Raw genomic sequence first — 57,320 nt, 5'->3', positions numbered from 1 at the left:
TGCCTTTCGCGCGTGCGGCCGCCTTCGCCCCGTACGGACCGGGCGCGGGCACGGGACTCATCGGTACGCGGCACGCCCGGCACACGGCCCCGGCGGGACCGATGAGTTCGGGGGCGGTACGCGGTCGGCCCCTGTGACATCGACCGGAGCCACCGGAGGAGGGCCGCATGGCCACGCACGAGCACAAGGACGTCCTCACCCTCAGCGGACCGCTGCTGAGCAGCACGGATCCGGACCGTCTGACCGCCTGGTACCGCTCGGTGCTGGAGCCGCTGGGCGCGCGCTGGGAGGAGCACATGCTGCTGATCGCGGACGGCATGTACCTCGGGTTCGACCGGCGCGACGACGTGGCGGACAAGACGGCCGAGCCGGGGCGCACGCTGCTCAACTTCGGCGTGCGGGACATCCGCGCCGCCGAGCGCCACCTCAACACGCTGGGGGTGCGCTGGATCCGGCCCGTCGAGCGCACCGAGTGGGGGTGGATCTCGACCGTGGAGGATCCGGACGGCAACTACCTGCAGTTCGTCCAGGGCCCGGACGAGAACTAGGGCGCCGGCCGTGTACGGCTCGCCTGAGCACGCCGCGGAGCTGCTGGAGCGGGCCGTCGGCTACGCCCTGGGCGCCGTGGGCCCGGCCGGCGCGCGGGACGCGGGCAAGGAGACCCCGTGCGCCGGCTGGGACCTGGACACGCTGCTGCGGCACGCGTGCGACGGGCTGGGAGCGCTGCGGGAGGGGATCGACGCGGGGTACGTCGGGATACCGGGGCCGCGTGAGGAGCCGGCCCCGGGTGCGGATCCGGCCGCCGCGTTCCGGCTGCGCGCGGGGCGGCTGCTCGGTGCGTGGGCGGCGGTGGGGTCCGCGTCGCGCCAGGTCCGGGTCGCCGATCTGCCGATCACGTCCTCCGCCCTTGCGGGGGCGGGTGCGTTGGAGGTCGCCGTCCACGGGTGGGACGTGGCCCGCGCGCTGGGGAGACCGTGCGCGATGCCGCGCGCGCTGGCCACGGCCCTCTTGGAGCTGGCCCACCTCCTGGTCCCGTCACCGGCGGACCGCCCCCCGCTGTTCGGCCCTCCCCTGACCCCGCCTCCGGGCGCGGGCCCGGAGCCCCAGCTGCTCTCGTTCCTGGGAAGGGACCCCGACTGGGGCGTCGGGTAGCCCCGTCGGGTGCGTAGTGACGCGGGCGGGGGGGGGCTGCGGTCCGCTGTGCCCACCCGTTCCGCCCCGACGGAACGAATGCCCACAGCTCGTACGAGGGGGTTCACCCGAATCCCGCCGCAGCGGAAAGCAACCAGAAGCGCACCCGACCGGCGGTCAAAACGGCGCGCAACCCTACTCGGCGAACAACCCCCGCTCAGCGGCCCGTACATCGAAGTCCTCCAACCGCGCCTGCGCGTCCGGCAGGAAGTCGCACATGGCCTCCAGCAGCACCCGGCCCAGCAGCATCGGCGCGCACGCGGTGTCGAAGGCGAGGCCCGTGCCGACGGCCGCGGGCAGCAGCAGGTCGTCGGGGTGCGCGACCGGCGCGAAGGCGCTGTCCGCGACCGTCACCACCCGCAGCCCGGCCGCACGCGCGCACTCCAGCGCCGCGACCGTCTCCCGCGGATGCCGCGGCAGCGCGAAGCACATCAGCGCGCTCGCCCCGGCCCGTACGCACGCGTCGACCCGGTCCTCCAGCATCGAGCCGCCCTCGTCCAGCAGCCGCACGTCGGGATGCACCTTCGCCGCGAAGTACGCGAAGCCCCGCGCCTGCGAGGACGCGGCGCGCAGCCCCAGCACCGGCAGCGGCCTGGACCCGGCCAGCACCTCGGCGGCGCGCTCGACCGGCGCCGGATCGGCCAGCAGCGTCGCGAGGTGCTGCAGGTTGTCGATCTCGGCCTGCACCGCCTGCTGGTACGCGTTCCCCTCCACGTCGCCGTCGCCGGACCCCGTACCGGAGCCGCCCGGCGCCTCCTCGCGCAGATGCTTGCGCAGCCCGGGGTAGCCGTCGAAGCCGAGGGCGACGGCGAAGCGGGTGACGGAGGGCTGGCTCACCCCCGCGAGCTCGGCGAGTTCGACGCTGGAGAGGAACGGCGCGTCCTCGGCGCGCCGCACCATGCAGTGCGCGATGCGCCGCTGCGTCGGCGTCAGCCGGTGCCCCTCGAAGAGCTTCAGCAACCGCGCGCTGGCGCTGCTCATCCCCGCCTCATCTCCGTCCGTTCCCGTTGCGGTCAGCGGCCCCGTGACCGGGGTTCCCGCCCCGTACCGTAACCGCCGTTCCGCTCCCACCCCTTGACTCTTATTCACTCACACATGACTCTGCATGACCGTATGCACCCGCAGCAAGCGGACCGCGCGGAAGCGGCACGCGCGCAGGCGGGCCATGGGCAAGCGGAACGGAAGGCAGGCACGTCATGGGCGGACCACCCGAGAAATCACCAGCCGAAACCCCCGCCCTCGTCGAACGGCACTCGATCGACGTCGTGCCGGACAGCGAGCGGCACGGGCGCGCCTTCAGCCAGTTCACCCTGTGGCTCGGCGCGAACCTCCAGATCACCGCCGTGGTCACCGGCGCGCTCGCCGTCGTCTTCGGCTCGAACGTCCTGTGGGCCGTCGCCGGACTCGCGCTCGGCAACCTGCTCGGCGGCACCGTCATGGCCCTGCACTCGGCGCAGGGCCCGCGCCTCGGGCTGCCGCAGATGATCTCCTCGCGGGCCCAGTTCGGGGTGCGCGGCGCCATCGTGCCGCTGCTGTTGGTGATCGTGATGTACGTGGGCTTCTTCGCCAGCGGAACGGTGCTGGCGGGGCAGGCCACCGGCGAACTCACCCACCTCGGCGACACCGGCGGCATCGTGCTGTTCGGCGCGATCACCGCCGTCACGGCCGCCGTCGGCTACCGGCTCATCCACGCGATCGGCCGGATCGCCTCGGTGGTCTGCGCGCTGGCCTTCGTCTACCTCGGCTTCCGGCTGCTGGAGCGCGCCGACCTGGGCGCCCTGCTCTCCGACCGCTCCTTCGACTTCCCGCTCTTCCTGCTGGCGATATCGCTGTCGGCCTCCTGGCAGCTCGCCTTCGGCCCGTACGTCGCCGACTACTCGCGCTATCTGCCCCGCTCCACCTCGGCGCGGGCCACCTTCTGGTGGACGCTCGGCGGCAGCGCGCTGGGCTCGCAGTGGTCGATGACCTTCGGCGCGCTGGCCGCTGCCGCCGCGGGCGACGCCTTCGTGGGGCACGAGGTCGGGTACGTGGTCGGGCTCGGCGGTACGGGTCTTGCCGCGGCGGTCCTCTACTTCGTGATCGCGCTCGGCAAGCTCACCATCAACGTGCTGAACACCTACGGCGGCTTCATGTCGCTGGTCACCAGCGTGAGCGGCTTCCGCGGCCAGAAGGAGATCTCGCCCAGGACCCGCGCCGTCTACATCGGCGGGATCATGGTCGCGGGCACCGCGGTGGCGCTGCTGGGCAAGGACACCTTCCTCGCCTCGTTCAAGGACTTCCTGCTGTTCCTGCTGACCTTCTTCACGCCCTGGTCGGCGATCAACCTGGTGGACTACTACCTGATCGCCAAGGAGCGGTACGACCTGCCGGCGCTCAGCGACCCGTCGGGCCGCTACGGCGCCTGGAGGTGGCGGGCGCTCACGGTGTACTTCGTCGGCCTGCTCGCCCAACTCCCCTTCCTGGCCACGCACTTCTACACGGGACCGCTGGTCGCACCGCTGGGCGGAGCGGACATCTCGTGGCTGGTGGGCCTCGCCGTACCGGCCCTGCTGTACTGGCTGCTGGCCCGCAAGGACACCGGGCACATCGAGGACCTCCCCGTGGGGAACGGTCCGGTCGAACAGAACCCGGAGGGGTCGCCGGGCGCGGAAGTCCGGGAGAAATCGGGGGATAGCCCCACTGTGGCGGGTGCGGAACGGCCTTAGCGTTCTCGCATGGAAGCACGCGACCCTGAGCTGAAGCGCGATCTCGACGCGTCCCTGCAGACGCGCAAGGAACTCGGCCCTGAATACGAGCGGGAGCTCGTCGACTCCTTCCTCGGCAAGGTCGAGGAGCGCGTCGACGGCATCGTCGACAAGCGGGTGCGGCGCCAGCTCGCCGAGCAGCAGATGGTGGTGGCGCGCGGCGGCGCCCACCCCGCGCCGCGCCCCCGCGGGTATGCGGAGGGGCTGGGCGCCCGGCTGGGCATGGCCATCGCCTCACTGGTGCTCGCGATACCGCTCTCCGCGATAGCCGTGGTCAACGCGGGCCTGCCGGGCCTGCTGATCTGCTGGGCGGGCATCGTGGGCGTCAACGCGGCGGCGGGAGGCCGCAGTTGGTTCGGGCTGCTGGGAGGCAAGCACGAGGGGGAGGGCCGGGGGAAGGAGTAGCGGGCGGGGACCGCCGCACCCCGGTGCGAGACCAGGGGCGGGACGACGGCGGTCCCCGCCGGGACGCCCGCCCGTCAGGCCGGGCGGCGTCCGGGGCGTCGAGTGGAGGTCCGGGAGCCGCTCCGGAGGTCCGTGACGCCGACACCCTCCACTGTGCAGGGCGGGTGTTAACCGGGCTTTTCCGTGCCGTGACACTTCGGAACCCCCGGGGCCACAAGCGGGGTCGGCCCCGGACCCGGTCCCCGTCCCGTCGGCCCCCGAGCCCCCTCGCCCCCCTCAGAGCACTCCGGTTCCGTACCCTCCGTACCCGCTCAGCGCGCCTCGCGTGCCAGGTAGGCGAGCAGGTCCTGCCGGCTCACCACGCCGACCGGCTTGCCCTCGGCGAGGACGACGGCCGCGTCGGCGCCCTCCAGCACCGGCATCAGGTCGGCGACGGCCTCGCCGGAGCCGACGTGCGGCAGCGGGTCGCTCATGTGCTTCTCCAGCGGGTCGGCCAGCGAGGCGCGCTGCGCGAACAGCGCGTCCAGCAGCTCCCGTTCGACCACCGAGCCGACGACCTCGGCCGCCATGACGTCCGGGTGCCCGGCGCCCGGCTTCACGACCGGCATCTGGGAGACGCCGTATTCGCGCAGCACCTCGATGGCCTCGCCGACCGTCTCCTCGGGGTGCATGTGCACCAGCGAGGGGATGGGGCCCTCCTTGTAGCGCAGGACGTCGCCGACCCGCACCATCGCCGGCTCGCCCTCGTCCAGGAAGCCGTAGTCGTTCATCCAGTCGTCGTTGAAGATCTTGCTGAGGTAGCCGCGGCCGCTGTCGGGCAGCAGCACCACGACCACGTCGTCCGGGCCGAGCCGCTTCGCGACCTCCAGAGCGCCCACGACCGCCATCCCGCAGGAGCCGCCGACCAGCAGCCCCTCCTCCTTGGCCAGTCGCCGGGTCATCTGGAAGGAGTCCTTGTCCGAGACCCCGACGATCTCGTCGGCCACGGTCCTGTCGTAGGCGTCCGGCCAGAAGTCCTCGCCGACGCCCTCGACCAGGTAGGGGCGGCCCGAGCCGCCCGAGTAGACCGAGCCCTCCGGGTCGGCGCCGATGACCTGCACCTTCCCGTCGCTGACGTCCTTCAGATAGCGGCCCGTGCCGGAGATCGTCCCGCCGGTGCCGACGCCCGCGACGAAGTGCGTGATCCGCCCCTCGGTCTGCTCCCACAGCTCGGGGCCCGTGGTCTCGTAGTGCGAGCGCGGATTGTCCGGGTTGCTGTACTGGTCGGGCTTCCAGGCGCCGGGCGTCTCGCGCACCATCCGGTCGGAGACGTTGTAGTAGGAGTCGGGGTGCGCGGGGTCCACCGCGGTCGGGCAGACCACCACCTCGGCACCGTAAGCGCGCAGCACGTTGATCTTGTCCGTTGACACCTTGTCGGGGCACACGAAGATGCAGCGGTAGCCCTTGCGCTGGGCGACGATCGCCAGGCCGACTCCCGTATTGCCCGAGGTCGGCTCGACGATGACGCCGCCGGGCTGCAGGGCCCCCGACTCCTCGGCCGCCTCGATCATCCGCAGCGCGATCCGGTCCTTCACCGAACCGCCGGGATTGAAGTACTCGACCTTCGCCAGGACGGTCGCCTGGACTCCTTCGGTCACACTGTTCAGCTTGAGCAGCGGGGTATTGCCGACAAGCTCGATCATGGACTCGTGATACTGCACCGTGGTCTCCGCGTATCCGTTGGGGGTTCCGCGTTCGCGTACCCGTACCGCCACCTTATTGGGCAACAGGCGCACTCCTCATACGCGTTGCAGGGCGGGCCGCACGGGGCAACACAGTCTTGAGGGGCGCGAACCGGCGCGTCGTAACGGCGCGCGGGGCGCCCGCTCCTTGTGTACGGAGTCCGGAACACCCACACCCGGGAGGCGGGAAACGCACCATGCCGATGTCGAAGGCGGCGACCGCGAGAGTCGCACGGCGGATCGCCACCGCTGCCGCGTACGGCGGCGGCGGACTCGGCCTGCTCGGCGGCGCCACGATCGGCCTGCTGCTCACCGAGGTCCAGCTCGCCAAGCGCAAGGTCGGCGGCTCCTCGCTCCAGCCGCCGCCGGCCGACGGCAGGTACGGCGCCGCCTTCGCCCGGCTGCACGCCGGCGCCCCCGTACGGCTCGCCCTGCTCGGCGACTCGACGGCGGCGGGACAGGGCGTGCACCGGCCGCGCCAGACGCCCGGCGCGCTGCTGGCCTCGGCGCTCGCCGCGGTCGCCGAACGGCCCGTCGAACTGCGGAACGTGGCGCTGCCCGGCGCGCAGTCCGACGACCTGGACCGCCAGGTCACGCTGCTGCTCGGGGAGCGGGCCGCCGACCGGGCGCCCGACGTGTGCATCATCATGGTCGGCGCCAACGACGTCACCCACCGCATGCCGCCGGCCCGCTCGGTGCGGCTGCTGTCCGACGCGGTGGCGCGGCTGCGCACCGCCGGCTGCGAGGTGATCGTGGGCACCTGCCCCGATCTCGGCACCATCGAGCCGGTCGGCCAGCCGCTGCGCTGGGTGGCCAGGCGGCTGAGCCGCCAGCTCGCCGCGGCGCAGACGATCGCGGCGGTCGAGGAGGGCGCGCGCACGGTGTCGCTGGGCGACCTGCTGGGGCCCGAGTTCGCCGCGAACCCGCGCGAGCTGTTCGGCCCCGACAACTACCACCCTTCGGCCGAGGGGTACGCGACCGCCGCCATGGCCCTGCTCCCCACCCTCTGCGCCGCGCTCGGCCTGTGGCCCACCGAGGACGAGCGGCCCGACGCCGCGCGCCGCGAGGGGATACTGCCGGTGGCCCGCGCCGCGGCGGAGGCGGCGGCCGAGGGCGGCACGGAGGTGGCAGGAGTACGGGGCCCCTGGGCCCTCCTGAAACACCGCCGCCGCAGGCGCCTGCCTCCTGCGGAGGACGTGACCGAGGAAACACCCAACTCCCCGGCCAGCGATTCCCGCTGAGGATGTGGGCAGTCGTTCCGCAGGGGCGAGGGGGGTACCTCCCTGCTCGGAGCGGAGCCGGAGAGCTTGGGGGAGGGTGGGCACACCCGGAACCGGAACCCGCCAGCGCAGCGCCCCCACCCACCCGAAGCACGCGCACACACCCACGCCCCGCGAACAAAGCAACCGCTTAGAAAAGAGGCCCGCGTCACACCACCCAGCCCGTGACCCGCGCAATACGTGCGGGTAGCTTCCCGCTACGTAGCCCGACGTGCCGCAACACACACGCGCGCACGGGGCGAAGCAACCAGCCGGTCCGTCCACGAGGAGCCGTAATGCCCGAAGCAGTGATCGTCTCTGCCGCCCGCTCGCCCATCGGACGCGCCTTCAAGGGCTCCCTCAAGGACGTACGCCCCGACGACCTGACCGCGGAGATCGTCAAGGCCGCGCTCGCCAAGGTCCCGGAGCTGGACCCGGCCCAGATCGACGACCTGATGCTCGGCTGCGGCCTCCCCGGCGGGGAGCAGGGCCACAACCTGGGCCGCGTCGTCGCCGTGCAGATGGGCATGGACCACCTGCCGGGCTGCACCATCACCCGGTACTGCTCCTCCTCGCTGCAGACGACCCGCATGGCGATGCACGCGATCAAGGCGGGCGAGGGCGACGTGTTCATCTCCGCCGGCGTGGAGACCGTCTCCCGCTCGGTGAACGGTTCGTCGGACGGCATGCCCGGCACCCACAACCCGCTGTTCGCCGACGCCGAGGCCCGTACGGCGGCCCGCGCGGAGAAGGGCGGCGAGGGCTGGACCGACCCGCGTGAGGAGGGGAAGGTCCCGGACGTCTACATGGCGATGGGTCAGACCGCCGAGAACCTGGCACGCCACAAGGGCGTGACCCGCCGCGAGATGGACGAGTTCGGCGTGCGCTCGCAGAACCTCGCCGAGAAGGCCATCGCGGACGGCTTCTGGGAGCGCGAGATCACCCCGGTCACCACCCCCGACGGCACCGTGGTCAGCAAGGACGACGGCCCCCGCGCGGGCGTGAGCCTGGAGGCCGTCGAGGGCCTCAAGCCGGTGTTCCGCCCGGACGGCCTGGTCAACGCGGGCAACTGCTGTCCGCTCAACGACGGCGCCGCCGCGCTCGTGGTCATGTCCGACACCAAGGCGCGCGAGCTGGGCCTGACCCCGCTGGCCCGGGTCGTCTCCACCGGGGTCTCGGGACTGTCCCCCGAGATCATGGGGTACGGCCCCGTGGAGGCCAGCAAGCAGGCGCTGGCCCGCGCCGGCATGACCATCGGCGACATCGACCTGGCGGAGATCAACGAGGCGTTCGCCGCGCAGGTCATCCCCTCCTACCAGGACCTGGGCATCGACCTGGACAAGCTGAACGTGAACGGCGGCGCCATCGCCGTCGGCCACCCCTTCGGCATGACCGGCGCGCGCATCACCACCACGCTGATCAACTCCCTCCAGTGGCACGACAAGCAGTTCGGCCTGGAGACCATGTGCGTGGGCGGCGGCCAGGGCATGGCGATGGTGCTGGAGCGCCTGAGCTGACCCCTCGAGGGCGGAAGACGAACGGTTTGCGGCGGGCCGCGCAAGGGCCCGCCGCCACCCCGTGACGGAATTGTTGTCCAGCTCACTCCGTACTCCGCAAAAGCGAGATCAAATAGCCCCCGAGATGTGATTTACCTCCTTGGGGCCCCGGATTACCGCTGGTCACAGCCGTGCGCCCCGCGGCCCGGGTTCATTTCGCCTGTCCCTTTCGCCGGTTTCTGCTCTACGGTCAAAAGGACCTTCCCAGCAAAGCTGCGGTAGGAATTCGGGGGAACGATTCGGAACCGGGAGAACGACAGTGAGCGCCATATCCCTCATCCTGCTCGTGGCCGCGGTCTGTGCCGTGGCCCTCGGCGCCGCGGCCCTGCACACCGTCCGCGGCCTGCGCGGTGAGCTGACCGCGCTGCGCGCCGAGCTGGCGGGCGGCAGCACGGTCCCCGCGGCACGTTCCGCCGCCTCCGCCGCGTACGCCTCCACCGCGTACGCCGCCGACGCGGAGCACGCGCCGGTCATGGAGCACGCGCGGCACGCCGCGGGCCGGGAAGAGGGCGGCGCCGTCGCGGTCTCGACGGGCCGTACCGACGCCGAGGAGATCCGCGCCGCGGTCGCCGACGCGCTCGCCGAGGAGCGGGAGCGCGAGCTGGCCGAGGCCCGGGCCTTCTGGGCCGAGCAGGAGGCGCGCGACGCGGAGCAGGAGGCGGGCCCGATGCTCGCCGGCGAGAGCACCGCGTACGAGTACGACGCCGAGGCCGAAGGACCCGTCGACCCGGTCGGTCCCGCGGGCCTCGAAGCGGCGCTGCTGGACGCCCTGCTGGAGGGCCGCCTGGAGGACAGCACGCTGGACTCGCTCGGCAGGCTGCCCGGCGAGGGCAGCGCGTTCATCCCGCGCCAGCCGGGCCGCGACGACGTGGAGCCCGGCTTCCCCGAGCCCGGCTTCGACCAGGGCCCCGAGGTCGTGGAGCCCGCCGACCGCCCGGACTCCGGCGGCCGCCCCGACGCCGGCCACGAGCCCGCCGAGGAGTCGCCCGAGCTGGCGGCCGCGCGCCGCCGCCACCCCTCGCAGCCCGACTACACGCTCAACGGCGACCCGGTCGTGCCCGCGCCCGCCGGCCCCGCCACCGCCCGTACGACCGACGGCGAACGCACCCTGGGGCGGCTCACCGAGCTCGCCGAGGAGGGCACCCCGCTCGCCGACGTACGGCCCGGACCGCTGGGCACGCTGGACGTGTACGTCTTCGAGGACGGCACCACCGTGTGCCTCTCCCCCGGCCACCGGGAGACCGCCGAGGCGCTGACCGAGGCGCTGCGGCGCGGTGAGAACCCGGTGCTGATGGGCGGTTCCGCCCTCTCCGGCGGCTACGCGCTGACCTTCGCCTACGGCACGGGCGAGACGGCCTATCTGCTGGCCGACCGCGTCATCGCCTCGCTCTGAGCGTCACCGCGGCCCCTCGGGCCGGCCCGGCCCCTCGCTAGGAGAGCGGCGACTCGCGCACGAGGCGCAGCGCCCCGTCGAGTTCGCCGCGCGCGGCGTCCTCGTCAACCCCGTGCAGCGCGGCCGCCAGATCGTGTCCCGCCACCGCGAGTTGGTCGCCCACGGCGAACTCGCCGGCGTCGGGAATCAGCCGCTTCCGATCCTCATCGGGAAACTCCAGCCGCTGTGCGCGCAGGGCCAACTCCTGTGCCAGCGCGAGCCCTTCAGCAGCGGCTCCGCGCCGCAGCGCGCTCTGCGGGAGTGCCCGCAGACGGTCCGCGAGGCGCTCCACGGCGTCGGTCAGAGGTGTCGTGTCGGGCACCCCGCAACCCTACGCGCCGCCTTCCGACTGTTGCCAACGCCCCAACGCTCAGGCACGGTGACGTGAAGGACTCCAAAAGGACGCGTCCGGAGGCGCCGATGTCCCAAGTCTTCTCCGCGGAGACCCACCGGAACCTGCTCTCCCGAATCCCCCACTGCACCGGTCGTGAAGTGTCCGACTGGATTCGTACGGTCGACGAGGGCCCCGCACTCGTCCGCTTCGAGGAAAAGGTCAGCTGGCTGCGGGGCGAGCACAATCTCGCGTACGGCCACGCCAAGGCGATCGTCCACGAATACGACCTCAGGCGCGCCGCGCGCAATCTCTAGCTGTCGGCACCGACGGCACGTCCGCACAGCGCTGCTTCTCCTCAGCGCACCACTCCTCGATACAGCACTCCTCGATACAGCCGAAGGGCCCGTACGACGGTCATCCGTCGCACGGGCCCTTATCGCATGCCGCGTGGCGTGGCGCCGCACCGCGCGTCCAACGCGGTGCGGGCGCTCGCTAGTTGTCGTTCAGGATGGCGATCAGCCGCAGGAACTCCAGGTAGATCCAGACCAGGGTCAGGGTCAGGCCGAAGGCGGCCAGCCAGGACTCCTCGCGCGGCGCGCCGTACGCGATGCCGTCCTCGACCTGCTTGAAGTCCAGCGCCAGGAAGCAGGCGCCGAGCAGCACACCGGCGATGCCGAGCACGATGCCCAGCGTGCCGCTGCGGAAGCCGAGGCCGTCAGCGCCGCCGATGCCGAGCACGGCGCAGAGCAGGTTGATGCCCATCAGCAGGATGAAGCCGATGGCGGCTGCCATCACGAACCGGTAGAACCGCTGGGTGACGCGGATGATCCGGGTCTTGTAGAGCACCAGCACCGCGGCGAACACGCACATGGTGCCGATCACGGCCTGCATGGCGGCGCCGTTGGCCCACTGCTGGTCCACGAAGCGGCTGAACGCCCCGAGGAAGACGCCCTCGAACGCGGCATACGCCAGGATCAGCGCGGGCGCGGCCTTGCGCTTGAAGGACTGGACGAAGCCCAGCACCATCGCGACCAGCGCGGCGCCGACGGCGATGCCCAGCGGGACCTGCGCGATCCACGAGGCGATCGCCATGACGACGACCAGGCCGACGGTGATCCCGGTGCGGGTCACCACGTCGTCGATGGTCATCACGGCGCCGCGCGGCGGGGCGGGCGCCTGATAGGTCTGGCCCGCAGCCTGCGGTGCCTGGGCGTACGGATTGGCGCCGGCGGGGCCGGCGTCGGGGGCTGCGTGGGCGTTCGCCGCGTACGGGTTCCCGGCCTGCGCCGTCTGGCCGGTGTTGAAGCCGGCATAGCCGGTGTCGCGGCTGAACCCCCGTCGCGAGAAGACCGGGTTGCTGCTCCTCATCTCACTCCTCCATGGCCGCACGGCACGGCCTTGCCTCCAGGGTAATGGCTAAGCAAAACCCGCACGCTAGTGCCGACGGAAGAACGAAGGGAAGGGCCCTTCTTGTTCCGGGCCCGTCCCCGTTGTTCCCCGTGCCCCGGCTCCTTCGCCGTTCGCCCTCCTTCACCGTTGTTCGTACGGCATGCCCTCGTACGGGTGATTGGGGCGCGCGGAGAGCCGTGTTCCCTATGTACTGCTGGCTTCTGCACACCTTCGTGAAGGGAGCCCTCCCGTGCGCTCGTCGACCCGCACCGCCCTGACCGCCGCCGCCCTGGTGGCCGGCGGGCTGCTGCTCTCCCCGGCGGCGGCCGGCACCGCCTCCGCCGCCCCGGCCTCGGCGGCGGCGCCCGCCGCGCAGGCCGCGCCCATTCCGCTGGGCGGCGCGGGCCCCGACCGGATCGCGCCCGGCGAGCCCTCGCCCGAGGCCGGGCACCAGGCCAAGCCCGACCCCGCGCGCTACGTGGGCAAGTCCTGCCCCGAGGCCAAGACCCAGGCGGAGTCGGACGGGTACAAGAACGTCCGCGTGGTGAAGCCCGGCCAGGTGCTCACCCAGGAGTACATGCCGGACCGGCTCACCCTGCACTGCTCGGCCGGCGGCACGGTCGAGAAGGCCGCCAAGGGCTGAGCGCTCCCCCGCGGCGAGCGCGGGCCGGGCCGGGACCCCGCCCGGCCCGCGCCCTCCCGCACACCGCGCACGGCCCGGCCCCGCGCCCTCACTCCTGCGGCCTGACCAGCGGCTTCACGGTGTCCGGGTCCTCGGAGGCCACGGTCATCGCGCGGGCCGCCCCGCCCAGCCCGAAGCGGTGCGAGACGAGGCGCGCGAGATCCACTTCGCCGGACGCCGCGAGGGCGATGGCCGTCGGCCAGGTGTTGGCGTAGCGGAAGGTCCCGGTCAGCTCGATCTCCCGGGTCTGCACATGGCCCACCGGCACGGGCAGCGACTCCCCGCCCATCCCCACGAGCACCACGCGCCCCGCCCGGCCCACGGCGCGGATCCCCTGGTCGACGGCGGAGGGCGCCCCTGAGCACTCCAGCAGCACGTCGGGCTCGTAGCCCAGGTCGCCCAGGGGCCGTTCCCGTACGTCGGCGACGGCGGTCGCGCCCAGCTCGCGGGCCAGGTCGAGGCGCTGCGGCGCCACATCGGTGACCACCACCTCGCTCGCGCCGAAGGCCCGCGCCGCCTGGAGGGCGACCAGGCCGATCGGTCCCGCGCCGGTGACCAGCACCCGCGCGCCGGGCGCGATCCGCGCCTTGCGGCAGGCCCACACGCCGACCGAGAGCGGTTCGAGCAGCGCGGCGTCCTCGGTGCTCAGCGCCTCGGGCACCGGGTGCGCGAAGTCGGCGTCCACGGCGACGTACCCGCACAGCGCGCCGTCCACCGGCGGGGTCGCGTAGAAGGAGACGTCGGGGCAGAGGTTGTAGCGGCCCGCGCGGCACTGGGCGCAGCGGCCGCAGGGGTGGCCCGGCTCGACGGAGACCCGCTGGCCCTCGTGCCGCTCGCGCACCCCCTCGCCGAGCGCGACGACCGTGCCGCCCGGCTCGTGGCCCAGCACCATCGGGGCGCGCACCACGAACTCGCCGAGCGCGCCGTGCTCGTAGTAGTGCACGTCGGAGCCGCAGATCCCGACGGCCTCGACCCGCACCAGCACCTGTCCGGGGCCCGGGCGCGGGACCGGGCGCTCCTCGACCGCCAGGTCGCCCGGCGCGCGGAGCACCGCGGCCCCCATGGTGTCCGGCACGTGCGAGGGGAGTGCTCGTGAAGGCTGCGCGCTGCTCATGTCCGGTCCCACTCCCGTTCCGCTCCCCGTGTCACCCGGCCGGTGAATCCGTACCGACGAATCCGTGCCGGTGAATCCGTACCGGTGAATCCGTACCGGTGACCATCCGTACCCGGGCCGTGGCCGTCCGGCAAGGGAGCCTGGCGACCCGGTCACGAGCGGTCACGGGAGCGGGGTCGGCGGGCGTCCGCGCTCGCGGATCCGGGCGCGTAAGGGCAGGTCAGTCCGCGCGTACGGAGATCAGTCCAGGCGTACGGAGTCCAGCCGCGGCACCTCGGCGACGCTGTCCAGTACGTGGGTGTGCGGGTTGCGCTCCATGGCCTCGCGGCCGAGTTCGCCGGTGAGGACGCCGACGACCTCGCCGGCGCCCGCGTTGGTCCCGGCCTCCAGGTCGACGGCGGTGTCCCCGGCGGCGAGCACCCGGCGCACGTCGAGCACGCCGGTCTTCTCCATGGCGCGGTGGATCATGTAGGGCGCGGGCCGGCCGCGCGGCACCTCGTCGGAGGTGACCACGGCGTCCAGGTTCCCGCCGTCCCCGGCCGACCAGCCCAGCGAGTCCAGCAGCGGCGCGGCAACGTCCTCGCTGAACCCGGTGGTCAGCGCCACCTTCACGCCGCGGGAGCGGAGTTCGGCGAGCGCCTTCTCGGCGCCGGCCAGCGGGACCGGCGGGGTGTCGCGGTAGGACTGCCGCAGGATCCCGCGGAACGCCTCGTACGCCTCCTCCACCAGCTCCGGCGTGGACGTGCCGCCGCCCAGGCCGATCAGCGCGTCGATCGCCTCGCGCTTGTCGGTGCCCATCCAGGTCTGCAGGTCGCCCGGGTCGACGGTGGCGCCGGTGCGCTCGACGGCCTGCCGCAGCGCGGCGTACACCGCGCCGTGCTCGTCGATGGTGGTGCCGGCCATGTCGAAGACGGCGAGCTCGATGGCGGTCGTACGGGGTGCGGTCGTACGGGGTGCGGTCGTACGGGGATCAGTCATGGGGCTGCTCCTCATCGGTGCGGTACCGCCCGACCACGGTCCGGCCCGCGACGGTGTTCTCTACGGTGAAGTTGGCCATGCTCGGCAGATAGCGGTCATCGGCGCTCTCCAGCGGCTCGTCGCGCGCGGAGAAGGTGGTGCGCCGCACCCGCAGCAGCGGATGCCCCTCGCCCACGCCCAGCAGCTCGGCGTCCTGGGCGTCGGCGCCGACCGCGTCGATGGTGTGCCGCGCGTGGTGCAGGTCCACGTCCAGGTCGCACAGCGACTGGTAGATCGACCCGGCGTCCGGGTCGAAGTCGAAGAGGTGGCGCCCCACTTCGTGCACGAAGGAGGAGCGCTCGACCATCGCCGGCACCCCGTCCAGCAGCCGCAGCCGGACGATCTCCACCACCGGGTCGCCCTCCTCCAGGCCGAGCCGCGCCGCGGTGGCGGCCGGGGCCCTGCGCCAGGCGGTCTCCACGGTGAGCTGCCCCGGCTCCCTGCCGATGGACCGCGCCCACTCGGTGAAGGAGATCAGCGAGGCGAAGGGCTGGGACGGCGTGGTCCTGCGGGCCACCGGCGGTCTGCCGCGGCCGCCCACGAGGTTGCCCTCGCGGCGCAGGATGGCGAGCGCCTGGCGCACCGGTCCTCGCGAGGTGCCGAACTCGCGGCACAGCCGCGCCTCGCTGGGCACCGGCTCGCCCTCGGGCCACTCGCCCGCCTCGATGCGGCGCAGGAACTCGGCGCCGAGCTGCTGGTGGAGGGGCAGTCCGCGGTCCTCGGGGTTCGCGTCGTCCGCCTGCCTTCTTGTCTGCACAACTCGACTATGGCACCCCGGCACCCGCGCCACCAAGCCGTACGGGATGACCCCTCGGGAAACGCTCAGCGAAGGGAAAACGGCCACACGAGGGCGTCGGTGAACGAACGGAAAACTTGTATAGACAGCCATTGCCGCACCGGCGCCCGATCGCGCATGCTGCTCCCATGAGCAGCACAGCCACAGCGACCGGTCAGGGCACGCAGGCAGCGGAGGGACGGGGCGGCTCCGCGCACGGACGCAGCGATCTGGTGATCGTCGGCGCCGGGATCGTGGGCCTCTCGCACGCGTACGAGGCCGTGCGGCGCGGCATGTCGGTGACCGTCGTGGAGCGCGATCACGAGCCGGTCGGCGCCTCGGTACGCAACTTCGGCCATTGCTGTATCACCGCGCAGCACGGCGAACTCCTCGGTCTGGCGCGCCGTTCCAGGGAGGGCTGGCTGCGCGCCGCGGAGAGCTCAGGGCTGTGGGCCGAGGAGGCGGGCGCGTACGTGGTGGCGCGCACCGCGACCGAGATGGCCGTGCTGGAGGAGCTGGCGGCCGAACGCGGCGCCGACGCCGTGCAGTTGCGCTCGGCCGCGCGCACCGCCGAAGTGCTGGGCCGCGAGGACGGCGGCGCGGGCCTGGTCGGCGGCGCGTTCCTGCGGGACGACCTGCGGGTGGACCCGCGCGAGGCGGCCGGGCGCCTGGCGGAGTGGCTGTCGCGGCAGCCCAACGCGCGCGTCCTGTGGGGCACTTCGGTGAACGGCGTCGAGAGCGGCACCGTGCACACGCCGCGCGGCCCGGTGCACGGGGAGCAGATCCTGGTCTGCGTCGGGCACGACCTGGACCGGCTGTTCCCCGAAGCCGCCGAGGAGCACGGGGTGCTGCGCTGCCGCCTCAGCATGGCGCGGGTGCGGGCGCCCGAGGGGCTGCGCACGAACGCGGCGGTGCTCAGCAACACCTCGATGCTGCGCTACGACGGCTTCACGGCCCAGCCCTCCGCCGCCCGGCTGCGCGAGGAGACCGGCGCGCACAGCCCCGGCCTCGTGGAGATCGGCGCGAACGTGATGTGCACCCGCCTCCCCGACGGCACCCTCCTCACCGGCGACTCGCACCACTACGGGAGGACGGCGCCGCCGTTCCTGGACGAGCGGGTGAGCGAGCGGCTGCTCGACGCGCTCGCCGAGATGCTGGGCGTGCGCGGCTTCGAGGTGCTGGAGCGCTGGCAGGGCGTGTACGCGAGCAGCGCTCAGGGACCGCTGCTGGTACGGGACTTCGCGCCCGGTGTGCGCGCGCTCTCGGTCACGTCCGGGATCGGGATGACGCTCTCGTTCGGGCTGGCGGCGGCGAGCCTGGAGGGGGTGCTGGGCGCGACGGCCTGAGACGGCTCGTGCGTACGGGGGTCCGGCCGAGCCTCGTACGCGCCGGCAGGCCCTCTCAGCCGGGCCGTTCCCGGATCATGAAGGCCGCGCGCTTCCCGGGCAGGGTCAGGTCCCGCAGCCTGCGGAAACCGGCCCGCTCGAAGGCCCGCACCGAGCGCACGTCGCGCACGTCCGGCTCGGCCACCACCCGCGAGGCGTACGGCTCGACCGAGAGCTGCCAGGAGGAGACGGCCCGCAGGAGCTGGGCGCCCAGGCCGCGGCCGCGCGCAGCGGCGGGCCCGAGCAGCAGCCGTATCCCCGCATCCCGCGCCCTGGCCGCGTAATGGCTGGCCAGCGGGTCGAGGTCGGCGCGGTACAGCTCCCAGTAGCTGACCGGTTCGCCGTCCAGGCAGCCGAGGTAGGGCGTGGAGTGCGCGCTCGCGACCTGCTGGTGCAGATACGCCTCGACCTGCTCGGCGGGCCGCGCCAGTCCGCAGAAGGCCGCCACCTCCGGGTCGTTGGTCCAGGAGTGCACCCGCAGCACGTCGGCCGAGGGGTCGACGGAGCGGAGCGAGAAGGCGGCACCGCCCGCCAGCTCGGCCACCGCGACCGCGCCGCCACCGCCGGGCCTGCTCCGCGTACCGGCCCCGCGCTCCACCTGCGTCCTCATCGCACCTCTCCCCTCTCCTCTCCGCCGGCCACGGCGTTCGCCGGCACGTCGTCCACGGCGTCCGCCGCCCCCACGGTCTCCGCCTCCCGTACCGCCTCCGCCGCGTCCGCCACCTGCTGCAACAGCCCCTCCAGATCGCCCCGTTCGGCGTGCGGGTGCAGCAGGGTCGCCTTGAGCCACAGGCGGTCGCGGCCGTCCGCGTCCTCGGCCACGCCCCGCCCGAGCACCGCGCGCCCCTCGGCCAGCAGCCTGCGGCGCACCCCGGCGACCAGCGCGTCGCCCCGCTCCTCCGGCAGCGCGTCGGCGTCGGTGGGCCGGAACAGCACGGTGCTGATGCCGACTTCGCCGGGCCGCAGCCGCAGCGCGGGGTGTTCCCGTACGGCGCCGGCCAGCTCCCCCGCGGCGTCCACGCAGCGCTCCACCAGCTCGGCGAGGCCCGCGCGGCCCAGGGCGCGCAGCGTGACCGCGATCTTGAGCGCGTCGGCGCGTCGGGAGGTGCGCACGGAGCGGCCCAGCACGTCCGGCATCCCGGCGTCGGTGTCGTCCTCGGCGTCGAGGTAGTCGGCGCGCAGCGACAGGTGCTCCAACTGGCCCGCGTCGGCGACCGCCAGGAGTCCGGCCGCCACCGGCTGCCAGCCCAGCTTGTGCAGGTCGAGGGCGACGGAGACCGCGCCGTCGATCCCTTCGAGCCGCCCCGCGAGACGCCCGCTGAACAGCAGCGGACCGCCGTACGCCGCGTCCACGTGCAGCTCCGCGCCATGCGTCGCGGCGACCTGGCCCAGCTCCGGCAGCGGGTCGACCATCCCCTCGTCGGTGGTGCCGGCCGTGGCCACCACCAGCGCGGGAACCCTGCTCCCGCACTCCGCGAGCGTCCTGTCCAGCGCCGCGGGGATCATGCGCCCGCCCGCGCACTCGACGAGCAGCGGGGTGGGCAGGCCCAGCATCCACGCGGCGCGGTGCACGCTGTGGTGCGCGTTCGCGCCGCACACCACCTGCACCGTGCGCCGCCCGGCCGCGCGTGCGCGCTCCCTCGCCAACAGCAGCGCCACCAGGTTCGATTCGGTCCCGCCGCTGGTCACGAGGGCGTCCGCCTGGGGCAGCAGGGGATAGACCAGCGCCGCGACGGCGTCGGTGACCTCGCGCTCCACTACACCGGCCGCCGGCCCCCGGTCCCAGGAGTCCAGCGAGGGGTTGAGCGCCGACGCCGCCAGGTCGGCCGCCGCGGCCACGGCCAGCGGCGGGCAGTGCAGATGCGCGGCGCAGCGCGGGTCCGAGGGGTCGGCCGCACCGTGCGCAGCGGCCCGTACGAGGGTGCGCAGCGCGTAGTCGGCGCCGCTCCCCCGCTCGGGCAGCGCGGGCGAACACGCCGCGCGCACCCGCGACTCGACCGCCCCGTGACCGCCCGGGGGCAGCGGGCCGCCGCGCTCGGTGGCCCCGGCGGCGAGCGCGTCCAGCACCACGCCGGTGAGGTAGCGCAGGGCCTGGGCCCCTTCGATGCCGCCGGCCAGCGCCGTACCGAGATCCCGCCGCGTCATGCCGCCCCCTCCCCGGCACGCACCGCCGCGGCGATCCGCTCCAGCGCCGAGTCCGCCTCCCGCCCCGTGAGCACGAGCGGCGGCAGGAGCCGCAGCACCGCTCCCTCGCGGCCGGCGCTTTCGAGCATCAGCCCCTCCTCCAGACAGGCCGCCTGCAGCGCGGCGGCGTACGTGGGGTCGCGCGGCGGCGCCCCCTGCGCATCGGTCTCACCGCCCGGATCGACGATCTCCACCCCGATGAGCAGCCCCTCTCCCCGTACGTCGCCGAACCGCGGGAACCACGCCGCCAGTTCGCGCAGCCCCCGGCGCAGCCGCTCGCCCAGCTCCCCCGCGCGCTCGTCCAGCCGCTCCCCGGCGACGGTGCGCAGGGTGGCCCGGCCCGCGCTCATCGCAAGGGTGGTGCCGCGGAAGTCGCCGGTGTGCGCGCCGGGCCGCCACACGTCGAGTTCCGGCCGGTACGCGAGCACGGCCAGCGGCAGCCCGCCGCCGAGCGCACCGCCCGCGACCAGCACGTCAGGGGTGATCCCCGCGCGCTCGCACGCCCAGGTGCGCCCGGTGCGGCCCACACCGGTCAGCGCCTCGTCGACGATCAGCACGATGCCGCGCTCCTCGGTGATCCGCCGCACCTCGCGCAGCCACGCGCGGGGCGCCGCGATCACGCCGCCCTCCCCTTGAACGGCCTCCAGCAGCACGGCGGCAGGCGCGTCCACGCCGCTGCCGGGGTCGTCGAGCAGCCCCTCCAGCAGCCGGGCCGAGAGCTCCGCTCCTTCGGACCCGCGCCCGCCTGACCCCCGTCCCCTCCCCGTGCGGCCTCCCGCTCCGTCGCCCGCCCGGGTTCCCCCTCCGAACGGGCAGCGGTAGGCGTACGGGAAGGGGAGCCGCGTCACCTCGCCCCTCTCCGGGGCGGCGTCCCGGTGCGCCCCGGCGAACGCGACGACCCCGCGCCGCCCGGTCGCCTCCCGTGCGAGCCGCATCGCTGCCCGCACCGCGTCGCTGCGTCCCGGTCCGCAGAAGTGCAGCCGCGCCGCGTCCCGCAGCTCCCCCGGCAGCGCGCCCAGCAACTCCCCGCAGAACGCGTCCTTCTGCGGCGTGATCATGTCCAGCGCCTGCAACGGTGCGCCGGACGCGAGGTCCTCGCCGAGCGCTTCGAGCACGGCGGGGTGCCGGTGCCCGAGCGCGAGCGTCCCGGACCCGGATACGAAGTCGAGGTAGGACCGCCCGTCGGCCCCGGTCACCCAGCAGCCCTCCGCGCGCACCGGGGCCACGGGCAGGCTCCTCGCGCAGGTGCGCGCCGCGGATTCGCGCCGCGCCTGACGGCCGAGGAGCTGGTCGATCAGAGCCACGGAGGGCGTCGGCATGGCAGGGCCCTTCGGAGTACGCACGGGACACCGCCCACGGCGCCCCGCCCTCGTTCACGGCCCCTCAACTTAGGTTAGGCACACCTAAGTTTTCAACTCACCGTGACGAAGCCCCGCCCCCTGCGCGGCATTCACGCCAGAGGGTCACGGCGCCCCCGCGCAGCCACATATAGCCCCTGTACGAGGGTGAGAACAGCGGCGAGGACCAGGAACAGGGCGACCAGCGGCGCGGGATCACCGACCCCAGCGGTGGCGTCGAGGGCGCCGTCGGCCTTCTGCTCCGCCTCGAACACGAGGGAGCCGAAGAAGTGGGTGCCCCGCACACTGCTCGCACCGGAATCGAAGTCCTCGCCCGAGGTGAACATCAGCCACAGCAGCCCCACGACCGTGAACGCCGCCGTGATCAGCACCGCCCCCGCCGCGCCGCGTACCGCCCACCGTGTCTTGAACATTGCGCTTCCTTGCCTCATGAGCCCGACGCGCACCGCCGGGCCGCCCTCCCCACAGGAAACCGGGCCGCCCTCCCCGAAGGAAAACGGCCCCGACGCAGCGCGTCGAGGCCGTTTTCACTGGTCAGGTCCCATGGGGGATGTGCCCGGAGCCGGACTTGAACCGGCACGGCCGTGAAGGCCAACGAGGTTTAAGCTCGTCGTGTCTGCATTCCACCATCCGGGCACCGGCTCCATGGCCGCTCCGCGCGCCCCCGGCGCGCGCACGGCCCTACCCCTGGGCGCGAGGACGAGCCTATCCAGCGTCGCCGCCTCGAACTGCGGGGCCACAGCGCGATGTTGTCTTATTTTATGGGCAACTGAGGATGCGTCAGCAGGCCACTCCCTCCTCGGAGGCGCCACGCCCGGGTGTCCGTGGTGCGAAGAATGACGGAAAGTCGCCCTTCCACTGCCCTTCCACCGACCGGGCACGGCGCCGCAGGTGAGGGGCCATTTCGCGGTTACCAGGAGTTCGCCCGGCGATCCCCGTCTCAGGGTCGCCTCGGGGTCCGGCCTCAGGGTCGCGGTCATCCCCAGGTATGAGCGCCTCAACCCGGCGTACCTCCGGAGGCTGTGCCGGAAACCGGAGTGGGGGTTGATCCGATAAGCGCCGTTGCCCGGGAGTATGGGAGTGGCAGAAAGAACCCGTACCGACAGGAGCACCCTCCAGTGACCACCACCCTCCAGAGCGGCGCGACCGCCGAATCGGCCCGACGGGGCGTCGCCGCGGCACGCGCCACGGATCTCTCCAAGGTCTACGGACAGGGCGAGACCCAGGTGGTCGCCCTGGACAAGGTCTCCGTCGAGTTCCGGCAGGCCCAGTTCACCGCGATCATGGGCCCGTCGGGCTCCGGCAAGTCCACGCTGATGCACTGCATGGCCGGCCTCGACAGCATCTCCAGCGGCAGCGCGGTGATCGGGGACACCGAGCTGACCGGGCTCAAGGACAAGAAGCTGACCCAGCTCCGGCGGGACCGCGTGGGCTTCATCTTCCAGGCGTTCAACCTGCTGCCCACGCTCAACGCGATAGAGAACATCACGCTCCCCATGGACATCGCGGGCCGCAAGCCCGACAAGGAGTGGGTGGACCGGGTCATCGAGACCGTCGGTCTGGCCGGACGGCTCAAGCACCGCCCCAACCAGCTCTCGGGAGGCCAGCAGCAGCGCGTGGCCGTCGCCCGCGCGCTGGCCTCCAAGCCGGAGATCATCTTCGGCGACGAGCCGACCGGAAACCTGGACTCCCGCTCCGGCGCCGAGGTCCTGGGCTTCCTGCGGAATTCGGTGCGCGAGCTGGGCCAGACCGTGGTCATGGTGACCCACGACCCGGTGGCCGCCGCATACGCGGACCGCGTGATCTTCCTGGCCGACGGCCGGATCGTGGACAACCTCGTCGCGCCGACCGCCGACTCGGTGCTGGAGCGCATGAAGGGCTTCGACGCCAAGGGGCGCACCAGCTGAGCGCGCCGCACCCCGCGACGCCCGCACAGCACACGCCCCCGTCCGGCCCGCTCCCGCGCGGGAGAGCCGGCGGCCCGGTGACCGACCGCGCTCCGAGCCCCGCGCCGGACCCGCCCTTCACAGGAACTGACTGACCATGCTCCGTACCGCCTTGCGCAACGTCCTCGCGCACAAGGCCCGGCTGCTGATGACGATGCTCGCCGTCCTTCTCGGCGTGGCCTTCGTCGCCGGCACCCTGGTCTTCACCTCGACCATCTCCAACGCCCAGCAGAACGCCTCGGCCAAGGGCTACGACAACACCGACCTCGCGATCCGCACCACGGGCGGCTCCTCGCCGCAGGCCGGCCCCGGCGCCGGCGCCCCGGGCAAGCCCGAGGAGCGGCCCGCGCTGACCGAGCGGACCCTGGCGAAGCTCCGCGACCTGCCCGGCACCGCCTCGGCGACCGGCTCCGTGAAGGGCTTCGCGGCGCTCGCCGACAAGCACGGCAAGCTCGTCGGCGAGGGCTTCTCCTCCTCCGGCGCCAACTACACCGCCGACAGCGGCAAGCTGACCTCCGGCAGGGCGCCGGGCCACAAGGGCGAGATCGCCATCGACGCGAAGACCGCCGAGCGCACCGGGTACAAGGTCGGCGACACCGCCCGCCTCTCGGTCAACGGCCCGGTCAGCAAGGAGAAGATCACCGGCGTCTTCTCCACCGACGACGGCCAGGTCTCGGCCGGCGGCACGCTGGTGCTCTTCGACACCAAGACGGCCCAGCGGCTCTTCGCCATGCCGGGCGCGTACGACCAGATCACGCTGAAGGCCGCGCACGGCACCTCGCAGGCGCAGCTCAAGTCCGAGGCGCAGAAGGTGCTGCCCAGCGGCACCGAGGCCGTCACCGGCAAGAAGCTCGCCGACGAAGAGGCCAAGACGATCGAGCAGGGCATGAGCGGCATGCAGACCGCGCTGCTGGTCTTCGCCGGGATCGCGCTGTTCGTCGGCATCTTCATCATCGCCAACACCTTCACCATGCTGGTCGCGCAGCGCACCAAGGAGCTCGCGCTGCTGCGCGCGGTCGGCGCCAGCCGCCGGCAGGTGACCCGTTCGATCCGCTTCGAGGCGCTGGCCGTCGGCACGGTCGCCTCGGTCGCCGGACTCGCGGCGGGCGTCGGCATCGCCGCGGGCATGCGGGCCCTGATGGGCAGCTTCGGCACCCAGATGCCCGACGGACCGCTGGTGATCACCCCGGCCACGGTCGTGGGGTCGCTGCTGACCGGCATCGTGATCACGGTGCTGGCCGCCTGGCTGCCGGCCCGCCGCGCTGCCAAGGTCCCGCCGGTCGCGGCGATGGGCAGCATGCACGCGCCCGCCAGCACCAAGTCCCTGGTCGTGCGCAACACGATAGGCGCGCTGCTGTCCGCGGCCGGCGCGGCGCTGGTGCTGTACGCCTCCAAGCTGGACAGTCCCGACCAGGGCAAGCTCCCCATGGGGCTGGGCGGCGCGCTGCTGGTGATCGGCGTCTTCGTGCTCACCCCGCTGCTGTCCAGGCCGCTGATCGCGGCCGCCGCGCCGGTGCTCCGCGCCTTCGGCGTCTCCGGCAAGCTGGCCCGGCAGAACGCCGTGCGCAACCCGCGGCGCACAGCCGCCACCGCCTCGGCGCTGATGATCGGGCTGACCCTGATCACCGGCATGACCGTGATCGCGGGCAGCGTGCAGCAGGGCATCGACAAGATGGCCACCCAGGCGCTCAAGGCCGACTACACCGTGAGCATGGCCAACATGTCGCCCCTCTCCCCGGAGGTGGAGAAGAAGCTCGCGCAGGACGACCAGGTCACCGCGGTCAGCCCGCTGCGCAACGCCACCGCCAAGGTGGACGGCGCGCCCGAGACCCTCACCGGCGTCTCCGGCAAGGACATAGGAGAGCTCACCAACCTGGAGTTCACCCAGGGCGGCTGGCAGGGCCTGAGCGGCGACAAGGTCGTGGTGGACGACAGCACGGCCAAGGAGCACGGCTGGAAGGCCGGCTCGACGATCCCGGTCACCTATGAGGACGGCAAGAAGGGCTCACTGACCCTCACCGGGGTGTACGAGGGCAACGAGATGATCCGCGGGATCATGCTCGACACCGCGACCCTGACCCCGCACCTGTCGCAGCCCGTCGACATGCAGGTCATGGTCAAGACGAAGGACGGCGCGAGCGACACGGCGCAGACCGCGCTGGAGAAGACGCTGGGCAGCAACCCGGCGATCAAGGTCCAGGACAAGCAGGACATCTCCAACAGCGTCGCGCAGATCTTCACGCTGATGCTCAACATGCTGTACGGACTGCTCGCCATGGCCGTGATCGTGGCCGTGCTGGGCGTGGTCAACACCCTGGCCATGTCGGTCTTCGAGCGCTCCCAGGAGATCGGCATGCTGCGCGCGATCGGCCTGGACCGGCGCCGCATCAAGCGGATGGTGCGGCTGGAGTCCCTGGTGATCTCGCTGTTCGGCGGGGTGCTGGGGATCGGGCTCGGCGTGTTCTTCGGCTGGGCGGCCGGTGAGCTGATCGGCTCCTCGATGCCGACCTACGAGCTGGTGCTGCCCTGGGCCCGGATGGGCGTCTTCATCGCCCTCGCCGCGGTCGTCGGCGTCCTGGCCGCCCTGTGGCCGGCCCGCCGCGCGGCCCGGTTGAACATGCTCTCCGCCATCAAGTCGGAGTAGCCCGCACGGGCTTTCTGCCAAGAGGCCCGGTCACCCCGCCCGGGGTGACCGGGCCTCGGCGCTTTCCGGCGGGCTCGGGTTCGGGCCCGGCCCCTAGTTCCAGGTCCGCGCCCTGAGCGGCAGCCCCGAAGCCCCGCTCTCCGGCGTCTTCACCGCGAGGATCTGGTTGACCCCGATGCGGTTGCGCTCGAAGGCCAGGGCTGAGGCCGCCATGTAGAGCCGCCACACACGGGCCCGCCCCGGCGAGGTCAGCAGTGCCGCTCGAGAGAAGTCCGCCTCCAGGTTGGCGACCCACGCGCGCAGCGTGCGCGCGTAGTGCTCCCGGATGGACTCCAGGTCGCGGACCTCGAATCCGGCGTCCTCCAGGATCCCCGCGGTCCGCCCCACGGGGGCCAGCTCGCCGTCGGGGAAAACGTATCGGTCGATGAACTCGTCCACCGTGTACGAGGATTCGTCGGCCAGCGGGCGGCGCGCGATCTGGTGGTTCAGCAGCCGGCCGGCGGGCTTCAGCAGCGCGTACAGGTCGTCCGCGTACTCCCGGTAGCGCGCGGCGCCCACGTGCTCGGCCATGCCGATGGAGGAGATCGCGTCGTACGGGCCGTCCGGGATCTCCCGGTAGTCCTGCACCCGGATCTCCACCCGCTCGGTGAGACCCTCCTCGGCGATCCGCTTCCGCGCCCACGCGGCCTGCTCCTGCGAGAGCGTGACGCCCACGGCGCGCACCCCGTACTCGCGTGCCGCGTGCAGCACCATCCCGCCCCAGCCGCAGCCCACGTCCAGAAGCCGCTGGTCGGGCCGCAGATCCAGCTTGCGGCAGATCAGGTCGAGCTTGTCGCGCTGGGCCTCCTCCAGCGTGCCGCCCTCGTCCCAGTAGGCGCAGGAGTAGACCATGCTCGGGCCGAGGACGAGGGAGTAGAAGTCGTTGCCGACGTCGTAGTGGTGGCTGATCGCCTCACGGTCGCGGCGCAGCGTGTGCCGCAGCCCGTGCTGCTTGGGCGCCTCCTCGGCTGGCGGCTGCGGGGGCGGCAACGGGCCGGCGAGGGCGAGCAGTTCGCGTACGGCGGCGCGCATCCCGGGGTCGCGGGCCAGGGCCAGCGCACCGCGTACGCTGCCGTTCTCCGGCCGGTCCTCGCCCTTCTCCCAGATGAGCTCGGCGAGCACGTCCAGCGCCTCGTAGAGGTCGCCGTCCACGTCGATCTCGCCGGCCACCCACGCGCGGGCCAGGCCCAGTTCGCCCGGCCGCCACAGGAGTCTGCGCAACGCGCGCCGGCTGCGGATCACGAGCGTCGGCGCGCCCGGCGGACCCGCCTCGCTGCCGTCCCAGGCACGGATGCGGACCGGGAGCGGCGCCCCCAGAAACTTCCCGGCGAGAGCGGTCAGCCGCGATGCGGCATCGGCCATGGCGCGCACCTCCGTGAGGGTGTGTGTGGTGTTGTCGTCCTTACGTAAACACCAACCCCCACGGCACGCATGCCCGTTGTGGGGCAAAACGATGGTCAACTTCCGGACGTCCGTACGAGTGCCGTGACACGGCGAAGGGGCGTGAGCCCCACGGATGGCTCACGCCCCTTCGGCGCAGTCGGACGGGTCCGGCGTCGTCAGCCGGCCTTCGCCTTCTGTTCCTTCTTCTCCGCCTCGACGGCGGCACCGGCGCCCTCGGCGCCGGACTTCTTCGCGGAGGCCGCGGCCGTCACCGGCGCTGCCGCCTCGTAGAACTCCTGCTGCGGGTGCTCCATCGCGCCGAGCGAGACGACCTCGCGCTTGAGGAACATCCCCAGCGTCCAGTCGGCGAAGACCCGGATCTTGCGGTTCCAGGTGGGCACCGCCATGCCGTGGTACGCGCGGTGGAAGTACCAGGCGAGACGGCCCTTGAGCTTGATCTTCTTCTTGCCGAGGACGATCATCGCGACGCCCTTGTGCAGGCCGAGACCGGCCACGGCGCCCTTGTTGTGGTGCTTGTAGTCGTGCTGCGGGAAGCCGCGCATCCCGGAGATCACGTTGTCGCCGAGCACCTTCGCCTGACGCAGCGCGTGCTGGGCGTTGGGCGGGCAGAAGGCGACGTCCTTGTCCGAGGCCAGGTCAGGAACCTGCGCGTTGTCACCCGCGGCCCAGGCGTAGTCCAGGCCCTTGACCTGCATGGTCGCGTCGACGTCGACGTGCCCCTTCGGCCCGAGCGGGAGCCCGAAGCGGGACAGCACCGGGTTCGGCTTCACGCCGGCGGTCCACACGAGGGTGTTGGTGTCGACCTCGAGGCCGTTCTTGAGCACCACGTGGCCGTCCACGCAGGACTCCATCGAGGTCTCCAGGTAGACCTCGACGCCGCGGCCCTTGAGGTGCTCCAGGCCGTACTGGCCGAGCTTCGGGCCGACCTCGGGGAGGATGAACGGCGCCGCGTCCACGAGCACGAAGCGCATGTCCTCGCGCTTGATGTTCGGGTAGTACTTCGCGGCGTCGCGGGCCATGTCCTCGACCTCGCCGATGGTCTCCGCTCCAGCGAAGCCACCGCCGACGAACACGAAGGTCAGCGCCTTGCGGCGGATCTCCTCGTCGGTGGTCGAGTCGGCCTTGTCGAGCTGCTCCAGTACGTGGTTGCGCAGGCCGATGGCCTCCTCGACGCCCTTCATGCCGATGCCGTTCTCGGCGAGACCGGGGATCGGGAAGGTGCGGGAGACCGCGCCCATGGCCACGACCAAGTAGTCGAAGGGCAGCTCGTACGCCTCGCCGACGAGCGGCGTGATGCTGGCGACCTTGCTGTCCTGGTCGATGTTGGTGACCCGGCCGGTCAGGACCTCGGCCTTGGGCAGCACGCGGCGCAGCGGGACGACGACATGGCGCGGCGAGATGCTGCCCGCGGCGGTTTCGGGAAGGAAGGGCTGGTACGTCATGTACGAGCGCGGGTCGACGACGGTGACGGTCGCCTCGCCGTACCGCATCTTCTTGAGGATGCGCCGTGCTGCATACAGGCCGACGTACCCGCCACCTACGACGAGGATTCGGGGACGCTCCGTGGTGCTCATGGAATCGAGTATCCACCCCCTTCCGGGCACTACTTCGTGAGGGTCTTCACAAGCACAGGGGCCCCCTCTGCTACACTGCGCCGCCCCCGTGACCGAGCCCACAGCGCCGGAGGGGAACCAGTGGACCTCACGAACCGTTGAAGGCCCCTGTGAGCTGCACTTATCGACGCCGTGTCGGCTAAACCAGTCGCCCCGTACGGCAGTTGCCGCCCCGTCGCGCCGTACACACTGCGGTCACGGTGGACCGCACAGCGGGTCCTTATCCGGGTCTTACGGTAAAAAGACGGGCCCAACAGACCCCTTTTCCATGTGAAGAAATTCACGAAGAGATTCGCGGAGGCCGCGCGGCGGGCCCCCGGAAGCGCCGGGCATGTCTACCAAGAGAGTCCACGGCCGCTCAAGTGAGTTCTATCGACGGCCCCAACGGCCGCCCCCGGAACGGGAGTCGGGGCCTTCGCGGTCACGTTCCCCCGCCGGCCCGTGAGCCCGCCTCGCGCGCGGCCGCGGCGATGTTCTGGAGCGCGGTCAGATGCGCGTCGAGTACGTCGTGCCCCTCGTCGGTGAGGGAGAGCCAGGTGCGGTGACGGCGGCCCACGGCGCCCTTGCGTACGTCGAGGTAGCCGGCGCTCTCCAGCGCGGAGGCCGTCTTGCTGAGCACCGAGTCGGAGACCCGGCAGTGCTCGCGCACCGTACGGAACTCGGCCTCCTCACAGGCCGAGAGGAACGCGGCGACGGCGAGGCGGGTGGGGTGGTGGAGTACGGGGTCGAGCTCGGGCCCCTCGGTTCCCGGCGGCCCTGTGTGCTCGGGGCTCACGCGGCGCCCCGCAGTTCCCGGCGGATGGTGGCGTTGCGCCGGGCGAAGTAGGCCCAGGCGGCCAGCCCGAGCGCCGTACCGGTCACGGCGAGGGAGGCCGACGTGCCGAGTCCGGCGAGCCAGCACACCGCATACACGGCGGCGAAGACCGCGGCGGTGACGCCGAAGACGGCCCACTGCCTCGCGGGGGTCGGCCTCGCCACCACGCCGGTGCGGCGCCGGGCCGCCCGGCCGAGACCGAGCGCGAGCAGTATCACGAGCGGGCCCGTGACCGGCCACAGGAGGCCGATGCCGGCGTCCCTGATCAGGGCCGTTCCTATGCTGTACACAGCCAGGAGTACGGCCGCAACAGGTCCGTACCACTCAGGCACCAGCCGCGCCTGGAGCCGGGCCCGCCGCTCCGCCTCCTCCGCGCCCCGGAGCGCGGTCGCGGCGTCCGCGCCGTCCACAGCCTGTGAGGCACCGCCGCCCTGCTGGCCCATCTGCTTCCACACACCTTCCGCCGGGGTCGCGGACGGCGGGCACCGGCCACGGCTTGCCACCCTGGCATGGACTTTCCACTCTGGAAAGTCCATGCCGTACGAGGCTCAGGCGGGGCTCAAGCAGGGCTCAGGCGAGGCTCCAGGCGATCCCGTCGAGGATGTCGTGTTCGCTCACCACGACCTCCTGGGCCCCTGTGCGCTCCATCAGGGTCAGGAGGACCAGGGCGCCCGCGTTGATCACGTCGACCCGGCCCGGGTGCATGACCGGGATCGCGGCGCGCTCGTCGTGGGTGGCCGAGAGGAGCCTGCCGGTGATCTCCGAGACCTGGGCGAAGGAGAGCCGGGAGTGGTGGATCGCGGCGGAGTCGTAGTGGTCCAGGCCCAGGGCGATGCCGCCGAGGGTGGTGATGGTGCCGGCCAGGCCGACCAGCGTGCGGGCCTCGCGGAGCGGCACGGTCTTCTCGGCCTCGTCCAGCGCGGCCGAGACGTCGTCCTTGATCGCCTGGATCTGCGCCGCGTCGGGCGTCTCGGTGATCTCGCCGTTCGCGGTCAGGTGCCGCTCGGTCATCCGCACGCAGCCCACGTCCACGCTGCGCGCGGCGCGCACGGCGTCCTCGCCGACCACGAACTCCGTGGAGCCGCCGCCGATGTCCACCACGAGGTAGGGCTTGTCCAGGTCGGTGCGGCCGGTCAGCTCCTTGGTCGCGCCGGTGAAGGAGAACTCCGCCTCCTGGTCGCCGGTGATCACCTCGGGGTCGACGCCGAGGATGTCCCGGACGCCCTGCACGAAGTCGTCGCGGTTCTCCGCGTCGCGGGACGCCGAGGTCGCGGCGAACTTCACGTTGCTCTCGGGCACGCCGTGCTCGCGGATGGCCTCGGCGTACGTACGGCAGGCCGCGAAGGTGCGCTCCAGGGCCTCGGGGGCCAGGCGTCCGGTGCGGTCGACGTCCTGGCCGAGCCGGACGATCTCCATCCGGCGGTCCAGGTCCTTGAGCTCGCCCGTGGCCGGGTCGAGATCCGCGATCAGCAGGCGGATGGAGTTGGTGCCGCAGTCGATGGCGGCGACTCGGGTGCTCACGCGCCCTCCCCTTCTTCGTCCTGTACGGGGCCCTGTACGGGGCAGCCCACGTCGGCGCAGGGCCCCTTGCGCCACCACTCGGGCAGCATGGCCAGCGCCTCGTCGCCCAGCGGGTTCACCCCGGGACCCGCCACCAGCGAGTGCGCGACCAGCACGTGCAGGCACTTCACGCGGTCGGGCATGCCGCCCGCGCTGGGGAAGCCGACCAGCTCCTCGATGGCGTCGCGGCGGGCGATGTAGTCCTCGTGCGCGGCGCGGTACGCGGCGGCCAGCTCCGGGTCGCTGCCCAGCCGCTCGGTCATCTCCTTCATCACGCCGTCCGCCTCCAGCGTGCCGATGGCGGACGCGGCGCGCGGACAGGTCAGGTAGTACGTCGTGGGGAACGGCGTGCCGTCCTCCAGCCGCGGCGCCGTCTCCACGACGTCGGGCAGCCCGCAGGGGCAGCGGTGCGCGATCGCGCGCAGCCCGCGCGGCGGGCGGCCGAGCTGCTCCTTGAAGGCGGCGACGTCCGCCTCGGTCGGCGGCGTGGGGTCGGTGAGCGGCGGGGGCGTGTCCATCGGTGTCTTTCGTACGTACGGAAGGTCGGAAGCGGGGAGGGGCCGGGGCGCAGCCCCGTCGGCCGGCGCGTCAGTGCCCGCGGTGCCCGCGGTGGCGGTGTGTCAGTGCCCGCGGTCGGCGGTGTCCACGCCGTCCCAGAGGTTCTGGTACCAGGGCCGGTCGGAGGGCCTGCGGTCGGTGGGCTCCTTCGCCAGGCCCGTGCCGTCCACGACCGTGTAGCCGACCTCGCCGGGCCGCACGAAGTGCAGATTGCGCCGGGCCTGCTGCTCCACGTACGCGGGGTCCTGCCAGCGCGCGCGCTGCTCGCGCAGCTCCTTCACGCGCTCCCTGGCCCGCTCGGCCTGCTGCTGCTGGCTGGAGATCTCCGAGCGCTGGGACACGTACTGGCGCATCGGATAGGCGAGCGCCACCACCAGCGTGCAGACCACCAGGGCCAGCAGGGCCGCGCGGCCGGTGAGCCGGGTGCGGCGGGGTCCGCGGACCCGGCGGTTCTGCGCGCGGTAGACGCGCTCGGCCGCCTGGTTGCCGAGGGCCTTCAGCCGGGTCGCGGTGGAGAACCGATCCGCGGGCACGTTCCTCCCCTTGTGCGGTCTGCACGGGTGCGGTCTGCACGGCCGCTGAGAGCGGCGTGTACGTACGTCCCCGTCACCGTAGGCGAACGGCGGCGGGGACGTACGTAACCGAGGCTGTGTCAGCCGTGGGCGGACCCGGTCAGCCCTTGTAGCGCGGGAAGGCGCTGCGGCCCGCGTACACCGCGGCGTCGTCGAGGATCTCCTCGATGCGCAGGAGCTGGTTGTACTTGGCGACGCGCTCGGAGCGGGCCGGGGCGCCGGACTTGATCTGGCCGCAGTTGGTGGCGACGGCCAGGTCGGCGATGGTGACGTCCTCGGTCTCGCCGGAGCGGTGGGACATCATGCACTTGAAGCCGTTGCGCTGGGCCAGCTCGACGGCGTCCAGGGTCTCGGTCAGCGAGCCGATCTGGTTGACCTTGACGAGGAGGCTGTTGGCCGCGCCCTCCTCGATGCCGCGGGACAGGCGCTCGGGGTTGGTGACGAACAGGTCGTCGCCGACGAGCTGCACCTTCTCACCGATCTTGCTGGTGATGACGGTCCAGCCGGCCCAGTCGTCCTCGAACAGCGGGTCCTCGAGGGAGACCAGCGGGTAGGCGTCGACCAGCTCCTCGTAGTACTCGGTCATCTCGGCGGCCGAGCGGTTCTTGCCCTCGAAGACGTACGAGCCGTCCTTGTAGAACTCCGAGGCGGCGACGTCGAGGGCGAGGGCGATGTCCTGGCCGGGGGTGTAGCCGGCCTTCTGGATGGCCTCGATGATCAGGTCGAGGGCCTCGCGGTTGGAGCCGAGGTTCGGCGCGAAGCCGCCCTCGTCGCCGAGCCCGGTGGCCAGGCCGCGCTCCTTCAGGACGCTCTTGAGCGCCTGGTAGGTCTCGGCGCCCCAGCGCAGCGCCTCGGAGAAGGACTCGGCGCCGATCGGGGCGATCATGAACTCCTGGATGTCCACGTTCGAGTCCGCGTGGGACCCGCCGTTCAGGATGTTCATCATCGGGACCGGGAGCATGTGCGCGTTCGGGCCGCCGAGGTAGCGGAACAGCGGGAGGTCGCTGGCCTCCGAGGCGGCGTGCGCGACGGCGAGCGAGACGCCGAGGATGGCGTTGGCGCCGAGCGAGGACTTGTCGGCCGTGGCGTCCAGGTCGAACATCGCCTGGTCGATGAGGCGCTGCTCGGTGGCGTCATAGCCGACCAGCTCCGGGCCGATCTGCTCGATCACGGCGAGAACGGCCTTCTCGACACCCTTGCCGCCGTAGCGGGCGGTGTCGCCGTCGCGGAGCTCAAGGGCCTCGAAGGCACCGGTCGAGGCGCCGGACGGAACGGCAGCACGGCCCGTGCTGCCGTCGTCGAGGCCGACCTCGACCTCGACCGTGGGGTTGCCTCGCGAGTCGAGGATCTCGCGGGCTACGACGACGTCGATGGACGGCACGAGGTTCTCCTTAGTGCAGAGAGTCAGGCGTTCTGCACCAGAGCCTAACCGCCCGCGCCGCCGTTCCCGGCGTCAGGCACAGCCCCGGGCGCCCGTGCGCCCGAGGGGTGCCCGGATACCGGTACGCCGGGTGTCCTCAGGGGACACCCGGCGTGACCGAGAGGGGAACCGGCGCTGTCACCAGGCCGGGACCCGGGGGCTTACCCGCAGACTCAGGCGCAGCCCCACGAACTCATGCCCTGCATGGCGGCGAGCTTGTCGGCGACCGCCATCTGCTCGTTCTTGGAGGCCATGTCGGCGCGCGGCGCGTACTTGTCGCCGCCGGCCGCCTTCCAGCTCTGCACGTCGAACTGCAGGCCGCCGTAGTAGCCGTTGCCGGTGTTGGCGCTCCAGTCGCCGCTGGACTCGCACTGCGCGATGCGCTCCCACTTGGCGGCGTTGGCGCTGCCGGCGCCCAGCGAGGAGCGGTCGCTGCCGCGGCTCGCCGCCGAGCCCTTGGCGCGGTTGTCGGAGGCCTTCTTCGCCTCGGCCTTCTTGGCCTCCGCCTTCTTCTCGGCGGCCTGCTTCGCCGCGGCGCGCTTGGCCGCCGCCTGCTTCTCGGCCGCCTGCTTCTCGGCCTCGGCCGCGTGCTTCACGTGCGCGGCCTCGGTACGGGCCTCGGCGCGGCTCTTCGACTGCGCGGCTTCCACCTTGGCGTCGAGGGACCGCTGCTGCGCCGCGTCGGCCTGGGTACGCACCGAGGACGCCGCGGCACCTGAGCCGTCGGAGAGCGTGGCGGCGTGCGCGGTGGCGGCGCCGGCCAGCGGGACGACCGCGGCGAGGGCGACGCCGCCGGTGATGCGGGCGATGCGGTGCGTACGGGGGCCTATCGGGCGGTTGGCCGACATTCAGGTACCTCATGGAGCCGGGGTCAGGATCGGTCCGCTCTGCTGGCGAACTCGGTCGACCGTAGGGATAGACCCCATAGGGCTCAAGAGGTATAGATCACAGGGCAAATCGGACTTATCGCCTGCGCTTGACAGGGTCACGCGGTCTTCGTCGCAGGTGGGACGGGTCGCCCGGTCCGGTCATCGGGGACCGAACCGGACGTACCGCCGAGAGTCATGTCACAGGGCCACGCACCGGGCTGCCGCCGCCGCCCCTCGACCCCGCCGCCCGTCAGAGCGTGAGCTTCTGACCAGGGAGGATGAGGTCGGGGTCGTCGCCGACCTTGCCCTTGTTCTTCTTGTACAGCTCGGGCCAGCCGCCCTTCACGCCGTGCTCGGCCGCGATGGAGGACAGCGATTCGCCGCCGCGCACACGGTGCTTGCCGCCCGCTTCGCGGTCCTCGCCGCGGCCGTGGGAGCCGCCCCGGGAGGGGTGGCCCTCGCCCGCGCGCTCGCCGGGGTCGGGGCTGCCGCGGTGCTTGCCGGTGCCGCCGGGGTGCGGGTCGCCGGGGCGGTCCTGGTCGCCGGTGCCGCCTTGGCGCGCGTCGTCGCCCCTCTTGCCGTCGCCGCTTTTGCCGTCGGCGCCGTCGTCCGGTGCCGGGCTGGTCGGCGGCGTGCTCGGGCTCGCGGAGTCGTCCGGAGTGCTCGGCGAGGTCGGGCTCGCGGAGTCGTCAGGCGTACCGGGCGTGCCCGGGTCGGACGTGTCGTCCGGCGTGCTCGGCGAGGGCGTCGGCTGGGCGGTGTCCGAGGTGCCGGGCTCCGGCGCCGGATGGGCCGGCTCGTCCGACGTACCGCCCGTGGCGTCGCCCGAGGCGCCGTCGGAGGAGCCGCCCGACGTGCCGTCGGAGGCGTCGTCCGAGGGCTGCTGCGTGGGCTCGCCGCTCGGGGTGCCGGATCCCGGGGAGTCGCCCGGGTCCACATCGGGTGCCTGGGTGGAGTCCTCCGTGAGGCCCGCGTCCAGCGCGCAGTTGGGGAACGCGCTCGGCCCCTCCTTCGCGAGGATCTTCTCCGCCACGGCGATCTGCTGGCTGCGGCTGGCGTAGTCGGGGCGCTCGGCGTAGTCCGAGCCGCCGTACTGCTCCCAGGTCTCCTGGGTGAGCTGGAGCCCGCCGTAATAGCCGTTGCCCTCGTTCGCGCTCCACATGCCGCCGCTCTCGCACTGGGCGACCTTGTCCCAGGTCGCTCCGTCGGCTGCCTGCGCGCCTCCCGCGCCGAGCAGCGGAAGCGCGAGGCCGGCGCCCGTCACGCCCGCCGCGACGAACGCCGCAGGAGCCTGGCGGGGGCGACGATGTCGACCGTTCCCGGAACGCATACCGAGGACCTCTCGTGGGACAACAGGGACACAGACAGGCGCTCGAACGTAGCGTCGAACCATGAGCGTCACAAGGCAATGTCGTGCAGATCACGTGAGGGTCACGTCGGTGACGTACGGTCAGAAACCGGACTCTCCGGTGTCCTTCGCGTCCGATTCCCGGGGATTCGCGTCCGTGTCCTGGGGGCTCACGGCGTCCTCGCCCTCCGGCGTGAACCGGACGGGCAAAGTACGCAGACCGCGCATGATGAGCCCCCCGCGCCACCGCAAGTCCTCGTCCTCGGCCGCCAGTTGTACGTCGGGGAGCCGGCGCAGCAGGGTGGCTATCGCGGCCTGGCCCTCCAGGCGTGCCAGCGGGGCGCCGAGGCAGTAGTGGATGCCGTGGCCGTAGCCGAGGTGCTGGTTGTCGCGGCGCGCGAGGTCCAGCACATCGGGCCGGTCGAACCTCGTAGGGTCGCGGTCGGCCGCCGCGAGCACCACCAGCACCGGGTCGCCCTCGCCGATCCGCTGCCCGCACAGCTCCAGCGGCTCGGTGGCGAAGCGCCAGGTGGCGAGCTCCACGGGGCCGTCGTAGCGCAGCAGTTCCTCGACCGCCGTCTCCAGAAGCTCCGAGTCGCCCTCGTCCAGGGCCCGTTGGAGGCGGGCGCGCTCGCCGGGGTTGCGGAGGAGGGCGAGCGTGCCGTTGCCGATCAGGTTGACCGTGGTCTCGAAACCGGCGAAGAGAAGGATGAAGGCCATTGCCGCGGCCTCGTTCTCCGTCAGGTGCTCGCCGTGGTCGCTGGCGCGGATCAGGCCGGAGATCAGGTCGTCGCCCTGCCCCCCGGACTCCCCGAGTTCGGCGCGCTTGCGGTGGATCAGCTCGGCGAGATAGCGGCGCATCTTCTTCACGGCGCGCCCCACGCCGCCGCGCGGAGCGTTCCCGTGCCGGAGCATCATCGCGGCCCAGTCGCGGAAGTCGTCCTGGTCCTCGGCCGGCACGCCGAGCAGGTCGCAGATCGCGTAGATCGGCAGCGGGAACGCGAACTCGTGGATCAGATCCGCCTCGCCGCGTTCGGCGAAGCTGTCCAGAAGCCGGTCCGTCAGCTCCTGCACGCGCGGCGCGAAGGCGCTCACCCTGCGCGGCGTGAACGCCTTGGAGACCAGGCGGCGCAGCCGGGTGTGGTCCGGCGGGTCGATGTTGAGCAGGTGCGTCATCAGGTTCGCGCTGCGCTCGCCGGGGATGCCGACCTTGCCCTTGCCGTGCGCGCCCTGCTCGCTGTGGTGGTGCGGGTTCTTGCTGAGCCGCTGGTCGGCGAGGGCCTGCCGGGCGTCCGCGTACCGCGTGACCAGCCACGCCTCGACTCCGCTGGGCAGCGTGGCCTTGTGCACCGGAGCGTGCTCCCGCAGCCACGCGTACGCGGGGTACGGGTCGGCCGCGAACTCCCAGCCGAAGAGCTGCGGGCGGGGCGGTACGGGGTCCGGTACGGGGTCAGGCGCGGGCTCGTGCGCTGCCGGGCAGGCGGAGGGGGAGGTCTGGTCGTGCACCCCTCGACGGTATCGCCGCGCGGACGGCGAAGGCCCGCGCGCCCTAGGCGGCCCGGCCCTCCCCCGCCCGCTCCTGCTCCGGCTCGCGGCGCTCCAGCCACCCCGTCGTGATCAGGTACTGGCCCGCCAGGTAGCCGGCCATGATCAGGGTCTCCTGTCCCGGGAAGCGGCGGCCGACGGCCTGGATGCCGATCAGCGCGTCCGAGCCGAGGAACGCGGCGGCCCCCGCGCCCACCTTGCCGCCCGTGCCGAAGGCGGCCGCGCCCATCGCGGCCAGCGCCAGGCTGTAGCCCGCGACCGGGAGCCGCATCTTCCGCTCGAGCCCGGGTGCGAGCACCGCGTTGGCCGCGCCCCATGCGGCGAGGCAGCCGAGCGCCGCGCGGGGACGTGCGCGCAGGCCGCGCACGGCGCCCAGCTCGCGGGCCATGCCGGCGGTGTAGCTGAGCTGCGTACCGAGGAACGCCGCCATGCCGGCCAGGAACGCGGGCTCCCTCCGGTCGAAGAGCAGCGCGGTGTCCCCGGCCGCCGCGCACCCGAGGCCCGCCACGAGGGTGCGAGGCGCGCCGCGCCGTGCGGCGTGCGCCGCGAGCGCGGGCATCAGCAGCGGCTTGGCGGCGCGGGCCGCACCGCGCGCGGTGTGCGCGCGGGAGGTGGCGAGCAGGTCCAGCGCGCCGAGCGCACCGAAGGCGACGAGCGCGCCGCGCCCGTGCCCGTCGGCGCGCAGCACCCGCGGCGCGGCGTCCCGCAGCGCCCGTATCGCGTCCTTGCCCCTGCGCCTCGCCTTGATCGTCGCCATGCGGTGCAGTCTCACCCGCGTACGACACCACGACAAGGGCTCACCCCAACTGCCGGGAGCCGCCGGGGCGTTCGGGCCGTCCCGTACAGGCTGGGGCACCCTGCGGAACGGCTGCCCGCACCTCGGTGGAGGGGGACGGCGAGGCGGTGGTCTGCGCGCCTGTGGGAGAGGCAGCGCTTACGTGTGGCCGGGACCGCCGCTGCCGAAGCCGCCGCTGGAGCCCTCGTTCCAGCGCGGGGGCTCGTCGGTGTCCTTGCGGTGGCCGACGCTGCCGAGCTCCGAGGGGTAGCGGCGTACGCCGTCCCGCGGGACCTCCTCGGAGTCCCAGCGTTCCTGCTGGTCACCGACCGGCTCCTCGGGGGCGGGGCCGCCCGGCTCGGAGCTGCGCATGTCGCCGCGGTCGCGGAGCCGCATGCCGTACACGACCGCGAGAATCAGCGCGGCCACGACGACCAGGCCCACGACGAACGGCGCGATGCCCACGAGTAGCTGGTGCGTTTGCCCACCAAGCGCGATGTTCGCTGCGTACGTGTACATAACGGACGTGTACCCGCACAGCGCAAACCATGCCAAGGGGCGCGAAGCCGCCTCAGTGGCCCTCAGCCGCGCGGATCGCGTCGCGGTAGGCGCGGGCCGCGGCCCGCAGCGCCGTCTCCGGGTCGGTGCCCTCCGCCTCGGCCCGGCGGGCGAGCTCCAGCAGCTCGTAGCCGACGCCCTCGCCCCGTACGCGCGCGTCGAGGCCGGCCCCCCGCGCCCGCGAGGACAGCTTCGCGGCCAGCGCCAGCGCGGGCTGGCCCAGCGGGACGCCCTCCGTCACGGAGCTGCGCCCCTTCTCCTCCGCCTTGGTACGCAGCCAGTGCGCGCGCACCTCCTCCGGCGTCTCGGCGTCCTCCTCGCCGAAGACGTGCGGATGCCGGTTGATCAGCTTCTCGACGATCGTCCCCGCCACGTCGTCGATGGCGAAGGGCTCCTCGGGGTCGTCGGCGGCGATCCGCGCGTGGAAGACGACCTGGAGCAGCACGTCGCCCAGCTCCTCGCAGAGCGCGCCGCGGTCGTCCTCCTCGATGGCCTCGACCAGCTCGTACATCTCCTCGACCCCGTACTTCGCCAGGTCGCGGTGCGTCCGTACGCCGCTCCACGGGCACTGCGCCCGGATGCGGTCCATGACCTGCACGAGGTCGAGCAGCCGCGCGCCGGGCAGGTCGTACGAGCCGGGCAGCAGCTCCAGATCGGGCATCGCGGGCTCGCGTCCTGAACCCGCGATGCGGGCCAGCCCGTCGGTCAGCCGCGGTTCGCCCTCGGCGCCGGCCAGCACGACGACGTCCTCGCCCGCGACGCAGAGGTCGACGAGTTCGCGCGCCGAGGGGAGTTCGCCCGTGGCCACCTCGACGTCCGCCTCCCGTACGTAGGGGAGCTGCGGGTGCGCGGGGTCGGAGCACAGCACGCGGTGCGCGCCGCGCAGCGCCTGCCAGGCGGGCCAGGACAGCAGCCCGGGGGCCACGCGGTGCGTGGTGGTGAGCAGGACGAGGCGGCCGGGGGTCGCGGGCGCGGGCGCCGCGGTGCTGGTGTCGTTCACGCCTCGAACGTAACCCAGCCGCGTGACCGCCCCGCGCGATCCCCTGGGACTCCGGCCCCCGCCGCATCGGCCCCTGCGCCGGCCCCCGCTACATCGGCTGCTGCGCCGCCTGCTGCCGGTCCGCCTTGAGGCCGCTGAGGTCGCGCAGCCACGGCTCCTTGCCGTTGCCGAGCGTGGCCTTCGAGGTGTCCCACTTCCCGTAGCGCGGGTTCACATCGATGCCCATCGTCTTGGAGGTGTCGGCGAACAGCGCGTTGAGCTGCTGATTGCCCGCCGGCGACTGGGGGTTGATCTTCTTCGCCTTGGCGATCTTCTCGACGGCGAGCTGCATCCTGATCCGCTCGTCGATCTCGCGGGGCGCGATGGCCTGCTGCTGGAGCAGCGTGGCCTCCATCTGCCGCGCGCCGCCCGCCTGTTGCTCCAGCATCCCGCGCATGCTCTCCACCTCGCGGCGGGACACCGTGACCCCGGCGTCCTTCGCCGCCTTGTGCACGATCCTGTCGCGGATCATGCCGTCCAGGGTGGCCCGGGTGAGCTGCCCGCTGCCCTTGACCATCTGCTCGCCCTGCGGCGCCGCGTCCTGCGCGTCGCGCACGGCGCCGACCCGCGACTGGAGGTCGCCCATGCTGATCCGCTGCTGCTGCACGACCGCGGCCGCCCCTGGATGCGCGTCGCTCCCGCACCCGGTGAGCAGCGGTGCGGCTGCGGCGAGCGCGGCCGCCGAGCACACGGTGAGCGCGGACCTGCGGCGACGGCTGTGCATAGGGCGCATGGGGCCTCCCGGCTGCGGCGAGGGTCGTGCGACGGTGCATGACCTGGCGGTTGCTGATGTTAGGCAGTGGATGGTCCCGTGACCACTGATTCGACGGTGTTTGCCACCGATGGACGCGGATGGGCGGCGATCAGGCCACGTACGGCGTGCCGTTCCGGCCAACGAGCCGGGGCTGCGGGGGTGGCGGCCGGGGTGCGGGAGCGCTGCGGGGCGGGGTCCCGTACGCGGTCGATGAACTGCTCGTACGGGGCTCGCGCGGGCCCCTGGTGACCTCCAACTCCGTTTTCCACCAAGCGTGTTGGAGCACCCACCCCGGGTGACCTCCACCGGTGGCGAAGCTCTAGAGTCGGGTACATGACCACCCCCCGCCGCGGCCTCGTCGCCGCCGTTCTCGCATGCGCTCTCGCCCTTCCGCTCGCCGGCGCCCCGCAGGCGATGGCCGACGGGCACCGGCCCGTCACCGCAGCCACCGCGGGCGCCGGTCCCGCAGCCGAGGAGGGCCCGAAGTCCTCCTCCCGTCTCCAACTGCCCGTTCCCAGCGGCACGTACGCGGTCGGGCAGCGCACGCTCCAGCTCACCGACACCGCGCGCAAGGACCCGTGGAAGCCGGAGTCCGGTCCGCGGCGGCTCATGACGACGCTGTACTACCCGGCGGCGCGCGGCACCGGATCGCCGCGCGCGGCCTCGTACATGACCGAGCGCGAGGCGCGGGCGATGATCAAGAGCTGGCACCGCGAGGCGCAGCTCTCGCCCGCCGAGCTGGCCGGTACGCGGACGCACGCGCGCACCGGCGCGCTGCCGGCCGGCGGCAAGCACCCGCTGGTGGTGCTCTCGCCGGGCTTCGGCATGCCGCGCGCCACGATGTCGGTGACCGCCGAGGAACTGGCCTCGCGGGGCTACGCGGTGGCGGCGGTCGACCACGCGTACGAGAGCGTCGGTACGGAGTTCACCGACGGGCGGTTCACCGACTGCGCGGCGTGCCAGCAGTTGGAGAAGGTGAAGGACAAGGACGTCCCGCGCTTCATGTCGCGGGTGACGAAGGGGCGTTCGCGGGACGTCTCGTTCCTGCTGGACGAACTGCTGAGGCGGTACCCGCAGGTGGTCGACGCGCGCCGGATCGGCATGGCCGGGCACTCCATCGGCGGGAGCGCGGCGGCGCGGACCATGCGGGACGACCCGCGGGTGCGGGCCGGGGTCAACCTGGACGGCACCTTCTTCTCCTCGGTGCCCCGCGAGGGCCTGGACGGGCGGCCGTTCCTGATGCTCGGCGCGGGCGCCGGCCACATGCCGGGCGGCGAGGACGGCACCTGGAGCAGCGCCTGGAAGCGGCTCGACGGCTGGAAGCGGTGGCTCACGGTGTCCGGCGGCGACCACATGACCTTCACCGACATGCCGGTGCTGAGCGACCAGTTGGGCATCGAGAACCCGGAGGCGCCGCTGTCCGGCGACCGCTCCGCGCGGATCACCCGCTCCTACGTGGGCGCCTTCTTCGACCAGCACCTGCGCGGCATCACGCCGCAGCCGCTGCTGGAGGGGCCGACGAAGGGGAATCCGGAGGTGCGGTTCCACAACCCGTAAGGGCCGGGTCCGTAAGGGGTGGGCCCCTAGGGGCTCACCCCGAACATCTCCCTGCACTCCTCCAGCCCCGCCATCTCCACCGGAACCGTGCGGTGCCGCTTCCATCTGTCGCGGGTGAGCAGGAGCCGCTGTAGGGTGCGGCGTTCGCCCCGTACGGCCACCGTCCGCACGCCGTCCGGCGCGTAGCCCAGCTTCTCGGAGACGGCCAGCGAGCGGGCGTTGTCCGTCATCGCCGCCGAGGTCATGCGCTCGGCGCCGAGCCCCTCGAAGGCCAGGTGCAGCGCGGCGGCCCGCATCTCCGTGCCGATGCCGCGCCCCTGGTACGGGAGGCCCAGCCAGGAACCGGTCTCGGCCTCCCGTACGACCGCGAAGTCCGAGGCCGTCAGGTCCTGCCGGCCCACCACGTCGCCCTCGTGGAGCACCGCGAGGCTGAGCGACCAGTTCTGCGGGGTCCACTGCGCGATGGTGCCCAGCACGTGCTGGAAGACCCGTTGCCCGCGCCCGTCCGCCTCCTCGGACCAGGGCACCGTGAACGGCATCTCCCCCGCCGGGTGCAGCCCCGCGGCGGCGACCTCGGCGAGCCGGTCCAGCAACGGGAGGCCGGGGACCCGCAGTTCGAGGCGCGGGGTCCTCAAGCGGAGTGCGTACAGGGGCCAGTGCGCGACGGGGCTCCGGCGCTCGGCCTCATTGCGATGCCCGGCGTCGGCCCCGTACCCGGCCTCGACCCCATAACCGCCCCCGGTCTCCTGCCCGGCATCCGTCTTCTTCCCGGCGTCCGTCTCCTGCTCGGCTTCCATGGCGGGAGGCTGCCGTACGAGGTGGGCGCCGTCGAATGAATTAGGGCCGCCGGACGGGTGACGCGGCGTGTGCGGCGGGGCCGTTGCCGGGAGGCTCGGGGCGTCCGTCTGCTAGGGCGGACCGCGAACGTGCACCGCCCACCCGCACCCGTCCTGAAGGGACCGACCTCACCATGCCCCGGCTCCGTACCGTCCTCCTCGCCACCGCAGCGGCCACCGCGGGCTGCTGCCTCGCCGGCCTCCCTGCCGTCGCCTCGGCCGCCGCGCCCGCGCCGGCCCCCGCGTGGACCCTCGAATCCATCGACAAGACCGGCGACAGGCTGCTCTCGCCGCAGGAGTTCACCAAGGCGTGGCTCGCGCGGGGCGGTGATCCGCGGGAGGCGGCCGAGGCGTTCCAGAAGGCCGACACCGACCGCAACGGCTACCTCTGCGCCAAGGAGTTCCCCAAGATCCCCGACCCCCGCCGGTCCTGACAGCCCGCCACCGCCCCGCCCCCATCTCCATCTCCGGGGCGGGGCTTGACCTTGCCGCAGGCGTCAAGGTCGCAAGCTCCGGGCCATGGAGCAGAACAGCGCACCGCAAGGCCCCGCACGCACCGTCCTCGTCACCGGCGCCGGTACGGGGATCGGCCGGGCCACCGCGCGCGCCTTCGCCGCGGAGGGAGCCCGCGTACTGGCTGTCAGCCGGCGCGAGGCCCCGCTGAAGGAGACCGCCGAGGGCCGCCCCGGCATACGCCCCTCCCCGCCGACATCACCGCCGAGGGCGCGCCGGAACACCTCGTACGGACAGCGCTGGACCTCTGCGGCCGGCTGGACGTCCTCGTCAACAACGCCGGGATCGTGGGCGCGCACGCCCTCGGTTCGATCACGCGCGCGGGCGTCGCGCCGCTCCTGGACACCAACCTCGTCGCGCCGGTACTGCTCACCCAGGCCGCGCTGCCCGCGCTGGAGGCGGCGCGGGGCACGATCGTGAACATCACGACCTCAGTCGGCCAGCGCGCCTGGCCCGGCAACTCCCTCTACGCCGCCACCAAGACCGCCCTCGAACTCCTCACCCGCAGCTGGGCCGTGGACCTCGCGCCACGGGGCATCCGCGTGGTGGCCGTGGCGCCCGGCGCGATCGAGACGCCCATCGGCGAACACAACGGCCTCACACCGGAGCAGTCGGCTGCCGTACGCGACTGGCAGATCGCCCACACGCCGCAGCGACGGCGCGGGAGCCCGGAGGAAGTGGCCTGGGCGGTCCGGCAGCTGGCGTCTCCCGAGGCGTCCTTCGTGACGGGGACGGTGCTGGCGGTGGACGGCGGCGCGGTCGTCGCCTGAGACCCCGGCCCGGGCCGCCGCCTACCCTCTACGCGGGGAGGTGGGGCCGATGCGGATCGGCGAACTCGCCGCGGCCACCGGAGTCACGCCGCGGGCGCTGCGCCATTACGAGCAGGAGGGGCTGCTCGTCTCGTCCCGCTCCGCCAACGGGTACCGGGACTACGAGGGTTCGGCCGTCGTACGGGTGCGGAACATCCGGCATCTGCTGGACGTGGGCCTGACCCTCGACGATGTGCGGGCCTTCGCCGTGTGCCTGGACGGCGACGTCGCGGCGAGCGCCCCGTCGCCCGGGGGCCTGCGTATCGCGCGCGACCGCCTCGCCGTGATGGACGCCCGCATAGCGGCCCAACAGGCGGCCCGCGACCGCCTGGCCGCAGCACTGGCCGAACGCGAGGCGGCCGCGGCCCACGGGCCGTAGCCCGTCGCGACGGCTCGTACGCAACCCGCGGACGCCGCAGACCAAGCGGAGGCCCGGTCGGGGGCGCGGAGCGTTTCCGGGCGGGCCGCAACGCACAGGTCGGGCGCAACCACCCACCCAAATCCCGCCGCAGCGGGAAGCAACCACAAGCGCGGCCGGTCGGCGGTCTACGCGGCCAGTCGCGGGGCTCGAGCTGGACGGGAACCCGACCCGGGGCGCTGGTGACGGCCCCGTTGAGGGCGGGGCGGGGCGGGTGCGGGGCTTGCGTCCGCTGTGCCCACCCGTTCCGCCCCTGCGGAACGATTGCCCACAGCTCGTGGGGGAGAGAGGGGCGGAACCACACGCCCGTCTCGGTGGCTCGGCTCGCGCGAGACGGGCGCAACCACCCACCCGCATCCCGCCGCAGCGGAAAGCGACCACACACGGGGCCGGCCGGCGGTCAGCGCCGCTATCCCCCCAGAATCGTCGTCAGGAACTCCCCCACCCACGCCAACAGCTCGCGGCCCGTCAGGGGCTTGCCGCCGATTCCGCCCGCCTTGGGGCGGGGGACCAGGACCTGGGAGGAGGCGGACTTGATCACCGAGCGCGGGTAGACGCGGTTGAGGCGGAGTTCCTGGGACTCGCGGAGTTCCACGGGCGAGAAGCGGACGTTGTTGCCCTGGAGGGTGATGTCGGTGACGCCGCAGGTGCGGGCCAGCATGCGGAGGCCCGCGACCAGGAGCAGGTTCTCCACGGGCTCGGGCAACGGGCCGTAGCGGTCGGCCAGTTCCTCGCGTACGGCCGCGATGTCCTCCTCCGAGTTCGCGGAGGCGATCGCGCGGTACGCCTGGAGGCGCAGCCGCTCGCCGGGCGCGTAGTCGTGCGGGACGTGCGCGTCGACCGGCAGCTCGATCTTGACCTCGAGCGGGGCCTCTTCCTCCTCCGCGCCGCCCTCTTCCAGAGACTTGCGGTAGTCGGCGACGGCCTCGCCCACCATCCGTACGTAGAGGTCGAAGCCCACCCCCGCGATGTGCCCGGACTGCTCGCCGCCCAGCAGATTGCCCGCACCGCGGATCTCCAGGTCCTTCATCGCGACGTACATGCCCGCGCCCATCTCGGTGTGCTGGGCGATCGTGGCCAGCCGCTCGTGGGCGGTCTCGGTGAGCGGCTTCTCCGGGGGGTAGAGGAAGTACGAGTAGCCCCTCTCGCGCCCACGGCCGACCCGCCCCCGCAGCTGGTGGAGCTGCGAGAGGCCGAAGTTGTCGCCGCGCTCCACGATCAGCGTGTTGGCGTTGGAGATGTCGATCCCGGACTCCACGATCGTCGTGGAGACCAGCACGTCGAACTTCTTCTCCCAGAAGTCCACCACGACCTGCTCCAGGGCCTGTTCGGACATCTGCCCGTGGGCGGTCGCGATGCGCGCCTCCGGGACCACCTGGCGGAGCCGCGCCGCCGCCTTGTCGATCGAGTCCACACGGTTGTGGATGTAGAAGACCTGGCCCTCGCGCAGCAGCTCACGCCGGATCGCGGCGCCGATCTGCTTCTCCTCGTACGGCCCGACGAAGGTCAGCACGGGGTGCCGCTCCTCCGGCGGCGTGGTGATCGTGGACATCTCGCGGATGCCGGTGACCGCCATCTCCAGCGTCCTGGGGATCGGCGTCGCGGACATGGTCAGCACGTCCACGTTCGCGCGCAGCTTCTTGAGCTGCTCCTTGTGCTCGACGCCGAAGCGCTGCTCCTCGTCCACGATGACGAGGCCCAGCTCCTTGAACTTGGTCTCGGAAGAGAAAAGGCGGTGAGTGCCGATGACGATGTCGACCGTGCCGTCCTGCAACCCCTCCAGTACGGCCTTGGACTCGGTCTCGGTCTGGAAGCGGGAGAGCGCCTTCACGTTGACCGGGAACTGCCCGTACCGCTCGGTGAACGTCCCGAAGTGCTGCTGGACAAGGAGGGTGGTGGGGACGAGGACCGCCACCTGCTTGCCGTCCTGTACCGCCTTGAAGGCCGCGCGCACCGCGATCTCGGTCTTGCCGTAGCCGACGTCGCCGCAGATCAGACGGTCCATCGGGACCGTCTTCTCCATGTCCTCCTTGACCTCGCCGATGGTGGTGAGCTGGTCCGGGGTCTCCGCGTACGGGAAGGCGTCCTCCAGCTCGCGCTGCCACGGGGTGTCCGCGCCGAAGGCGTGGCCGGGGGCGGCCATCCGCGCGCTGTAGAGCTTGATCAGATCCGCGGCGATCTCCTTGACCGCCTTCTTCGCCTTCTGCTTGGTCTTCGTCCAGTCCGCGCCGCCGAGCCGGTGCAGCGAGGGCGCCTCGCCGCCCACGTACTTGGTGATCTGCTCGAGCTGGTCGGTCGGGATGTAGAGCCGGTCCCCGGGCTGGCCCTTCTTCGCCGGCGCGTACTCCACCAGCAGGTACTCGCGGGTGGCGCCCTGCACCGTGCGCTGCACCATCTCGATGTAGCGGCCGACGCCGTGCTGCTCGTGCACGATGTAGTCGCCGGACTCCAGGGTGAGCGGGTCGATCTGCTTGCGCCGCCTGGCCGGCATCTTCGCGCCGTCCTTGCTGGCGGTGCGCTGCCCCGACAGGTCGGTCTCGGTGAGCACCGCGAGCTTCAGGCCCTCGTCCAGGAAGCCGTGCTCGATGGAGCCGCACGCGACGTGCACGACGGACGGGCTGATCTCGCCGAGATCGGAGTCGAGCCGGGCCGCGACGCCCTCGCCGCTCAGCACCTCGACCGTACGGGAGGCGGGGCCGTGCCCCTCGGTGACGTACACACAGCGCCAGCCGTCCGAGAGGCGGCCCTTGGTGTCGGCGATGGCGCGCGCGGTGTCGCCCCGGTACGTCTCGGGGGCGCGCATGCCGAGGGTGAGCGCTTCCTCGCCCTCGTCCGCGTCGTCGGTGGCGGCGAACGGACTCACCGACCACCACATCATCCCGATCTCCTGCGCGTGCTCGCGGATGTCCGCGATGCCGCGCAGCGAGGCCGCGCCCACGTCGATGGGGGCGTCCCCGCCCCCGGCGGTCGCGGCCCACGACGCCTGCAGGAACTCCTGCGAGGTCGCCACGAGGTCGGCCGCCCTGGTCCGTACACGCTCCGGGTCGCAGACCATCGCCATGCTGCCCTTCGGCATGACGTCGAGCAGCAGCTCCATGTCGTCCACGAGGACGGGCGCGAGGGACTCCATGCCCTCCACCGCGATGCCCTCGGCGATCTTGCCGAGCAGCTCGTCCAGCTCCGGGTGCCGCTCGGCGAGCTCGGCGGCGCGCCGCCGCACGTCCTCGGTCAGGAGCAGCTCGCGGCACGGCGGCGCCCACAGGCCGTGCTCGGCGACTTCCAGGGACCGCTGGTCGGCGACCTTGAAATACCGGATCTCCTCGACCTCGTCGCCCCAGAACTCCACCCGGAGCGGGTGCTCCTCGGTGGGCGGGAAGACGTCGAGGATGCCGCCGCGCACCGCGAACTCGCCGCGCTTCTCGACCAGTTCGACCCGGTTGTACGCCGCCGCCGCGAGGGCGTCGACGGCCTCCTCCAGATCGTGCTCCTCGCCCTGGTGCAGCGCCACGGGCTCCAGCTCGCCGAGCCCCTTCACCTGCGGCTGGAGCACCGAGCGCACCGGCGCGACGACCACCTGCACCGGGCCCGTGGCCGGGTCGGAGGGGTCGGGGTGCGCGAGGCGGCGCAGCACGGCGAGGCGGCGGCCGACGGTGTCGGAGCGGGGCGAGAGCCGCTCGTGCGGCAGGGTCTCCCAGGAGGGGTACTCCACCACCCCGTCCTCCGGCAGCAGCGAGCGCAGCGCGGACGCCAGGTCCTCGGCCTCGCGGCCGGTGGCGGTCACGGCCAGTACGGGACGCTCCGCCGTCCTCGCCAGCGCGGCGACGGCGAAGGGGCGGGCGGCCGCGGGGCCGACGAGGTCGACGTGCTGCCGGTTCCCCGCGGCCGCGGCCTTGACGGCCTCGTCCAGCGCGGGATCGCGCACGACGGCGTCGAGCAGTCCGGTGAGACTCATGTGGCGCGTTCCGTCTCGTGTGAGCAGGCGATGGAGGCGGCCGCCCGGGACCGGGCAGCGCGTCGGGCCCGGCACGCGAGGCGGGCCGGGACGCCCTCCAGAGTACGACGGCCCCGCGAGGCGACATGCGGTGTACGCCGCCGAGCGGGACCGCCGCGGGGTGGCCCGCACACACCTGAGGGGTGGGCGCCCCCGTGCGCGCCCACCCCTCGCGGAGCCCCCTCGCGGTGTCCCCTCGCGGAGCCCCCGTACCCCCTCCCGCTACTCCGTCGCGATCGCGTTCAGGACGTTCAGGCGGCCGGCGCGGAAGGCGGGGACCAGGGCGGCGATCAGGCCGACCAGGGCCGAGCCCGCGAAGACCGCGAGGATCGTGGTCCACGGGACGGCCAGGACGCCCAGGCCCTCCAGGGCCAGCAGCTTCTGGGCCGTGGCGCCCCAGCCGAGGCCGAGGCCCAGGCCGAGCAGCGCGCCGAAGAGGGCGATGACCACCGACTCGAGCCGGACCATCCGCCGGAGCTGGCGGCGGGAGAGCCCGATGGCCCGCATCAGGCCGATCTCGCGGGTCCGCTCGACGACGGACAGGGCCAGGGTGTTCACCACGCCCAGCACGGCCACGATGATCGCCAGCGCCAGCAGCCCGTACACGATGTTCAGGAGCTGGCCGATCTGGTCCTCCAGCGTCTTCTTGAAGTCGGCCTGGTCCCGCACCTGGTACTGCGGGTACGGCTTGAGCGCGTCCTTCAGCTCTCCGTACGCCGCCTTCTCCCGGCCGTCCTTCGCGCTGCCGAACATGATCGAGTTCAGCGGCATCTCGGCGGCCGGCACATAGCGCCGCACGGTGTCGATGCTCACGTACATCGCGCCCTTGTCGAACGTCGTGTCGTCCGAGGTCACCGCGGCCACCCGCAGCGAGGCCGTGCGCCCGTCCGTGAAGGCGACCCTCATCCGGTCCCCCACCGCGACGTGGTGCTTCTTGGCGTAGTCGCTGCCCACCGACATCGCGTTCCCGCCGTACGCCGCCGCCAGGCTGCCCGAGGTGACCTTCCGCTGGAGGTCGTTCACATACGAGGGCTCGGTGGCCGACAGGTCGGTCTTCTCCGCCTTCCCGCCCCCGGGCGGGGTGATCCGCGCCTCGACGCTCTTGTACGAGGTGACCGAGGCCAGATCGGGCGAGCGCTCCATCTTCCGCTGCGCGGCCGGAGTGATGAGCTGGCCGTTGTCCGACTGCACGATGAAGTCCGCGCCCACCGACTTGTCGAGCTGGTCGGAGGCCGAGGCGACCATCGAGGAGCCGACCACCGACAGCGAGGCGACCAGCGCGAGCCCGATCATCAGGGCGGCGGCCGTGGCCCCCGTGCGCCGCGGGTTGCGCAGCGCGTTGCGCTCGGCCAGCCTGCCGACCCTGCCGAAGGGGCGCAGCACGGCCGCGGACAGCCCGCGCACGAACACCGCCGCCAGCACGGGACCGACCACGATGAAGCCGAGCAGCGTGAGCACCACGCCGACGCCCATCCACAGCGAGCCCGCGCCGGCCTTGGACGCCTGGGTCGCCGCGTACAGGCAGAACGCGCCGCCGCCGGTCAGGAGCACGCCGGCCGTGATGCGCAGCACGCCCGCGCGGCCGCCGCCGGAGAGGCCCGCACTGCCCGCGTCGCGCAGCGCCGCCATCGGCGAGACGCGTGCGGCGCGGCGCGCGGGCAGCCAGGCCGCGAGCACCGTGACCACGACGCCGAGCAGCAGTCCGGCCACCGGGGTCGTCCACTTCACGGTCAGCTCGGAGGTGCTGAGGTTCATGCCGAAGGAGCTCATGACCTTCATCAGCCCGACCGCCAGGCCGACCCCGGCGCCCGCGCCGAACACCGAGCCCACGAGGCCGAGCAGCAGCGCCTCGGTGAGCACCGAGCGGTTGATCTGGCTGCGGCTCGACCCGATGGCCCGCATCAGCCCGATCTCGCGGGTGCGCTGCGCGACCAGCATCGAGAAGGTGTTGACGATCAGGAAGACGCCGACCAGCACGGCGATCCCGGCGAAGCCGAGCATCGCGTACTTGATCACGTCCATGAACCCCGCGACGTCCTTCTGCCCCTGCTCGGACGTCTCGGCCTGGGTGCGGTACGTGTAGCCGCTCTGCGTCCCTGCGCCCAGCTCGGCGGCCACGTTCCGCTTGAGCTCCGCGTCCGGCACGCCCTTGTCGCCGGTCACCGCGACGTGGGTGAACACGCCGGCCCTGCCCAGCAGTTGGCGCTGGGCCGTCGCGGTGTCGAAGTAGACGATCGCGGCGCCCGGGTTGGTCACGCGGAACGTGGCGATGCCGCTGATCCGCGCCGTGTGGTCGCCGGTGGCCGCGACGGTGCGCAGCTCGTCGCCGAGCTTCAGGTGCTTCTTCTTCGCGGTGTCGGCGTCGACCATCACCTGGCCCGCGCCGCGCGGCCTGTGGCCCGAGGTGATGTCCATGGTCTTGCGGTCCATGGTCGTCCAGTTGCCCGCGATGGTGGGCGCTCCGGTGGTGGAGCCGACGTTGTCGCCGTGGGCGTTCACCACGGTCACGGCCGTGCTGGAGACCGCGCCCTCGGCAGCCGCCGCGCCCTGCGCCTGACCCGCGCGCCGCACCGCGGACGCGGGCAGCGTCTTCGGCTTGCCGTTGGCGGGCTGCTCGTCGTCGGCCGCCGCGCCCTTGGGCGTCACGGTCACATCGGCCGAGGTGGCCGCGAACAGCCGGTCGAAGGTCGCGGTCATCGTGTCGGAGAAGACCAGCGTCCCGCAGACGAAGGCCACCGAGAGCACGACGGCGACCGCGCTGAGCGCCATCCGCCCCTTGTGCGCGACGAATCCGCGTAACGAGGTCTTGAGTACGGTCATCGCGGGCCCCCGCCCGGCGCCCGGCCGCCACCACCGGCGACGCCCGCGGCACCCACAGCGCCGGCCGCGCCGGCGGCACCCGCCGCACTCCCAGCGCCCGCGCCCGTCCCCGCGGCGGCCACCGTGTCCATCCGCTTCAGCCGGTCCAGCACCGCCTCCGCCGTGGGCTGCCGCATCCCGTCCACGATCCGCCCGTCGGCGAGGAAGACGACGCGGTCCGCGTACGAGGCGGCCACCGGGTCATGGGTGACGATCACGATCGTCTGACCGAGCTCGTCCACCGACCTGCGCAGGAAGCCCAGCACCTCGGTACCGGAGCGGGAGTCCAGGTTCCCCGTCGGCTCGTCCCCGAAGATGATCTCCGGCTTGCCCGCCAACGCGCGCGCCACGGCGACCCGTTGCTGCTGCCCGCCCGAGAGCTGCCCCGGCCGGTGCCCGAGCCGGTCCCCCAGCCCCACGGTGTCGATGACGTGCCGCAGCCACTCCTTGTCGGGCTTGCGGCCCGCGATGTCCATGGGCAGCGTGATGTTCTCCCCCGCGTTCAGCGTGGGCAGCAGGTTGAACGCCTGGAAGACGAACCCCACGCGGTCACGCCGCAGCCGGGTCAGGCGCTTGTCCCGCAGCCCGGTGACCTCCTGCTCGCCGAGCCAGATCCGCCCCTCGGTCACCGTGTCGAGCCCGGCGAGGCAGTGCATCAGCGTGGACTTGCCGGAGCCCGAGGGCCCCATGATCGCCGTGAAGGCGCCGCGTTCGATGTCGACGTCCACCCGGTCCAGCGCCAGCACCCGCGTCTCGCCGGTGCCGTACGCCTTGACGACCTGCCGTGCCGCGGCGGCCACGGACGTCCCCGCGCCCGCGCCCCCGCTCCTGAACTCCGTTGCCGCCGTGGTCACTGCCTGTCCCCTCACGTCATGGGAAGCCCTGATGCGCACCGTTCGGCACGGTGCCGAGCATTCCCGGATGACGAGGCCCCCGCGATGGTGCTGTTCCGCGTCTTCGGCCTGTGGCTACCCCCACCACGGCCGGTACGGCCCCCTGACGCACAGCAGGCTAGGGAGCATCCACGCCCGATTCGTCATGCGACGGAACGAACCCCCGTCCTGCCCCAGAACGACCCCACCTCATCCTGAACGCCCGCTTCCAGGAACCGTCCCCCTAGGGCGTCCCCGGGGAGGGCGTCATCCCGCCGCGGAGGAAGGCCGCGGCGGGATGACGACCGCGGGCGCGCCCACCCGCAGGCGGCCGCAGGCGCGCGGCGCCGGAGGCGGCGCCGCAAGGCGAGAGGGGCACGCGCCCACCGCCGGGAACCCGCCGCGGCGCGCGACCAGAAGCGGCGGTGGCCCGGCGGCCGCACCGCGAAGCCCACCGCCGCGAGCACGAAGCGCAGCTTCAGATCAGCAGCTTCAGATCAGCAGCTTCAGATCAGCAGCGTCAGATCGCAGGCGCCCGGAGACACGTAGCCGCCCGGAGAAGCGAAGCCGCCCCGGCCCCGGGAGCCCGCACGGGCCGTGACCGCCCACGCGGACGCGCCCGCGCCGGACTCAGTCCACCCCGCCCCGCGCCTGCTCGGGCAGGGCCACCCCCGCGTCCGGGGCCTTGCCGGTGAGGGAGGAGAGGCTGCTGCGTACGTGGGCCATGTGCTGGCGCAACTCCTCGGCGCGCTCCTCGTGTTCGCGCAGGACCCGGTCGGTCTCCCGCTCGATGCCCTCCTGCCGCATGCGCGCCTTGGTCAGCAGCTCCTCGCCCTGGGCCTCCGCGTCCTCCTGGCGGTGCCGCGCCGCCTCGGCCGCCTCCGCCTTGGCGCGCTTCGCCTCCGCGATCAGGTGCTCGCCGCGGTCCTCCAGGTCCGCGATCCTGGCCTCGACCGAGCTCTCCCGCTCGTCGAGTTCGCGGTCCAGCGCGTCCGACTCGGCCGCCTGCTCCTTCTCCTGCTCGGCCAGCAGCGCCTGGCACCTGCGCGAGGTGTCCTTGAGCGTCTCGGCCGCCGCCCTGCGGGTCTCCTCCGCCTCGTCGCGCGCCGTGGTCCGCAGCTCGTCCGCCGCCTCCTGCGCGGTGTCCAGGGAGTTCGCCGCCGCGGCCTCCGCCTCGGCCCGTACCCGCGACGCCGTCTCGCGCGCGGCCTCGCGCAGCTCGCGCGCGGCCTCCTCGGCGGACTCGCTGATCTCCTGCGCCTCGGCCTGCGCGGCCGAGCGCACCTCCTCGGCCTCCGTCTCGGCCATCGCGAGGAGCCGCTGCGCGCGCTCGCCCAGGGACTCGAAGTTCTGCGGGGGCAGCGCGGCGACCACGGCCTGGAGCCGCTCGCTCTCCTCGGCCAGCTCCTTCGCGAGCTCGGTCAGCTTCGCGGCGCGCTCCCCGGCCGCCTCGCACTCCTCGCGCAGATCGGACGCCTTGGCGTCGACCTGTTCGGGACGGTAGCCGCGACCCCGTACGACAACGAAGCCGTGCGGCGACGACGCACTCATATCGAGCCCCTAACCCTCAGCAGCCTTCAGCGGAACCAGCTCGGAAAGCGAACCTGCGACGCACCCGACGGTCACAGCGCCTGCATATCCTTCTTCATCAGGTCGAAGCGCCCATACCGCGACACTCCGCCCGTGCACCGCCCCCAAGGATGCGCTACGAGGCCCGCGTCGCCGTAATCGGCACATCCCGGCGCAACTGATCAAAAAGCTCCCTCGCCCCGGCGTCGTCCCAGACCACGACATCCCCGATCCCGGGCAGGCTGAGCCCGCCGTTCGCGACCGGGACGGTCGTCGTACCCCCGTGACCCGCCGTCAGTCCTCTGACCTTCCACGCCATCCATGTGAGTGAGGGAACACCGCTCCCGTCGTCCACGGTCGTGGCATCCAGCGCCGCACCGGTGAAGGGGTAGAAGCGGAACGGATTCAGCAGCGTGCCGGGAGAGGTGGCCTGCGACGCGATCGCGCCGAGGAGCTTCTGCTGCCGCTTGACCCGCCCGAGGTCGCCCTGCGGATCGCTGTACCGGGCGCGCGCGAAGGCCAGCGCCTGCTTCCCGTCCAGCGTCTGGCAGCCCTTCTCCAGGTCGGCGCCCGCCTTCTCGTCGTGCAGCGCCGCGTCCAGGCAGACCCGTACGCCGCCGAGCGCGTCGACGATGCCGGTGAAACCGAGGAAGTCGACCTCCGCGTAGTGGTCCAGGCGCAGCCCGGTGGCCTGCTCGACGGTGCGGGTCAGCAGCTTCGCGCCGCCCTGCGCATAGGCGGAGTTGATCTTGTTCTTGCCGTGCCCCGGGATGGACACGTACGAGTCCCGGGGCAGACTCACCAGATAGGGCCCCGACGACCCGTAGTGCAGCACCATCATGGTGTCGGTGTTCCGCTCGTCCGCGCCCCCGACATGGAGCTGCTGCCGCTGCTCCTTGCTGAGGTCGGAGCGCGAATCGGTGCCGATGACCAGCCAGTTGGTGCCCTCGCCCGGCTCGGGCCTGCCCGCGTAGTCGGACAGCGCGGGCGTCTCGCGCAGCCGCTGCTCGGCCCACACGTACGTACCGACGGCCACCAGCACCACCAGCGCCAGGAACGCCGCCAGCGCCCGCCGCAGCGTCCGGCCGCCGCCCCCGCGCCCGCGCCCGTCGCCGCGGCGGCGGGACGCGGAGCGGTAGAGCGTCGTGGAGCTGGCGGGCGGGAGCTGCTGGTCGCTCATCCCCCGAACCTGGCACGCCGGGCCGCGCCCTGCCCGTCAGCGCGTGCGCCGGTTACGGCGATCGGGCGCAGCCTCCGGCGGAGCCTCCGGAAGCGGAACCTCTAGAAGAGGCCGTCCCACATCTGCTCCAGGAGCACGGACCACCAGTTCTCCGGGGAGGAGAGGGCCGGCGGGTCGAGCGCGGCGAGCTGGTTCTGGAAGTCCACGGTCCAGCGGCCCGCCTGCTCCTGGGTCAGCCCGTACCGCAGCCGCCACATGCGGCCGAGCAGCGCCATGCAGCGGACGAACTCGGGCAGCCCGGTGTTCACGAACTGCGGCTGCGCGGGCTGTCCGCCGGGCTGCGCCTCCATCGGCACGGCCACGATGTGCGCCGTGCCGTACTGCACGCAGAGCTGGCGGCCGAAGTCGTTGCCCATGACGAGGTACGAACCGGCGTCCGGGCCCGGCTGCACGCCGCGCTCCTGCGCCAGCTCGGCCAGCGTCGGCACCGGGCGCCCCGGCTGGGCCTGGCCCCAGAAGAACGGGCCCATGTCCAGCGGGATCCCGGCCCACACCAGGAGCTGCCCGACGATGTCGGGAACGCCCTGGCGGGAGACCGCGTGCTGGTCGAAGCGGAACACGCCCTGCGGCCCGAAGGCCTGCTGGAGCTCCTGCCCGATGGCGTCAGGCGGGATCGGCGGCGCCTGCTGGAGCTGTCCCGGCGGGGGCAGCGGCACGCGGTTCGGCGCCGGGCGGGCCGGGCCGTCCGCGACCTGGTGCAACTCGCCCTGGTGCTCCAGCAGATGGCGCATGCCCTGCTGCCGCGAGGCGTGGTCGCGGCCGTACGGGGCCGTGCTGGTGATCCGCACCTGCGGCCAGGTCTCCCGGATCATGCGCGAGCAGTAGCCGCCCGGCAGGTCGCAGGACTCCAACTCGGTGTGCAGCTCGATGACTTGCTGGGGCGGCACGTTCATGCCCATCAGCTCGTGCAGGATCTGCCACTCCGGGTGCGGGACACCCGGCGCGCTGCGCCGGATGAGCTGCTGCTCGGAGCCGTCCGGCGCCCGGTACCGCGCGACCGCCATGTAGCCCGGGCCCACCGTCGGCTGCCCCGAGGGCTGCTGCGGATAGCCGTACGCGGGACCGCCCTGCGCCGGTGCGCCCTGGGCGGGGGCACCGTGCGCGGGAGTCCCGGGCGCGGGGGGCGCGCCGGGGGCCGGGGGCGGCGTGCTCGGCGGGGGCGGCGGGGCGCCGGGACCCTGGCCCGGGCCCTGCGCGGGGCCGGAGAGCATGGTCGCCGCGTGGTGCACGTCGTTGCCGCCGCCGGAGGGGCCGCCGCCGGGGGCGCCGGGCGGGGACGGGGGCGCCGGGGGCTTGCCCGGGGCGCCGGGGGCCGGCGGCGGTGCGCTCGGCGGAGGCGGCGCGCCGCCGGGACGGCCGCCGGGGCCCTGCCCCTGGCCCGGCTCCGGCGCGGCGGGGCTGGACAGCATCGTCGCGGCGTGGTGCACGTCGTTGCCGCCGCCGGGCGCGCCAGGGGGTCCCGGCGGCGGCGGTGTGTCCTGCCCCTGGCCCGACTGCGGGCTGCCGGTCTGCGGACTGCCCGACTGCGAAGTGCCGGACTGCGGGCCGCTGTTGGCCACGTCCTCGGCCGACACCATCTGGGTCGGCACATAGCCGCCGGCCGGTCCGCCGGGACCGCCCGAGGACGGTCCGCCGGAACTCCCGGAGGGCGCGCCGCTGTTCGGCCGGGCGCCGGGCGTGCCGGGTGCGCCGGGCGGCGGGGGCACGGACGGACCGCTCCCGCGCCGCGGCTGCCCCGAGGGCGCGAGACCGGGGGCCGCGCGGCCCGTCTCGGCGTCCGCGATGTCACCCGAAGCGCCGGGCGCGCCGGGTGCGTTGGGGGCGCCGGGTACGTCAGGACCGGGGCTGGCCAGCATCGTCGCGGCGTGATGCACGTCGTTGCCCCCGCCGGAGGGGCCACCGCCGGGAGCTCCGGGAGCTCCGGGCGAGCCGGGAGCAGCAGGCTCGGCAGGCTCACCGGATGCCCCGGTGTCCTCGGCGTTCGCGTGCGCATCCGGGCCCGCGCCGGGGCCCTCCCCCACCACGGGGGACACGGCCGTGCGCGGCAGCGCGCCGCCGCTGTCCGGCATCACCGTCGTACGCGCCTCGGCGTCCGCCGCCGGGGGCTCCTCGTCGTCGCTGCCGGAGATCGGCGGCGCGAACACGGTCGCGGGCGGCGCCTGCGCCTCACCGCGCCCGGAGTCGCTGGTGTCGGCCGCGTCCCAGGGGCTGCCGCCGCCGGTGCCCGGACCACTGGAGACCGCGTCCCAGCCGGCGTCGGCGGCGGGCGCTGCCGCGGGCGGGGCCGCCGGAGGAGCGGTCGGCGGGGCCGCCGGAGGCGCGGGTGTGTCGGCGGCGGAGGAGTCGGAGGCGCCCGAGACGCCCGTACGGTCCGGCACGCCGGCCTTGTCGGCCGCCTCCTGGAGCCATTCGGGCGGGGTCAGCAGGAAGGAGGTGGCCTCCAGGTCGACGCGCTGCGGGGGTGCGGCGGGCGCTCCGGGAGCCGGCGCCGGGCGCCCGTACTCCTCCTCGTAGCGCCGGATCACCTCGCCCACCGGGAGGCCGGGCCACAGCGTCACATCGCCGCTGTCCCGCGCGATGACCAGGCGTGCACGGCCGCCGTCCGAGGTCGGCCCGTCCTCGCGGTCCTCGGCCCAGGCGACGAAGCCCAGG

General features: G+C 73.2%; 48 protein-coding genes, 1 tRNA gene and 1 pseudogene (1 of these 50 running past the window's edge). 16 read left to right on the top strand and 34 right to left on the bottom strand.

The features are described from left to right. Positions 1–167 precede the first annotated feature (167 nt). Positions 168–548 carry a VOC family protein gene (locus ABEE00_RS02370; protein WP_345743459.1) on the top strand — a complete coding sequence of 127 codons (381 nt, stop codon included), beginning with the start codon at positions 168–170 and terminating at the stop codon, positions 546–548. 10 nt (positions 549–558) lie between these two features. Then, positions 559–1,152 carry a TIGR03086 family metal-binding protein gene (locus ABEE00_RS02365; protein WP_345743458.1) on the top strand — a complete coding sequence of 198 codons (594 nt, stop codon included), beginning with the start codon at positions 559–561 and terminating at the stop codon, positions 1,150–1,152. Between the two features lie 174 nt (positions 1,153–1,326). Here ABEE00_RS02365 and ABEE00_RS02360 read toward each other — a convergent pair whose 3' ends face one another. After that, a complete protein-coding gene (locus ABEE00_RS02360; protein WP_345743457.1) occupies positions 1,327–2,172 on the bottom strand; it encodes a MurR/RpiR family transcriptional regulator in 846 nt (281 codons plus the stop codon). Positions 2,173–2,387: 215 nt separating this feature from the next. On the opposite strand from ABEE00_RS02360, the gene ABEE00_RS02355 reads away from it, so the two are divergent. Together ABEE00_RS02355 and ABEE00_RS02350 are read left to right on the top strand one after the other, a co-directional pair. Next, positions 2,388–3,896: a purine-cytosine permease family protein gene (locus ABEE00_RS02355; RefSeq protein ID WP_345743456.1), complete on the top strand. Its 1,509-nt coding sequence runs from the start codon at positions 2,388–2,390 to the stop codon at positions 3,894–3,896. Positions 3,897–3,905: 9 nt separating this feature from the next. Further along, positions 3,906–4,340, top strand: coding sequence for a hypothetical protein (locus ABEE00_RS02350; protein WP_345743455.1), 435 nt, complete (start codon positions 3,906–3,908; stop codon positions 4,338–4,340). A gap of 311 nt (positions 4,341–4,651) precedes the next feature. Here the strand turns inward: ABEE00_RS02350 and ABEE00_RS02345 are convergent, their stop codons facing one another. Beyond that, a complete protein-coding gene (locus ABEE00_RS02345; RefSeq protein ID WP_345743548.1) occupies positions 4,652–6,040 on the bottom strand; it encodes a cystathionine beta-synthase in 1,389 nt (462 codons plus the stop codon). Between the two features lie 218 nt (positions 6,041–6,258). Between ABEE00_RS02345 and ABEE00_RS02340 the strand changes: the two genes are divergently transcribed. The 3 genes from ABEE00_RS02340 (at position 6,259) to ABEE00_RS02330 (ending at position 10,269) form a co-directional block, all read left to right on the top strand. Further along, positions 6,259–7,302: an SGNH/GDSL hydrolase family protein gene (locus ABEE00_RS02340; RefSeq protein WP_345743454.1), complete on the top strand. Its 1,044-nt coding sequence runs from the start codon at positions 6,259–6,261 to the stop codon at positions 7,300–7,302. Positions 7,303–7,616: 314 nt separating this feature from the next. Next, positions 7,617–8,837: an acetyl-CoA C-acetyltransferase gene (locus ABEE00_RS02335; RefSeq protein ID WP_345743453.1), complete on the top strand. Its 1,221-nt coding sequence runs from the start codon at positions 7,617–7,619 to the stop codon at positions 8,835–8,837. 298 nt (positions 8,838–9,135) lie between these two features. Beyond that, entirely contained in the window at positions 9,136–10,269 is a 1,134-nt protein-coding gene (locus tag ABEE00_RS02330; protein ID WP_345743452.1) for a hypothetical protein, read from the top strand. A 37-nt stretch (positions 10,270–10,306) separates the two neighbouring features. Here the strand turns inward: ABEE00_RS02330 and ABEE00_RS02325 are convergent, their stop codons facing one another. Continuing rightward, on the bottom strand, positions 10,307–10,630 hold the full coding sequence (locus ABEE00_RS02325) for a hypothetical protein (protein ID WP_345743451.1): 324 nt from the start codon (positions 10,628–10,630) through the stop codon (positions 10,307–10,309). Between the two features lie 98 nt (positions 10,631–10,728). Between ABEE00_RS02325 and ABEE00_RS02320 the strand changes: the two genes are divergently transcribed. Beyond that, a complete protein-coding gene (locus ABEE00_RS02320; RefSeq protein WP_345743450.1) occupies positions 10,729–10,956 on the top strand; it encodes a DUF4287 domain-containing protein in 228 nt (75 codons plus the stop codon). Between the two features lie 178 nt (positions 10,957–11,134). On the opposite strand, the gene ABEE00_RS02315 is transcribed toward ABEE00_RS02320, so the two are convergent. Continuing rightward, positions 11,135–12,010, bottom strand: a complete 876-nt coding sequence (locus tag ABEE00_RS02315) for a Bax inhibitor-1/YccA family protein (RefSeq protein WP_345743449.1) — start codon at positions 12,008–12,010, stop codon at positions 11,135–11,137. A 271-nt stretch (positions 12,011–12,281) separates the two neighbouring features. Between ABEE00_RS02315 and ABEE00_RS02310 the strand changes: the two genes are divergently transcribed. Further along, on the top strand, positions 12,282–12,674 hold the full coding sequence (locus ABEE00_RS02310) for an I78 family peptidase inhibitor (RefSeq protein ID WP_345743448.1): 393 nt from the start codon (positions 12,282–12,284) through the stop codon (positions 12,672–12,674). A gap of 88 nt (positions 12,675–12,762) precedes the next feature. Here the strand turns inward: ABEE00_RS02310 and ABEE00_RS02305 are convergent, their stop codons facing one another. From ABEE00_RS02305 to ABEE00_RS02295, 3 genes are all read right to left on the bottom strand, one after another. Next, a complete protein-coding gene (locus ABEE00_RS02305; RefSeq protein WP_345743447.1) occupies positions 12,763–13,827 on the bottom strand; it encodes an NAD(P)-dependent alcohol dehydrogenase in 1,065 nt (354 codons plus the stop codon). A gap of 240 nt (positions 13,828–14,067) precedes the next feature. Then, a complete protein-coding gene (locus ABEE00_RS02300; protein ID WP_345743446.1) occupies positions 14,068–14,805 on the bottom strand; it encodes a phosphonatase-like hydrolase in 738 nt (245 codons plus the stop codon). Continuing rightward, entirely contained in the window at positions 14,798–15,601 is an 804-nt protein-coding gene (locus tag ABEE00_RS02295; protein ID WP_345743445.1) for a GntR family transcriptional regulator, read from the bottom strand. The genes ABEE00_RS02300 and ABEE00_RS02295 overlap by 8 nt, the downstream gene beginning before the upstream one ends. Positions 15,602–15,768: 167 nt before the next feature. Between ABEE00_RS02295 and ABEE00_RS02290 the strand changes: the two genes are divergently transcribed. After that, on the top strand, positions 15,769–16,965 hold the full coding sequence (locus ABEE00_RS02290) for a TIGR03364 family FAD-dependent oxidoreductase (RefSeq protein ID WP_345743444.1): 1,197 nt from the start codon (positions 15,769–15,771) through the stop codon (positions 16,963–16,965). Between the two features lie 55 nt (positions 16,966–17,020). Here ABEE00_RS02290 and ABEE00_RS02285 read toward each other — a convergent pair whose 3' ends face one another. The 5 genes from ABEE00_RS02285 to ABEE00_RS02265 all read right to left on the bottom strand — a co-directional run bounded on the left by ABEE00_RS02285 (position 17,021) and on the right by ABEE00_RS02265 (position 21,182). Then, positions 17,021–17,614, bottom strand: coding sequence for a GNAT family N-acetyltransferase (locus ABEE00_RS02285; RefSeq protein WP_345743443.1), 594 nt, complete (start codon positions 17,612–17,614; stop codon positions 17,021–17,023). After that, entirely contained in the window at positions 17,611–19,149 is a 1,539-nt protein-coding gene (locus ABEE00_RS02280) for a pyridoxal phosphate-dependent decarboxylase family protein (RefSeq protein ID WP_345743442.1), read from the bottom strand. Before ABEE00_RS02280 ends, ABEE00_RS02285 begins: the two co-directional genes overlap by 4 nt. Beyond that, a complete protein-coding gene (locus tag ABEE00_RS02275) occupies positions 19,146–20,507 on the bottom strand; it encodes an aminotransferase class III-fold pyridoxal phosphate-dependent enzyme (RefSeq protein ID WP_345743441.1) in 1,362 nt (453 codons plus the stop codon). The genes ABEE00_RS02280 and ABEE00_RS02275 overlap by 4 nt, the downstream gene beginning before the upstream one ends. A 131-nt stretch (positions 20,508–20,638) precedes the next feature. Further along, a complete protein-coding gene (locus tag ABEE00_RS02270; RefSeq protein ID WP_345743440.1) occupies positions 20,639–20,959 on the bottom strand; it encodes a hypothetical protein in 321 nt (106 codons plus the stop codon). Between the two features lie 140 nt (positions 20,960–21,099). After that, positions 21,100–21,182, bottom strand: a tRNA-Leu gene (locus ABEE00_RS02265). A gap of 482 nt (positions 21,183–21,664) precedes the next feature. On the opposite strand from ABEE00_RS02265, the gene ABEE00_RS02260 reads away from it, so the two are divergent. Together ABEE00_RS02260 and ABEE00_RS02255 are read left to right on the top strand one after the other, a co-directional pair. Continuing rightward, the gene (locus ABEE00_RS02260) at positions 21,665–22,453 is read left to right on the top strand and encodes an ABC transporter ATP-binding protein (RefSeq protein WP_345743439.1); all 789 of its coding nucleotides are present in this window, start codon (positions 21,665–21,667) and stop codon (positions 22,451–22,453) included. Between the two features lie 136 nt (positions 22,454–22,589). Further along, entirely contained in the window at positions 22,590–25,136 is a 2,547-nt protein-coding gene (locus ABEE00_RS02255; RefSeq protein ID WP_345743438.1) for an ABC transporter permease, read from the top strand. A 93-nt stretch (positions 25,137–25,229) separates the two neighbouring features. Here ABEE00_RS02255 and ABEE00_RS02250 read toward each other — a convergent pair whose 3' ends face one another. The 15 genes from ABEE00_RS02250 to ABEE00_RS02180 all read right to left on the bottom strand — a co-directional run bounded on the left by ABEE00_RS02250 (position 25,230) and on the right by ABEE00_RS02180 (position 39,974). Then, positions 25,230–26,537, bottom strand: coding sequence for a cyclopropane-fatty-acyl-phospholipid synthase family protein (locus ABEE00_RS02250; RefSeq protein ID WP_345743437.1), 1,308 nt, complete (start codon positions 26,535–26,537; stop codon positions 25,230–25,232). A 197-nt stretch (positions 26,538–26,734) separates the two neighbouring features. Continuing rightward, positions 26,735–28,153, bottom strand: coding sequence for an NAD(P)/FAD-dependent oxidoreductase (locus tag ABEE00_RS02245; protein ID WP_345743436.1), 1,419 nt, complete (start codon positions 28,151–28,153; stop codon positions 26,735–26,737). 460 nt (positions 28,154–28,613) lie between these two features. Beyond that, the gene (locus ABEE00_RS02240; protein ID WP_345743435.1) at positions 28,614–28,967 is read right to left on the bottom strand and encodes a transcriptional regulator; all 354 of its coding nucleotides are present in this window, start codon (positions 28,965–28,967) and stop codon (positions 28,614–28,616) included. Further along, a complete protein-coding gene (locus tag ABEE00_RS02235) occupies positions 28,964–29,449 on the bottom strand; it encodes a hypothetical protein (protein WP_345743434.1) in 486 nt (161 codons plus the stop codon). The genes ABEE00_RS02240 and ABEE00_RS02235 overlap by 4 nt, the downstream gene beginning before the upstream one ends. A 127-nt stretch (positions 29,450–29,576) precedes the next feature. After that, complete coding sequence (locus ABEE00_RS02230) at positions 29,577–30,527, bottom strand: Ppx/GppA phosphatase family protein (protein ID WP_345743433.1); 951 nt, start codon at positions 30,525–30,527, stop codon at positions 29,577–29,579. After that, positions 30,524–31,084 carry a DUF501 domain-containing protein gene (locus ABEE00_RS02225; protein ID WP_345743432.1) on the bottom strand — a complete coding sequence of 187 codons (561 nt, stop codon included), beginning with the start codon at positions 31,082–31,084 and terminating at the stop codon, positions 30,524–30,526. Before ABEE00_RS02225 ends, ABEE00_RS02230 begins: the two co-directional genes overlap by 4 nt. A gap of 102 nt (positions 31,085–31,186) precedes the next feature. Then, entirely contained in the window at positions 31,187–31,657 is a 471-nt protein-coding gene (locus ABEE00_RS02220) for an FtsB family cell division protein (protein ID WP_345743431.1), read from the bottom strand. A gap of 139 nt (positions 31,658–31,796) precedes the next feature. Next, positions 31,797–33,077 (bottom strand): phosphopyruvate hydratase, encoded by a 1,281-nt coding sequence (eno, locus tag ABEE00_RS02215; protein ID WP_345743430.1) that lies wholly within the window; start codon positions 33,075–33,077, stop codon positions 31,797–31,799. Positions 33,078–33,289: 212 nt separating this feature from the next. Next, on the bottom strand, positions 33,290–33,964 hold the full coding sequence (locus ABEE00_RS02210) for a transglycosylase family protein (protein WP_345743429.1): 675 nt from the start codon (positions 33,962–33,964) through the stop codon (positions 33,290–33,292). A 271-nt stretch (positions 33,965–34,235) separates the two neighbouring features. Continuing rightward, positions 34,236–35,249 (bottom strand): transglycosylase family protein, encoded by a 1,014-nt coding sequence (locus tag ABEE00_RS02205; RefSeq protein ID WP_345743428.1) that lies wholly within the window; start codon positions 35,247–35,249, stop codon positions 34,236–34,238. Positions 35,250–35,435: 186 nt separating this feature from the next. Then, positions 35,436–36,839 carry a cytochrome P450 family protein gene (locus tag ABEE00_RS02200; RefSeq protein ID WP_345743427.1) on the bottom strand — a complete coding sequence of 468 codons (1,404 nt, stop codon included), beginning with the start codon at positions 36,837–36,839 and terminating at the stop codon, positions 35,436–35,438. 43 nt (positions 36,840–36,882) lie between these two features. Further along, positions 36,883–37,635 (bottom strand): lysoplasmalogenase, encoded by a 753-nt coding sequence (locus ABEE00_RS02195; protein WP_345743426.1) that lies wholly within the window; start codon positions 37,633–37,635, stop codon positions 36,883–36,885. A gap of 177 nt (positions 37,636–37,812) precedes the next feature. Next, complete coding sequence (locus tag ABEE00_RS02190) at positions 37,813–38,172, bottom strand: DUF6479 family protein (RefSeq protein ID WP_345743425.1); 360 nt, start codon at positions 38,170–38,172, stop codon at positions 37,813–37,815. Positions 38,173–38,224: 52 nt separating this feature from the next. Beyond that, positions 38,225–39,211, bottom strand: coding sequence for a nucleoside triphosphate pyrophosphohydrolase (locus ABEE00_RS02185; RefSeq protein ID WP_345743424.1), 987 nt, complete (start codon positions 39,209–39,211; stop codon positions 38,225–38,227). Between the two features lie 88 nt (positions 39,212–39,299). Then, entirely contained in the window at positions 39,300–39,974 is a 675-nt protein-coding gene (locus tag ABEE00_RS02180) for a SurA N-terminal domain-containing protein (protein WP_345743547.1), read from the bottom strand. Between the two features lie 363 nt (positions 39,975–40,337). Here ABEE00_RS02180 and ABEE00_RS02175 point away from each other — a divergent pair, with 363 nt between their 5' ends. Then, positions 40,338–41,561 carry an alpha/beta hydrolase family protein gene (locus tag ABEE00_RS02175; RefSeq protein WP_345743423.1) on the top strand — a complete coding sequence of 408 codons (1,224 nt, stop codon included), beginning with the start codon at positions 40,338–40,340 and terminating at the stop codon, positions 41,559–41,561. Between the two features lie 26 nt (positions 41,562–41,587). On the opposite strand, the gene ABEE00_RS02170 is transcribed toward ABEE00_RS02175, so the two are convergent. Beyond that, positions 41,588–42,358, bottom strand: coding sequence for a GNAT family N-acetyltransferase (locus tag ABEE00_RS02170; RefSeq protein ID WP_345743422.1), 771 nt, complete (start codon positions 42,356–42,358; stop codon positions 41,588–41,590). A 173-nt stretch (positions 42,359–42,531) separates the two neighbouring features. Between ABEE00_RS02170 and ABEE00_RS02165 the strand changes: the two genes are divergently transcribed. The 3 genes and pseudogenes from ABEE00_RS02165 to ABEE00_RS02155 all read left to right on the top strand — a co-directional run bounded on the left by ABEE00_RS02165 (position 42,532) and on the right by ABEE00_RS02155 (position 44,098). Beyond that, positions 42,532–42,831, top strand: coding sequence for an EF-hand domain-containing protein (locus tag ABEE00_RS02165; RefSeq protein WP_345743421.1), 300 nt, complete (start codon positions 42,532–42,534; stop codon positions 42,829–42,831). An 85-nt stretch (positions 42,832–42,916) separates the two neighbouring features. After that, positions 42,917–43,680, top strand: a pseudogene (locus ABEE00_RS02160) (SDR family NAD(P)-dependent oxidoreductase). A 49-nt stretch (positions 43,681–43,729) separates the two neighbouring features. Next, positions 43,730–44,098, top strand: a complete 369-nt coding sequence (locus ABEE00_RS02155; protein WP_345743420.1) for a MerR family transcriptional regulator — start codon at positions 43,730–43,732, stop codon at positions 44,096–44,098. A 448-nt stretch (positions 44,099–44,546) separates the two neighbouring features. Here ABEE00_RS02155 and mfd read toward each other — a convergent pair whose 3' ends face one another. From mfd to ABEE00_RS02125, 6 genes are all read right to left on the bottom strand, one after another. Continuing rightward, on the bottom strand, positions 44,547–48,089 hold the full coding sequence (gene mfd / locus ABEE00_RS02150) for a transcription-repair coupling factor (RefSeq protein ID WP_345743419.1): 3,543 nt from the start codon (positions 48,087–48,089) through the stop codon (positions 44,547–44,549). 261 nt (positions 48,090–48,350) lie between these two features. Next, positions 48,351–50,948 (bottom strand): ABC transporter permease, encoded by a 2,598-nt coding sequence (locus tag ABEE00_RS02145; protein WP_345743418.1) that lies wholly within the window; start codon positions 50,946–50,948, stop codon positions 48,351–48,353. After that, a complete protein-coding gene (locus ABEE00_RS02140) occupies positions 50,945–51,841 on the bottom strand; it encodes an ABC transporter ATP-binding protein (RefSeq protein ID WP_345743417.1) in 897 nt (298 codons plus the stop codon). Before ABEE00_RS02140 ends, ABEE00_RS02145 begins: the two co-directional genes overlap by 4 nt. Positions 51,842–52,489: 648 nt before the next feature. Further along, positions 52,490–53,410 (bottom strand): coiled-coil domain-containing protein, encoded by a 921-nt coding sequence (locus ABEE00_RS02135; protein WP_345743416.1) that lies wholly within the window; start codon positions 53,408–53,410, stop codon positions 52,490–52,492. 154 nt (positions 53,411–53,564) lie between these two features. Beyond that, positions 53,565–54,608 carry an LCP family protein gene (locus tag ABEE00_RS02130; RefSeq protein WP_345743415.1) on the bottom strand — a complete coding sequence of 348 codons (1,044 nt, stop codon included), beginning with the start codon at positions 54,606–54,608 and terminating at the stop codon, positions 53,565–53,567. A gap of 101 nt (positions 54,609–54,709) precedes the next feature. Beyond that, a protein-coding gene (locus ABEE00_RS02125; RefSeq protein ID WP_345743414.1) for an SUKH-4 family immunity protein crosses the window boundary here: on the bottom strand, positions 54,710–57,320 show its 3' portion. It continues 98 nt past the right edge of the window; the window shows 2,611 of its 2,709 coding nt (coding positions 99–2,709); its start codon lies off the right edge, out of view; the stop codon is at positions 54,710–54,712.

Source organism: Streptomyces odontomachicola, from assembly GCF_039605595.1.
GTDB lineage: Bacteria > Actinomycetota > Actinomycetes > Streptomycetales > Streptomycetaceae > Streptomyces.
Note: the sequence above shows the minus strand (reverse complement) of the source record. Positions and strands in the feature narration are given on the sequence as shown.

Coding starts and splice junctions, on each gene's coding strand:
- ABEE00_RS02340 (WP_345743454.1), top strand. CDS start 6,259: ATGCCGATGTCGAAGGCGGCGACCGCGAGAGTCGCACGGCGGATCGCC.
- mfd (WP_345743419.1), bottom strand. CDS start 48,089: ATGAGTCTCACCGGACTGCTCGACGCCGTCGTGCGCGATCCCGCGCTG.
- ABEE00_RS02290 (WP_345743444.1), top strand. CDS start 15,769: ATGAGCAGCACAGCCACAGCGACCGGTCAGGGCACGCAGGCAGCGGAG.
- ABEE00_RS02165 (WP_345743421.1), top strand. CDS start 42,532: ATGCCCCGGCTCCGTACCGTCCTCCTCGCCACCGCAGCGGCCACCGCG.
- ABEE00_RS02355 (WP_345743456.1), top strand. CDS start 2,388: ATGGGCGGACCACCCGAGAAATCACCAGCCGAAACCCCCGCCCTCGTC.
- ABEE00_RS02315 (WP_345743449.1), bottom strand. CDS start 12,010: ATGAGGAGCAGCAACCCGGTCTTCTCGCGACGGGGGTTCAGCCGCGAC.
- ABEE00_RS02250 (WP_345743437.1), bottom strand. CDS start 26,537: ATGGCCGATGCCGCATCGCGGCTGACCGCTCTCGCCGGGAAGTTTCTG.
- ABEE00_RS02225 (WP_345743432.1), bottom strand. CDS start 31,084: ATGGACACGCCCCCGCCGCTCACCGACCCCACGCCGCCGACCGAGGCG.
- ABEE00_RS02180 (WP_345743547.1), bottom strand. CDS start 39,974: ATGCACAGCCGTCGCCGCAGGTCCGCGCTCACCGTGTGCTCGGCGGCC.
- ABEE00_RS02335 (WP_345743453.1), top strand. CDS start 7,617: ATGCCCGAAGCAGTGATCGTCTCTGCCGCCCGCTCGCCCATCGGACGC.
- ABEE00_RS02360 (WP_345743457.1), bottom strand. CDS start 2,172: ATGAGCAGCGCCAGCGCGCGGTTGCTGAAGCTCTTCGAGGGGCACCGG.
- ABEE00_RS02135 (WP_345743416.1), bottom strand. CDS start 53,410: ATGAGTGCGTCGTCGCCGCACGGCTTCGTTGTCGTACGGGGTCGCGGC.
- ABEE00_RS02195 (WP_345743426.1), bottom strand. CDS start 37,635: ATGGCGACGATCAAGGCGAGGCGCAGGGGCAAGGACGCGATACGGGCG.
- ABEE00_RS02350 (WP_345743455.1), top strand. CDS start 3,906: ATGGAAGCACGCGACCCTGAGCTGAAGCGCGATCTCGACGCGTCCCTG.
- ABEE00_RS02210 (WP_345743429.1), bottom strand. CDS start 33,964: ATGTCGGCCAACCGCCCGATAGGCCCCCGTACGCACCGCATCGCCCGC.
- ABEE00_RS02305 (WP_345743447.1), bottom strand. CDS start 13,827: ATGAGCAGCGCGCAGCCTTCACGAGCACTCCCCTCGCACGTGCCGGAC.
- ABEE00_RS02170 (WP_345743422.1), bottom strand. CDS start 42,358: ATGGAAGCCGAGCAGGAGACGGACGCCGGGAAGAAGACGGATGCCGGG.
- ABEE00_RS02320 (WP_345743450.1), top strand. CDS start 10,729: ATGTCCCAAGTCTTCTCCGCGGAGACCCACCGGAACCTGCTCTCCCGA.
- ABEE00_RS02130 (WP_345743415.1), bottom strand. CDS start 54,608: ATGAGCGACCAGCAGCTCCCGCCCGCCAGCTCCACGACGCTCTACCGC.
- ABEE00_RS02190 (WP_345743425.1), bottom strand. CDS start 38,172: ATGTACACGTACGCAGCGAACATCGCGCTTGGTGGGCAAACGCACCAG.
- ABEE00_RS02255 (WP_345743438.1), top strand. CDS start 22,590: ATGCTCCGTACCGCCTTGCGCAACGTCCTCGCGCACAAGGCCCGGCTG.
- ABEE00_RS02285 (WP_345743443.1), bottom strand. CDS start 17,614: ATGAGGACGCAGGTGGAGCGCGGGGCCGGTACGCGGAGCAGGCCCGGC.
- ABEE00_RS02235 (WP_345743434.1), bottom strand. CDS start 29,449: ATGGGCCAGCAGGGCGGCGGTGCCTCACAGGCTGTGGACGGCGCGGAC.
- ABEE00_RS02145 (WP_345743418.1), bottom strand. CDS start 50,948: ATGACCGTACTCAAGACCTCGTTACGCGGATTCGTCGCGCACAAGGGG.
- ABEE00_RS02175 (WP_345743423.1), top strand. CDS start 40,338: ATGACCACCCCCCGCCGCGGCCTCGTCGCCGCCGTTCTCGCATGCGCT.
- ABEE00_RS02245 (WP_345743436.1), bottom strand. CDS start 28,153: ATGAGCACCACGGAGCGTCCCCGAATCCTCGTCGTAGGTGGCGGGTAC.
- ABEE00_RS02155 (WP_345743420.1), top strand. CDS start 43,730: ATGCGGATCGGCGAACTCGCCGCGGCCACCGGAGTCACGCCGCGGGCG.
- ABEE00_RS02370 (WP_345743459.1), top strand. CDS start 168: ATGGCCACGCACGAGCACAAGGACGTCCTCACCCTCAGCGGACCGCTG.
- ABEE00_RS02300 (WP_345743446.1), bottom strand. CDS start 14,805: ATGACTGATCCCCGTACGACCGCACCCCGTACGACCGCACCCCGTACG.
- ABEE00_RS02280 (WP_345743442.1), bottom strand. CDS start 19,149: ATGACGCGGCGGGATCTCGGTACGGCGCTGGCCGGCGGCATCGAAGGG.
- ABEE00_RS02270 (WP_345743440.1), bottom strand. CDS start 20,959: ATGTTCAAGACACGGTGGGCGGTACGCGGCGCGGCGGGGGCGGTGCTG.
- ABEE00_RS02275 (WP_345743441.1), bottom strand. CDS start 20,507: ATGCCGACGCCCTCCGTGGCTCTGATCGACCAGCTCCTCGGCCGTCAG.